Genomic DNA, 50,220 nt, shown 5'->3' with positions numbered 1-50,220 from the left:
TTTTATTGCGACGTCTAGCGTCAAAAGCACCCTCGACTTAACAAGACACCTCTACTTTAACATAAAGAAAAAGTAGTGAGTACTTTCTCCCGTCGGAGATTTCCTCACTACTAATCTTAGTATGTTTTTACTGAAAAGGTAAATCAGACTAGTTTTGAGGATCCTGTGACGATCATCTATGGACATGCCATGCGTGATGATTCCATGTTTGGTAGCCTAGACTATTTAGCGGAGCCTTCTACATTTGAATCAATCCAGACAGTAACGATTACCAAAGACGGGAAAGACTTTCTATACCAGATTGTTGCAGCATATTCCTTTACTGATGATCACCTGTATCACACCTTTGGACTAGGCGATACGAAGCAGGTGGAGTCATATGTCTCTCTGTTAGAAGCCAAGGCAAATGAATATGGTGGATTCTATCGCTCGTTTGATTTTGATGTTACTCGGGATAAGTTATTGATTTTATCTACTTGTGACGTGGCAGGAAATGAGAGACGGTTTGTAGTTCATGCCGTCAGAAAAGGAGGAAGCTAACATGGTTATTTTTAAAGAGAATAGAAAATTTTTTGAGTTTGCGATTGGATATATTTTTATGGGTATAGGGCAAAAATTGATGGGAGTCGGTCTATTGAAACCCTGGTCTGAAAATGCTCCGGTCCTTTTGTGGCTAGGGCTGGTAGGACTTTCCTTGTTTGGGATTGGATTATTTTTTATTGGAAAATTAGCCATTTGGTTTCTAAGGCAGTTCAATCAGGAGCAACGAGTAGCGAAAGTTGTTGGTCTAGCGTTAGCAGTTAGCATGATTGGAGGCTTGCTGCTTGGAGGATTAGGGCAGCTAATCTATGATTACACTTCATTTGGCTATCAAGAAGTAAAGAATGCCATCTGGTTAGTGACGAGCCTATTTCAGACATTTATCAAAGTAACGGTCATCTTTAACCTTTACTGCTTTTATAAAGATAGTAATTTTTCTTGGAAGAAGGGGGACTTCCGAAGAATAATTGCCATTGTCTTACTGGGAATTCTTATAGCAGCCAGCATAGGATTGATATGGTCTGCCATATCAGATATCTTGTTGGGGCTTGCAGATATGATTGTTATTTTAGGGACAGTGTATTATTTACTTGAAAAATAATTAGGATGATATATATGAAAAAGAGAAGAAAAATTGTTAGTTGGCTGATGCTTTCAACTATTTTATTGGCCAATAGTCCCCTGGTCTATGCGCAGGAAATTCAAGAAATTGTTGAAACTTCGCAAAGTCAGGCTTATTATGAAGAAGCAGTGGAGGAAGCGCGTGAGTCGACTGTCGGTGGTGATAATGCAAATACAACCAATGCATCAAACTCCGACCAGACAACCGCAGCAAGTGCCACTGATGGCGGAGATGCCATTCAGCAGCCTAAAATCACTGAAGAAGGGCAAAATGCAGAAGAGGCAGCTTTACGGGCGCAGTATGGAGAACCAGTTCTCGAAAGTGGTCAAGAACAACTTTACAAGGTAGACGAGACACGCTTTGTGACCTATATTGGTAGCCAGGCTAAGACCTATATTGACCACGAGGGGCGGGAAGTTCCGATTGACCTTGATCTGTATTCCTATCATGCGGATGGCACGCATTATTATCTACCGAAAGAATCACCTGTTGATGTAGTGCTTCCCGCTAAGGTGACCGAGACCACACCGATTGATGTTATCAGTTAGGAAGATAAAATATCGCTCTATCCTTTGGATAAAACCTACGAACATGCGACTGTAGAGGACAATGCTATCCTTTATAATAACGTTGACGGTGCGACAGATGTCCAATATACAGTACAGTCAAACGGTGTTAAAGAAGAAATCGTTCTGAGTAAATGGGAAGAAAAGAACCGTTTTACCTACGTTCTAGAGGCAGGAAATTATGATGTAAGTCTTGAAACCAATCAAATCTTGGTTCGCCAAAAAGGCAAAAAAGAAATACTTTTTGTCTTAAATGCTCCTCTTATGGTGGATGCTGCAGGAGAAACCAGTCAAGATATAAAATTGGAACTGGCTGAAAAAGATGGACACTACCATATCACTGTCGTCGCAGGGAAAGAATGGTTGGCAGATAAGGCACGTCAATATCCTGTTCGTATCGATCCAACCATTACTGTCCCACGAGAAAATATACTAGATTCTGTAACGAGTTCGGTCCACGGTCAATATCAGGGATATGCTTATGGTTATATTGGATATATGACGGTCGAATCCATAGGAATGGAAGGAGTCGCAGACGTTAAGGACATCGGTCGGAGTCGTATGTATTTTAAGGTCAACTATGACTTTAAGCAAAATATTCCTTCAGAAGCTAAAATTGATAGCGCAACACTCAATCTCTATGAGTACACTGCTCCTGGAAATCAGGGAACACAGTTTGCTGCCTATCGTTTAACAGAAGATTTTAATATCAATACGGTGACTTGGAATTCATCCGTCAATCTAGGTCGAGAAATTGCAGGTGAAAATGCCATTTCCGAGAAAAAGGTTGGGATGCACAACTTTGATATTCGTGATGCGGTCAACGGCTGGGTGCAAGGAATCTATCCAAACTATGGTTTAGTTGTCGCTGCAACAGATGAGGGAGCAGATGGCGGTGCCTTTTATACGACTGAAGCCACAGCCTCCAATGCTGGTCAAATTGGCTTTACTCCTGAAAAAGCGCCAAGTATTACGATTAATTGGTCCGTCCCAGATCCAGTAGATATCAATTATGCTATCGGTGATACGACTATCAATCTCCGGACAATGGTGAAGACAGATAAGTCTGGTAAACTCCAATTCCAAGGAGTTTTTGCGGATGGTCTGACTAGCCCTGCTGCACAGGTTGGCTACCAGCTCAGTGACCCTGCTAAGAATTATACTGGTCAGAGTACAGCCAGCTTTTCATACAAATACCCTGACACGGCTTCCTTTATTTCAGCATTTGAAAAAGGAACGACACAATACAAAGATAAATTGTCTAACTGGCAAACGCTCGTGCCGTTTACAGAGCCGGAATTAAATACGCTCTACACTATCGATGCGGAAAGCCAGAAAGATGGTCAAATGAGTGGGAAGAAGAGTAGTGACTCTTTCATCATTTACAAGGTAACTCAATATGATACTCTTCCTAAGATAGCCAGCTACTATGGCGTACCGCTAAAACAGATTGCCTTTGACAACCGGATTCAAGATATGCTTCTGGTCAAAAACAACACTCTCTTTATCCGCAATCCAAGTAAAAATGCGAACAAGCCTTATAACCCACCTGCTCTGACTGATAAGGTCAAAGCAGACGTGGATATGCTGTTGATGGGACGTGGCTTACACTGTGAATTTGGTTTTGAACCGATAAATCTTAATACAGGTAATTTTTACTTAGAACGAACAGACGTATCTATCTCAGACCTAGGTGGAGACTTTGCGATTGTCCGCAATTATAACTCCAAAGCAGCAGGTATCAATAGTCTATTTGGTCGAGGATGGTCTTTTGCCTTTAACGAACAACTTTCACTTGATGACGAGGGCAATATTAACTATATCCGTACAGATGGTTCTATTTTGACCTTTATCAAAGCAGGTGATACCTATAAGGCGCCAGAGGGCTATGATCTAACCTTGACGGTAAAGGAAATAGAGACTAAAAAAGCTGATTTTGGCAATGGCGAAGAGGACTACGCTGTCAAGGAATATCACATTACCGATAGCAATCAGCAGGAAAAAATCTTCAATTTCCATGGGCTTTTGACCAGTCAAACAGATGAAAAAGGGAATAAAACTAGCCTTTCCTATAACGAACAGGCTCAACTGACTAAGATTACATCACCGACAGGTCTTGTATATGGTGTGATCCAAAATGATTCAGGCTATATCGGAGCAATCCAGTTACCGAACGGTTCGACACTAGCTTATGACTATGATGAAGCGGGAAATCTTATTTCTTACACGGACGCAGCAGGAGCTAAGACACGTTACGACTATGACGAACAAGGACGAATGATACCTTGGTATGATGCCAATGGGACCAAGATTATCGAGAATGTCTATGATGAACAGCATCGTGTCATCCAGCAGACCGACGGAACAGGAGCAGTCTCCACTCTTTCCTATAGTGATGGACAGACAGTAACGACAGATGCTAATGGTCAAGTGACGACTTATACCTATGACAAACATTATCGTACAACAGCCATTACTTATCCTGATGGAAGCAGTATTCGTAAGGCTTATGACGATAATAACCGCTTAGTGGGTGAGACCAATGAATTGGGTCAAACGACTAGCTACACTCACGATAGTCAGGGAAATATTCTCACGGAAACTCGTTTTGACGGAGCGGTCAAAACATCTACTTATGACCAAAACAACCATCTCCTTTCTGTAACAGATTTTGCAGGACAGACTACTAGCCATACTTATGATGCGAAAGGAAACCTTCTTTCTACAAGTTTGGCAGATGGTACTAGCATTACCCACACAGTTGATGAGCAAGGACGCATTCTTTCAACCACCGATGCTCTAGGAAACACAGTCCAGCTATCCTATGATGGGGCTAATTTGGTCAAAGTGACCAATGCAGCTGGCGGAGTGACCACTCTTACCTATAACGCTCATAATCAAGTTACCTCCATCACTAACCCTCGTGGTGGTGTGACAACGATGACCTATGATGCCGAAGGTCGTAAACTAAGTGAAAAAGATGCGGATGGTGTCGGTACAAGTCAGACATTTGACCCAGCAGGGCAAGTGATTGCAGTGACCGAAGGAAATGGGAATACTAGCAGCTTTACTTACGATGCCTTTGGACGCAAGATTGCGGCAAGTAATGGCGAAGGTGGTCAGTATAGCTACGAGTATGATGGTGTTGGGAACCTCCTTCGTTTGACAGATGCCGAAGGTCGTACGACGAGCTACAGTTATGATAGCAGAGGTCGTCTTCTGACAGAGACGGATGCTGCCGGACAAACGGTGCATTACAAACGTGACGCAATTGGTCGTGTCTTGGAACGGACCAATGAAGCTGGTCAGACAACATCATATACCTATGATGAGACAGTCAACCAAATCGCAAGCATTACAGATGCTTTAGGGCAGGTGACCAGCTATAGCTATGACAAGGCAGGGAATGTGACTCAAGTCACCTACCCAATTGGTACGAGTACGACCAGCACTTACGATGCTTTAGGCCGTCGTCTTAGTTACCAAGACCAAGCAGGCCGCACGGTTAGCTATACCTACGATGCGCTAGGGAATAAACTGACCGAAAGCCTGGATGAACGTACGACCAGCTATAGCTACGATGCACTTGGTAATGTGACCAAGGTCATCTATCCAGATAAGACGAGTGTTTCCTACCGATATGATAGCATGGGAAATGTTCTCGAGCAGACAGATGCCAAGGGCATATCCACTCAGTATGACTATACTGCCGCTGGTCGTTTGAGCAGTACGACAAATGCTCTTGGTTAAATAACCACGATGACCTATGATGCGAACGGAAATCAAATCAGCTTGACCGATGCGGCAGGAAATACTGCCAGCACACTCTATACAGGGCAAAACCAAGTTGGTCAAGTCACCGATGCACTTGGTCATACAACTCACTTTAGCTACAACCAAATGGAGCAACTTCGTGAGGAAATTGATGCTCTAGGTGGAAAAACAAGCTACCAGTATAATGAACTTGGCTACTTGACCCAAGTGACCAATCCAAATGGTCATGCAACTCAGCTGAGCTATACACCAACAGCTCGGGTTAAAGAAGTTATCCAGGCAGATGGTAGTAGTATTGTCAATGAATACGATGCTCTTAATCGCCTCATTAAGCAGACGCAGTCTAGCGGTCTCATTACTGAGTATAGCTATGATGCTGCCAATCGTCTGATAGCTACGAAGGATAATCAATCTCTAAATGAAAGCTACACCTATGACGCTGCAGGCAATCGCCTGACGACAACCAACAGCCTTGGTCAGACCACAAGCATGACCTATGACAGCTACAATCAGTTGACCAAGGTCACTTATGCAGATGGAAGTAGTGAAAGCTACACCTATGATTTATCAGGTAATCTAGCGACTAAGACGGATGTAGAAGGACATGAGACCAGCTACCATTATGATGAAAATGGAAATTTACAGAAGAAGGTAGACCATCTTGGACGTGAAACCAGCTACAATTATGACCAACTCAACCGTGTCGTGACAGAAACGGACCCTGAGGGGCATGAGACCAACTACGAGTACGATGTGCTGGGGAATGTCGCAAGTGTCACAGATGCCAACGGACACCAATCTATCTACGGATATGATGCTAATGAACGCCTGGTTCTGTACAAAGATCCAAAGGGACAGGAAACTGTCTTGAAATACGACCCACTCGGTCGCTTACTGGAGACGGTGGCTCCTACAGGTGCCAGCCAGACCTACACCTACGACGCAGTGGGCAATCGTCTGTCTGAAACAACAGGCGAGGGAAATACCACTAGCTATACCTACGATAGTCTCAACCGTCTACTTAGCCTAACCAAGCCAACTGGCGGTAAGACAAGCTATACCTATGACCAAACTGGTAGTCTCTCGACAGAGACAGACCCGAGTGGGGATGTGACAAGCTATGTCAATGACCTCTACGGGCGTGCGACCAGTCGAACTCTTCCAAATCAAGCGACTTTCAGCTATAGTTATGATGCTCTTGGGCGTCTGGAGAAACAGACGGCGCCACAAGGCTTGTCCAAGACCTATACCTACAATGTAGCTGGTAATCTTATCAAGGAAGTAGACCAGTCGGATCGAGCGACTAGCTACACCTACGATGTTGCCGGTCGCCTCTTGGCGGAGAAGAATGCTCTGGATCTAGAAAAGACCTATGCCTACGATGAGATGGGCAATCTGACCAACATCACCAGTCCAAGCGGTGCTAAGACCAGCCTGTCCTATACGAAGCTGGACCAGCTTAAAACGATCACCAGTCCGACAGGCCGTGAGACAGAGCTGAGCTATGATCCTGTAGGGCAAGTGACCAAGCGAGTCATCAATGGTAAGCGGGAGACAACCTATGCCTATGACCCGAATGGCAATCTCCTAGAGGAAGTCAACCCACTTGGTCAGGTGACCAAGCGGACCTACGCCGCAGGCAATCGTCTGACAGCCGAGACCAATACCGCAGGTCAGACCAGTCTCTATAGTTATGACAAGGATAACCGCCTAATCAAGGTATCCAGTCCTACAGGCGCAAGCAGTAGTCTCACCTATGATGGCAATGGCAATCTGACCAGTGTTCTCTCAGGAAGCAAGCGTCTTTCTAGCTACACCTACGACCAAGAAGACCAACTGCTGACCGCCACCAAGGGAAGTGGAGATGAAGCATCAACCAGCAGCTACACCTATGATAGCGTGGGCAATCTCACCTCCATCACCAATGGTAATGGTCAAGTGACGAAGTATAGCTATGACCAGCTAGGAAATGTCGTCGAAAAGATGAATGCGCTGGGAGACAGCGAGACCTACACCTACGATGTCAATAACCAACTAGCCAAGATTACCAAGGCTGATGGTCAGACCATTAGCTACGACTACAACAAGCTGGACCAACTGCTGACCAAGAAGACTTCTGCCGAGTCAGAAGGTCAGGTCCTCTACAGCTATGATGCGGATGGTCGTAGAGTGGCGATGAGTGACTTGACGGGGCAGACCCGCTACGCTTATAATGAAGAGGGTGAATTGACCGGTGTCCGCCAAGGTGATGGCAGTCTGATTACCTACACCTACGACGACTATGGCAATATCACCAAGATGGTCTATCCAGATGGTAGCGAGGTAGCCTATAGCTATGACGAGCTCGATCGTCTGACCAAGGTGACCGACCGTGACGGCAAGGTGACCACCTACGCCTATGATAAGGCTGGTGATATGACCAAGATTGAGCGTGGAGACGGCACGACAAGCGCTCTGACCTACGACGCAGCCCATCGTGTGACAGAGATTGTTCATCGTGACAAGAAAGGCAAGCTGATTTCCAGCTATGCCTACGAGTACGACGATGGCAACTACATCGCCAAGGAAACCATCACGCAGGATGGGGAAACTCTGGTCCAAACTTACACCTACGACAGTCTAGGGCAAATCGTCCAGATGACTGTTTTAGGTAAAGATGGCAAGGAACTAAGTCAGTTTAGCTACACTTACGACCATGCGGGAAACAAGCTGACCAGCACGGAGACGGTGGACGGTAAGGAAAGCAAGACAGAGTTTAGCTATGATGCCGAGAACCGTCTGCTTGAAATGAAGTCTGGCGACAAGACCATCACCTACACCTATGATAAGAATGGCAACCGCACATCGTCTGGTGCTGGTGATGCCAAGCTGGACTATATCTATGACACGGAAAATCGTCTCTTGGCGGTCAAGGATAAGGAAGGTCTGCTTTTCGCGGCTCTCTATGATGGGGATGATAACCGTGTCTTCACTGCCAGCAGGACCCAAGCGACCAACACCTACCAGCTCTTCAAACGCAAGCCAGCGGATAAGAAGCGCAAGTCTCCGTATACTGCGCCAGATGGCGAAGCCAACAGTCTCTTCTGGTATGGCTTCACGCAGAATGTCGTCCAGTTCTTCTCGAGCTTCACGACTAGCGAGGGCTATGACTGGATCGAGACTTTCGATACCGTCTCAACTGCCTACCATCAGAAGGTAGCCAAGGACCGAGCAACGGAAGAAGGGCTTGTGGTCAATCCGCCGAGCGAGGACAACCTACCGGGTGAAGACGAGGTGCTCTACAGGAGTCAGGTGCAGGATGTCCTCATTCCTTACACGACCAAGGAAGACACCTACAACTATTACGAGACCCGAAACTACGTCAACGATGTCAATCAGCAGCACACCCAAGTCCTGCAAACCTATGACGACCAGCTCCAGAAACGGGAGACCTATGTCTATGGCAATGGCAGAGCTACCTATACTAACGAGAGCACTGGCGACAGCTATCACTACCTGACCAGCCAGTCTGGCTCTGTGACAGGTCTGACTCAGAATGGACAGGCGGTCGCAAGTTCAAGCTATGCCCTCTACGGAGCAACCAAGCAGACCACAGACACCACAGGCAACCCATTTGCCTACAATGGTGAGGCACGGGATGTGACAGGTCTGGACTACCTTCGTGCACGATACTACGATAGTCAAGCAGGCACCTTCCTGACGGCTGACACCTATCCAGGTAGCCAAACAGACCCGCTCAGCCAAAACCTCTATGCCTATGTGCAGAACAACCCAGCCAACTACACCGACCCGAGTGGGCATATCCGCTCACCGCATGCCATGTTTGATGACCGATTTGGTGGCAAGGTCTATAATAGTCCAAGACCTCTGATTAACCCAGATGATGGCACGCTTTACGCACCGAGCACACCTCAACACAAAGCCCATCAAATCCGTCAGAAACAAACAGGAAACTACTCATACGTCTATACACCGAAGGTGTACAGCAATACCCCAATCATCAAACCAACCAGTTATGAGCAGGCGCAGGCACAACGTGACCGAGCAAGAGAGCAAGTACGCGTCGAACAACGTCGCCAGCAAAACATCAGAAATGAGTATAGCAGGGCTACAGGTTCCAAAGGGAAGGCTAAAACAAGAGAAGCTCAAAACCTCTTTAAAAACTGGGGAGCTGCTCTGAGCTCCATGTATACACACGTATGTAAGACAGCCAAACGATGGGTTGATTCAGGTGTCAAATTCCTTAAAAATGTGGATTGGAAGAAGGTTCTTAAGAATGCCGCAGGCATAGCAGGTGAGTTCTTCTATGTTAATGATATTTACCGTGTAATTACTGGTACTGATCCTATTACTGGTGAGAAAGCTAGTCGTTTGGAAGCAGCGGCATGGCTGGCAACGGACCTCATTAGCATGGGAGGTTAAAAATTCGGTAAACTGGCTAAAGTTGCGACTAAGGCTGACAATCTATTTGATGTTGTTAAAGGTTCAAAAATTGTCACTCGAGCTAACAAAGCGATTGATGGTACCAAAACCTTCATAAAATCGAATGTAGGCAAACTTCTCGACACCCCATTTGGTTTCTCTCCACAACTCGCTGGAGTTGGTGGCATGACCATGAACGCAGGTGGAACCACTTTGCGTGAAGTTGGACAGAATGCCAAGAAAGGGTTTGATAATCTTGTTCAAGCCTTTGCGAAGAATGGGGATGAGGGCAACAAAGCCTATAAGAATAGCTGTACTAAATACGCGAAAGGGCAAGTAGATGAAGTATTTAAGAATGCTCAAAAATCCAATAACGGAAAAGTAATAGGCCCAAGTGGTAAAGAAATAATATGGGATAAAACAAAGCCTAGAAATGGTCAATGGGATATGGGGCATATTCCTGGTGAAAATACTCGGATATGCACAAAAATATATGAATGCTTATATTACTAAGGAGGAATTTTTAAAGTGGTTTAGAAATCCTAAAAATTATAGACCTGAGTTACCATCAACAAATAGGGGGCATAAATATGAATAGTAAGAGTATGGGATTAGGTGGAGCAGTAGTTTCGAATAATATATTGAACAATAAAGGTAAAATCAAGTGGATTTTTCGGGAAGAGGGTACTAATGAATTGGATAACGGTTGGCGTTTCCTTTCTGAAATAGACACAGACGAGTTCCTATCTGATTCGAGTAATATGTCAGTTTGTGATTGGGGAACTATAATTGATATTGAACCCGCTATTCTTTCAATATATGCTTTACCTGTTGGGACTGAATTGATGTTGATTTATGAAGGATGTCGAAAATATTTTGTTGATTCAAATACTGGGCAAACTTTAGCGCTATGATATGTATAAAGAAACGTCTGACGAGTATCTCAAGCGATTATCAAGTAGTTCAGTTTGTGGTGATTTAGATTAAAAAGTGTAGCATGTTTACATTAATCAACCATAATGAGGTCATTATATATGAATAAAAAAATGATTTATGCTCTATCTATAGCAGTATTCGCAATCATACTATTGCCGCTCTTTTTAATGTTTTCAAAGCCTCGATATAGCAATGTTTTTGAAGAAATTTATCAAGACGAGTATCATCATGCTACAAATTCTTTTTTACATACGAACTCTACTTTAAATAAGATTCCAGATATGGAAGAAAATAAATCAAGTGGTTTATTTTACGGTCATATTTCAGAACAGTATCGCTCAGAAGTTTTACCTTTAGGGGTTGAGAATATTTCATACAGCTTTAACTTCCCGGATGATAAATCAGAGGGGGGCGACATGTCCATAAACTTTCGTTTCATGTATAGCAATGGAGAAATTATAGACATATACTATGTGTATAAATATAATTCTGATAAATTGGTACAGTCTATAGGGATTATTAGCGAAAAAAGGTTAACAGAGTACAAGCAGATTATGGAGTATGTGCAAGAGAAAAAAATTAGTCTTTCTCCATACATTAGAAGAAGCGAAGAATTGTTACGGAATAAGATTATTCCTGACTGGCTTCGAGTCTATCCTAGTCGTTTCTCTAAGAATAATTGGGGAAATATAGAGATTGTTGCTGAAAATATATCGGATTAGTAGAATTTAAACTTTTGCTAATATTTCAGTTTCTGACTAGCAGGAATATACTATATGTTAAATAATTCAGGAATTACTAGGGAGAAAGTATTTGATATATCCGTGGGTATTGATTATGTAAAAAAAGAGATATATAGCGCTGAAAAAGTTACTAATATGAACCAGTTAAAAGGCAAGAATTCTGTAGCTTATGATTTCATATTGAAATTAGAGGAGGGAGCGAAATGATAAAACGTACAATTAAAGCCTTAGTCCTTGTTCTAGGTGTCGTTGTAGTTTATCTAACCTATAGTCACCATCGATTACATAATCCAATAGATGAAATTATTTATTCAGAGATGACAAGTATAAAAGTTATTCCGATAAAATCGTATAGTCAGCTTATAAAAAGTGATACCAGTTATGATTTTTCTGATAATACAGGATTTGTGACTCTACACTATAATTTGCGCGAGTTACTCAAACCAGAAGAAACAGTAACAGTGTATATAGACGATACAAAAGGTTTCATTTTCTCGTACCAGCATGACTTTAAAAATGGTAGGAAATTACAGATAAATTATATATATGATGGCGTTGAGAACGTCACACAGTCTATTGTTGCAATTGAGAATGACGGTAGCGAAAAAAAGACTCGAGAAGAGATATTAGACTTGTTGAGAGATGATGACCTTGATAGTACATGGCTTATTAGACAATCAACCTATGTCTGGGAGACATTGTTGCTGTCGGTCTGGTTTGAAAAGGGTAGCCATCGCTATTCCTTTGATAACATAGGGAATATTCAGATTGTCAAATCAAATATCCTTGGGTGAGGAAACCCTAGTTTGTCGTTTTAGCTACGATACTATCGCTCTGTCAAATATTTCTATACTCATGTAACGATTTACCTTGAGTTCTTTGAAGTGTTGAAGAAATATCAGTAAGGTAGATAAAATTTTCCTATTTGTAAAAGGGGAACAATCTCTGAAATCATCTAGACATTTCTAGGTGATTTCTTTTTGGTGTGGTAGAATAAATATGTAAACCTTTGATACCAAAGTATCAGGTGGAAACTGTTAAGTCGCTCATCAATTTATTCAAGATTTGAGCCAATGATGTGGGGGTATATATGAAGCATAAATTTTCAAAATATTTTTTTATAATTGTCATAATTGTCACGAGCTCATTTCTGATTTTTAAAGTTTTTAATTACTATAGTCAAAAGACACAATATAATTCCTTAGAGAATGTATTCTTAGAAATGAACTATGCCGAGGTATATAGTGGGTCCTTGAAAGGCTTACCAGATTTGAGTACTATTTTAGGAAGTCCGCAATCATTTAGAGAACCGGATCAAATAATTGGACTAGGGATAGACGGGGACTTATTTGATAATGAAAGTTTACAAGTAATTGTTGGTATAAATGAAACATTTATTGTTGAATACCGGCGATTAATATCAGAAAATGTTTACCTATACATTTGTTATAACTATAGAGAACGTAAACTAAAGGAGACTATTGAAATTTCCAATTCAGATGATTCATTGGCGTGGGCAGAATCAGGTTATTGGATAGATAAAAAAAGAGGTGAAACGGTCAATTTGCAAGAATATTTGGAGAGTACCTATTGGTTTTCTTCCTCCAAAGGCCTCCCTTCTTTGCAATTAACTGAAAAAGAAGAAGTATTAAATTATTTGAAAACGTATGGTATAGATGCTGCTTGGTTAAGGGAAAAATCATCCTACGTTTTGAATGATGTCGTTCTCAAGACTTGGTTTGAAAAGGGGACTCAACGCTATTCGTTTGACAATCTTGGGGATGTTAAAATTATAGAATCAAGTGTATTAAAATAAATTATAAGCTTGTATATTATAGCTTATTGATCAATGAAAATGAGGAAATGGGTGTATCCAGGGCTGATGATACTCAATAAAAATCAAAAGTAGCCTAGGAAACGAAGCCGATGATAGAACTCTGTTGCTTTCTTATTTCAAGGCAACAGGCTAAAAAGCTCCACAGGAGCTTTTCACTCATCGAGGCAAGTTGACAACGGATAATTTTGATTTTTAAAGAGTATGAAATCTAAAAAACAGTATAATAGAGCCGAGGACACAGAGCTATTTTTTTAGAAACTGTGGTATACTTTAGACATACTGCCTGACATCGCTTCAGTAGTTTCTGCTTAGAAAGGACTTATCATCTTGCAATACAAACACTTACTCTTTGATCTTGACCATACTCTTCTTGATTTTAGTCGTGGAGAAGAAGTAGCCTTAACCCAGTTTTTGACAGCTATGGAGGTTGAAGATATTCAAGCCTTTAAAGAAGTCTATCGACCGCTCAACCAGGGCATGTGGAAGGATTTGGAAAAAGGGAACATTACAAAGAAAGAGCTGATCAATACCCGATTTTCACGGACCTTTGCCCACTTTGGTCGGCAGGTTGATGGAAGGGAGATGGCTTTGCGCTACCAAGAATTTATTGGGCGGCAGGGACAAATTTTTACAGGTGCAGATAGACTTTTGCAGGAATTGACAAACCGAGGCTACCAGATTTATGCGGCGACCAACGGCGTGACCTATATACAGGAAAATCGCTTGCTTCACTCACCCATTCAATCGTATTTCAAAGAAGTATTTATTTCTGAGCAGATGGGGACGCAAAAGCCTGCGGCTGATTTTTATGAAAAAATAGCAGAGCAGATTTCAGGTTTTCAATTTGACCAAGCCTTAATGATTGGAGACAGTTTGACAGCAGATATTCAAGGCGGAAATAATGCAGGTATGGATACTGTTTGGTACAATCCGACTCACAAGATAAACAACAGCAAAGCAGTTCCAACCTATACCATTCATAGCTATCAAGAATTATTAGATTTGTTATAAGATATTTTAAGAAATTTATAAGGATTTTAGTATATAATTGTACAGAAAGAATATGTACCAAAATATAAGGAGGAAAAGGTGAAAAGATTATTGAGACGCATTCGTCCAACCAAGCCCCTAAAAGAACTCACTTGGATAGATTTGTTTATTATCACAACGATTTTATGTGGTAATGCTATTTATACCTCAACCATGCAATGGATAGCATCATTTTCTGCAACAGAAGTAGTGGAAACAGGAGTCCAATCCTTTACTGCAGCAGACAATTGGTGGGCTCTAGCCAATCAAGGAAAGCTATTCCTGTTTGCCCTGGTGTATTTATTGATTCGGAATTATGATTTCAAGCAGCTAAAAGTAAAATTAGAGTGGACAGTTTTGCTCTGGGGACCACTGATTTTCATCGGTGCTGGTCTGATTAGCGATTTGGCATTTACAGCTTTTTCTTATATTCCCGGTCTATCTGGTGGATATAATTACCTCGGATACTTGCCTTACTATGACTGGAATATCACAACAGTGCTCAACCGTTTCCTAGCCGTTGACTACAGCACAGTTATCTATTCCTTGTTTAATGGCTTCTATGAAGAGTTCTTTTTCTTAGGCTTATTGTTGAGTACAGATAAGAAAAAGCGTTCGCTGGTCTTACTCTTTTCAACAATTGTCCGCATATCTTTCCATACCTATCAAGGAATGGTATCTGCTCTTGTTATTGGTGTAGCCTTCGGTCTTTTCTATTACTACATGTATACAAGGAAAAATGATAATTTATTGCCATATTTCTTAGGACATGCTCTTGCGGATATGGTTGGTACAAGTTTCTTCTCATTGTTTATTGCAGGATAAACAATGCAGAGAACGGACATCAAGCTAATCGAATAAAATTTCTTTCTCCCTTACAGCTGACAAACGGATGATGATATGTAGTTTCTATCAACTCGGTATCATCACCCGTTTTATTGTGCTGATATGTAGTCATTTGAATTAGTTTTGCTACATGGTCTCTTTCGCTTGCTTTATCATATTTTTTATCCCATATTTTTTTGAATTAACGGTTTATTTATGGTAAAATGTATTTTTATACATCAAAAAGGAGTATAGATATGAAACAAATAAAGAATCGTTTGAAAAAACATATGTTTTGGATTGGACTAATTTCGTTGGTATTGATGCTCGTTGATAATGTCCTGGTTTGTTATTTCAATATTGAATGTAGTCGTACTTTAAACCAAATCGAGCAGACTATTTGTATTATCCTCAGTATTCTTGTATTTTTAGGAGTGCTAAATAATAAACCGGATGTGAAGGTAGAAGACATCATAAAAAACGGTATGTCATCTAAAAATCAAAAATAATGTTTGGTAGGGACTATTGCTGAGGTATCTCAGCTGTACTTACAGTTCATACTCTTCGAAAATCAAAATCAGACGTTGTTGACTTGATTTGATGAACTTCAGTTCTATCTGCATCTGCGTCGCCTAGTCTGATTTTGATTTTCATTGAGTATCAGTATCTCTAGCTAATACGGATTTTTCAAAATACAGTCAGTATTTCCTCAAAAACTATTTGTATATAAATTACTTTATTTGTGAATACAGGTATTTAACATCATATATGTCCACCAGTCGAAAGGCTGGTGTTTCTTTTTATGACATGTATGTTATCATTTTTGCAACAGTGGTAAACGTGCATTCTTGTAAAGAAAACAAATCTAGAGAAGTTCAACGTGCATTAAAATATTAATGGTTAAAATCATAAGCCACCATTAGACGGGGTCTTATGATTGTGCTACAATAGACATAATTATAAGAGAACGGAGTGATAATAATGAAACGTACTATTCTGTTATGCTTGCCGGCTATGTTTTTACTAGCAGCATGTCATCAAAAGACGGAACAGACCAATACTACAAAAAATTCGTCAACGGTTGCTTCGACTACTTCAAGTCAGTCTGCTTCAACAACTTCGGAGCAGTCAACAAGTAGCTCTACATCAGTGGAAACGAATCAAGAAGTAACAAACACAAAGACTCAGATAAATTTTAACGGTTCCTATTATAGTGTACAAGGAAAATATGGCGAAGTGATTATCGCCAATAAAAAGCATCCGCTTGCAGCTGATTATGCACCAGGCGAAAATCCTGAAGCCTTAGCAGCTTTTCAACGTTTAAAAGCAGATATGCAGGCGCTAGGATTTGGTATCTCCAATAACTACAGTGGATTTCGTTCCTATGAAACTCAGGCAAGTCTCTATCAGTCCTATGTAAATCAAGAAGGACAAGCAGCGGCAGATACGTATTCTGCAAGAGCTGGATATAGTGAACATCAGACAGGATTAGCCTTTGATTTATTGGATACAAGTGGTAATTTATTAGAAGAACCCAATGCTTCTCAGTGGTTGGCTACGAATGCACACCTATATGGCTTTATTGTCCGCTATCTTCCAGGAAAAGAATCTAGCACAGGCTATATGGCAGAATCCTGGCATGTGCGATATATTGGTCAAGAAGCGACAGATATTTACAATTCAGGCTTGACCTTGGAAGAATATTTTGGTGTATCAGGTGGAGACTACTAATTTTACATTTAGTCAGAAATAAGTCGAAAAATTTGTCCGTATAACTAACTCGTGATATAATAAACCATTATAATTTTGGAGGTCCATCATGCTTAAAGCAATGGAAGTATACTTGGTTACTAATGGTAATGGTTTGGAAGCCATCGAGTTTTATAAAAATGCTCTTGGGGCAACAGTGGAGCAAGTAAATCTATTTAAAGATTTCTTACCAGACTGCCCTGCTGAACTAGAAAATTACGTGATGAATGCACAGTTTCGTTTGAATGGTCAACGGTTTATGTTGTCAGACAACAACCCAGAAATGCCTTATACAGTAGGTGACAATATTACAGTTGCGCTTATCACAGATGATGCTGAGACAGCGCAGGAACTATACAGCAAGTTATCCGTAGATGCAACTGCTATCAATATGGAACTTCAAGCAGTTCCTTGGTCTCCTGCCTATGGCAATGTAACAGACAAGTTTGGTATCTCTTGGCAAATCAATGCTGAAGTAGAAGGCTACGGTCAGGAATATTACGCAGAAAACTAAAAATAGATTGGACATTGTCCAATCTATTTTAGTTTTTGCCAATAAGCTTTGTAGATATATAGTTGAAGAGTAGCTGATAGGATGAGCAGTAAGGTCATCAAGGCTGAGCTTACATAGGCTGCACCAATAGTGCCAGCTAATATGATGCTGAAAACTAGAATAATGGCTCCGAGAAACATTGTTCCTATGATCGATCCAGCAATCAACCATTGACCCGCTCCGCGACCAAATAACTGGTTACTATTTTGCCAGTTGAGCATGAGGAGTCGTTGGTCACGCCAGTAATAAATCTGACCAGTTAGCAGGGCTGAGATAATGATGCCGACTGTAAAGAAGAATGCTAGAATGAATTTGACTTTCATGAAACCTAGTGCCAAAGCAAAGTAAAGTAGGGTCGGTAGTGCAAATTGCACGGCAGCCAATACCCAGAATTTTTGGATGATAAATTTTTTGAAACTTATAGGAAGTGTTCGAATGAAATGATAATTTTCCTTCTCCAATGACATGGCCACTCCGATGAAGGTTGTAGAACCAGCAAATAGACTGCCAAGCAAGAATCCAGCTAATAGAGCAATACCAAAGAAATCCCATTCAACTGAACTCAGACCACCATTCTCCGTGAAACGGCTAAAACTTGGAAAAAGCGCCACTCCCATAATGATTGGTTGTATCATGGTTTGGACCATGAGGTTGCTATCTTTAAGAGTAGATAGGTGGTGTTTCACTAAAGCCTGATTGAGATTGCTAGGAATCTTGGCAGATTTAGCATTATTGGTCCGTTTTGTCGAAGCATTTTCAATTGCCAAAACTTGATTAAAGTAGTTGGGAATGACAGTTTTAAACGCAAACACAATAAGTCCAATCATCAAGATGAAAGGAAGTACAAAATGAAGGAGTGTTTCTAGTGAGATAGTATGGCTGACCAAGTAATGGAATCCAGCAAATATAGGTATGATAGGAAAATCAACAAAGCCACCAGATTTGAGTGAAACGGTCTGCTGAGATTGCAGGAACATGAGTGCAGCAAAAGCCAGCAAGGAAGAACCTGTCATCAGGATTGTAGAAATCAATGTTTTACGAGGGCTTTTTGTCAGAACTTCCCCAACAAAGTGCATGATAATCAGATTGACTAAATTAACTAAAATCCAGAGAATCAAAAAGGAAGGGATGGAAGCTAAGGCGAGGAGCGGACCGCCAATTTGCCAGTAAGTGATTAGAAGTAAGGACAGACACGGCATGAGGAAGGGTAAGACCATCCCTTGTGCAGAGAGGATTTTAGCGAGGAAGACTTCTTGTGGCTTCAGGGGAAGTGCTAAATACAACTTTGTATCCTTACTATCGTAGAAAACGGAGAAGAAACCTGTAAAACCGTAGACAATGGCAATAATGGTAAAGAGTGCCAGTTGCAGAGAAAAGAAACCGATGGACTGACTATAATCTACTCCCATGAAAAAGACAGAATAGAGGAGTCCAAAACACAAAATCATAAATACTTGTTGCAAGAGGACACTTTTATAGGCTGAAAAGGAGGCGTCTTTGCGCTTGCTTTGTTTCTTCTTGACGGAAGCTAGAAGTTGAGGATTGGAATAAAGAATATTAATCTTTACTAGTTCCCAAATGATGGATTTACTCATTCTTCCTCACCTGCCTTCACTTGTTGGCGTCCAGCTAATTCCAAATAGATGGTCTCCAAATCTTTATCTGGATACTGTGATTTGAGTTCATCTAGACTTCCTACGAAAATGAGTTGCCCTTTTCGTAGAATAGCAATGCGGTCACAGAGTTGTTCAGCTACTGAAAGGACGTGTGTAGAAAATAGAACGGTGTGACCAGACTGAGCATGTTCTTTCATCATTTGTTTTAGGTCGAAAGAGGCCTGAGGATCCAGTCCAGTTAGGGGTTCATCCAAAATCCAAATATCAGGGTTAGGGATCAATGCACCAATAATAATGGTTTTCTGACGCATACCGTGTGAAAAACTATCAATAGGTTCATGCTGGCGAGCGGTCATATCAAATAGACTAGATAGTTTAGCGATACGGTCATCAACTGCATCCTTTTCTACGCCATAGACCTTGCCCATAAAGTGCCAGTATTCAAAAGCTGTTAAGTGTAGGAAGATGTCTGGTGAATCTGGAACGTAGGCTATCCGTTTCTTGACTTCATCACGGTTCTCCTCTAGGTTTAAACCATCAACAGAGATAGTTCCATAACTGGCTTCGATTATCGAAGTCAATAGACTGATTGTCGTTGTTTTTCCTGCCCCATTGTGACCGATTAAACCGAAAATCTCGCCGCTTTCAATTGTCAAATTTAGGTCATCAAGTGCGATTGTTTCGCCGTATGTTTTTGTGATATGGTCAAATTGTATCATAGTAACCTCCTTGTTATTCGTGAACTAAAAGTAGGAGCTTGCTAGGTATTCCAAGCTGTACTCCAATGTTCTTCGAATAATATATACAATTAATTACATTTATTATACTGCTGAATTAGTACAAAAGCAATAGTTTCTATCAATATTTTTGTAGTATAGATGCGGATATATTCCAAGAAGTCGAGTATCGTCATTTAGTTTTTCTTTTATTACTTCGACGTAAGAGGAAACTCCGTTTCCTTATTTCCAACTTCAAACACTCCACTGGATTGTTTGAACTCGCCTTGCCTGAAAACAAAAAAAAGCGAAGTACCTCAGCTGGTCAATGCCTAGAAATTAGAAAGCATTAAGTTATGCCTGCGGCTTTTGAAGCGAACTTGGTTCGCGCTATTTCCAGCCTTCAAAGGTTCCCCAAACCTTTGAAGCGAGTACTAAAAGTAAACTAAAAGACTATATACAATGGAGTGGAATAAGCTCGATTATCAGAAAATTTGCTATAATAGACCTATGAACGATTTGATCAAGCATAAGTTGGAGTTGCTGCCGGATAGTCCGGGTTGCTACCTCCATAAAAACAAGTACGGCAAGATTATCTATGTAGGTAAGGCCAAAAACCTGCGCAATCGGGTGCGGTCTTATTTTCGTGGTGCCCATGATACCAAGACAGAGGCCTTAGTATCTGAAATTGCCGACTTTGAATTTATCGTGACGGATTCCAATATCGAGGCCCTCTTACTGGAAATCAATCTGATTCAGGAAAACAAGCCTCGCTATAACATCATGCTCAAGGATGACAAGTCTTATCCCTTTATCAAAATTACCAAGGAACGTCATCCACGGTTGATGATTACACGGCAGATAAAAAAAGATGGCGGTCAGTATTTTGGACCCTATCCAGATGTGGGTGCGGCCAACCAGACTCTCAAGCTATTGGAGCGTCTGTATCCTTTCCGCAAGTGTAAATTGCCTGAGAACAAGTATTGTCTTTATTATCATTTGGGGCAATGTCTGGCCCATGGGGAAAACCTGCCCAGCCTGTCTGACTATGACAAGATGGCTAAGGAAGTGGCCCAGTTCTTGACAGGGCATGATGATAAGATTGTCAAGGAAGTCCAGGAAAAGATGAAAGCTGCTGCTGGCAATTTGGAATTTGAAAAGGCTGCGGAATACCGAGATGTCCTGCAATCCATTTCCACCCTGCGGACCAAGCAACGTGTGATGGCTCATGACTTGCAGAATCGGGATGTCTTTGGCTACTATGTGGACAAGGGCTGGATGTGTGTGCAGGTTTTCTTTGTTCGGCAGGGGAAACTGATTGAGCGGAATGTCAATCTTTTTCCATACTACAATGATGCGGACGAAGACTTTTTGACCTACATCGGTCAGTTTTACAGGGACCAGCAACATTTGATTCCCTCAGAGGTCTTGATACCGCAGGATATTGACCAAGAAGCTGTAGAGGCTTTGGTGGATACTAAAGTCCTCAAGCCCCAGCGTGGCGAGAAGAAGCAACTCATCAATCTGGCGACCAAGAATGCGCGTGTTAGTCTGGAGCAGAAGTTTAATCTCTTGGAGAAAAATCTGGAGAAGACCTACGGTGCTGTGGAGAATATCGGTCAGCTTCTGGGGATTCCGACGCCTGTGCGGATTGAGGCTTTTGATAACTCCAACATCATGGGAACCAGCCCTGTGTCGGCCATGGTGGTCTTTGAAAATGGGGTGCCTAATAAAAAGGAATACCGCAAGTACAAGATTAAGACGGTGGAGGGACCAGACGATTATGCTTCCATGAGAGAAGTGTTGCAGCGGCGGTACAGTCGGGTGCTACGGGACGGTTTGACACCGCCTGATTTGATTATCATTGACGGTGGTCAAGGCCAGGTCAATGTCGCCAAGCAAGTTATTGAGCAGGAGTTGGGTATGTCCATTCCCATTGCAGGTTTGCAGAAGAATGACAAGCACCAGACACACGAGTTGCTTTTTGGTAATCCGCTGGAAGTAGTTGAGTTGCCCCGTAATTCTCAGGAATTTTTCCTCCTGCATCGGATTCAAGATGAAGTGCACCGCTTTGCCATTGAGTTTCACCGTCAGGTTCGGTCAAAAAATTCCTTCTCATCCAAATTGGATGGCATAGAAGGCTTGGGACCAAAACGCAAACAGGCTCTAATGAAGCATTTCAAGTCTATTGGCAATATCCAGTCAGCAAGTTTGCAGGAAATCGCAGAAGCAGGAGTGCCGTATAAGGTGGCGGAGTTGGTCAAGGAAAGCCTTTCTTCAAAGGATGAGATTTGAAAACATTCCCATAATGTGTTAGAATAAACTATCAATGACTAAATAAGGAGAAAGCAATGGCTTTTGGTGAAGAAAAACACAAAAAAACAACATTTGAGAAAGTGACTTTAATAATCGTTGTCGTGATGGTTGTCGCGACATTGGCTGGCTTGATTTTACCAGCTATTAATGCATTGATGAATTAAGAACCTGTATTGACAGTTCGGCACTTTTATCTAAGGTTGGTTTTTAAGCTGTTCATCGTTAGTTTTTTCAAAATACAGTCAGTATTCTCTCAAAGAACGACCTTGATTAGCTAAAAACCTTCGCTTATATATGAGCACTTCGCTTGTGAATAGAGGTCTAAAACGCTTTTAAGCGTTTTTTTCTAGGAAAGAATAGGTAAATTATGAGTATGTTTTTAGATACCGCCAAGATTAAGGTTAAGGCAGGTAAGGGAGGCGATGGGATGGTTGCCTTCCGTCGTGAAAAGTATGTACCAAACGGCGGTCCTTGGGGCGGTGATGGTGGTCATGGTGGGAATGTTGTCTTCGTTGTAGATGAAGGCTTGCGGACCTTGATGGACTTCCGTTACAACCGTCGCTTTAAGGCTGATGATGGTGAAAAAGGGATGACCAAAGGTATGCACGGTCGAGGAGCGGAAGATTTAATTGTTCGTGTACCGCAGGGAACAACTGTGCGTGACGCTGATACAGGTAAAATCATTACGGACTTGGTTGAGAATGGGCAGGAATTTGTTATTGCTCATGGTGGTCGTGGTGGTCGAGGAAACATTCGTTTTGCGACACCTAAGAATCCTGCGCCAGAGATTTCTGAAAATGGTGAACCAGGTGAGGAGAGCAACCTTGAATTGGAATTAAAAGTACTAGCTGACGTTGGTCTTGTTGGTTTTCCATCAGTTGGTAAGTCAACGCTTCTTAGCGTGATTACAGCTGCTAAACCAAAGATTGGGGCCTATCACTTTACAACCATTGTTCCTAACTTGGGAATGGTGCGGACCAAGTCAGGCGAGTCATTTGCAGTGGCTGATTTGCCTGGTTTGATTGAAGGTGCTAGTCAAGGCGTGGGACTTGGAACGCAATTCCTCCGTCACATCGAGCGGACACGTGTTATCTTGCATGTTTTGGACATGTCAGCAAGTGAAGGTCGTGATCCTTATGAGGACTATGTAGCCATCAACAATGAATTGGAAACTTATAATCTTCGTTTGATGGAGCGTCCTCAGATTATCGTTGCCAACAAGATGGACATGCCAGAGGCAGAAGAACATCTGGAAGAGTTCAAGAAAAAATTGGCAGCCAACTATGATGAGTTTGAAGAATTGCCACAGATTTTCCCAATTTCTGGTATTGCTCACCAAGGTCTGGAAAATCTACTAGAAGCCACAGCCGAGTTGCTTGAGAAAACGCCAGAATTCTTGCTCTACGACGAATCAGATTTCCAAGAAGAAGAGGCTTACTATGGCTTTAATCCAGATGAACCAGAATTTGCAATCAGTCGTGCAGACGATGCAAGTTGGATTCTATCTGGTGACAAGCTGGAAAAACTCTTCACCATGACCAACTTCGATCGTGACGAGTCTGTCATGAAATTTGCTCGCCAGTTACGTGGTATGGGTGTTGATGAAGCCCTCCGTGCGCGTGGTGCCAAAGACGGCGACATCGTCCGTATTGGCAAGTTCGAATTTGAGTTTGTGGATTAAAACTGTCTGGAGGACAGTTTTAACCCGAGCCTAAAAATTCGAAAGCGAGGTAGTTTGGGGAACTGTATCAGCTGGTCGCCTTGAAATACGAAAGCGACCATGTCTGGGGGACTTTTTCAGCCCGAGCCTGAAAACTCGCAAGCGAGGTAAGCAGTTTGACTGGGAGTGGGAAAGAACTCGACTAGTTAAAAAAGAGTTCGTCTTCCCACCCCCGCACAGTTGATTAGATCAGATTTGGAGTGTAAAACACGAACAAATCTGCCAATCAACCACTGCGCTGAGATGTTGACACGAACTCTGAAGAGTGGTGCTAGGCTTTTTGCCCAGCCTCTAGTCAAACTACGCCAAGTCCTAGGGGACCTTGGCTAGCTACCTTACTAACTTCACCCAAATGGTAGTATCGACCATTTGGGCTCCGTGTCGTAACGTTGGAACTACCTTTAAGTCCTAAAGGACTTGATGTAGTACGGTAGCCGCTATGGTGGACTATTCCGTACAGGCAGTAGTATCGAATGCCTGTACTCCATGTCGTAACCTGTCCGGTAAGTTAGTCTAGTACGAACTTAGAAATTCTAGAGCAGACTATAGCTTTACAAATTTCATTCAGTTGGTGACAGTCGTTTGTGAGCAATCTAAAAAAATAGTTGGAGGTCTGCATGGGTGATAAGCCAATATCCTTCAAGGATAAAGATGGGAATTTTGTTTCAGCAGCCGATGTTTGGAATGCTGAAAAATTAGAAGAACTCTTTAACAGGCTCAATCCCAATCGCAAATTCCGTTTGGAACGTGAGCGTTTGGCAAGAGAGCAAGAAAAGGAATAAAGTCAAAATCTGCTTGTTGTATCAGAAAACAGGCAGATTTTTTTAAAAATTTATTGACTATTTATTATTGGCTATATGTATAAGAATACAAGATATGGCGCGAATATTTTTTCGGTGTCGGTAATTTTATAGAAATTCTCAAAAGTGAAATTTCTTAAAAAATATGAAAAAACTATGAATATACTGGTTTCTTCTCGAATTGAAGCGAATTCATAATGTTTTTTTGAGGAATTTTATAATATTACTTGGCATTTAAAGTTATTTGTAGTATAATACCTCGGATGATTGCAGGAGTTTTCAAGGCTTTGATACAAAGAGTAGAAAATTTGTGTAATTAAATTAATATTTATATGGGGGATTTTTTATGCGTAAAGCAAATAAAAAATCATTTGACTGGTACGGTACGAAACAACAATTTTCGATTCGTAAGTATCATTTTGGTGCAGCAAGTGTTTTGCTTGGTGTGTCGTTAGTTTTAGGTGCCGGTACACAGGTTGTTAAAGCTGAAGAAGCTGGTGCTTCATCAGAACCAACTATTGCCAGTAGTATAGCGCCTGCTTCAACAGAAGCGGTTGCAGAAGAAGTTGAAAAAACAAATGCTGAAGCTACGCCAGCACCGGCTGAAAATACGGGTGCGGTAGCTACGACTTCGACAGAAGTTGAAAAAGCGAAAGCTGTTCTTGAACAGGTAACATCAGAATCACCACTGTTGGTTGATCTTGGTCAAAAAGAGTTGGCTAAAACTGAAGATGCAACCCTTGCGGGAGCTGTAGCGGATGTTCAAGCAAAACTTGCAGCAGCTAAGGCAATTTGGGCGGACCCAGCAGCAACTGTTGAGCAAGTTGAAGCGCAAGTCGCAGCGGTTAAAGCAGCCAATGAGGCGTTGGGGAATGCATTGCAAAAATACACTGTAGATGGTCTCTTGACAGCGGCTCTTGATACAGCAGCTCTTGATACAACTGCATCAACATTGAAAGTTGGCGATGGCGAAGGTACCCTTCTAGATAGAACGACAACAGCAACACCTTCAATGTCTGATCCAAATGGTGCAGAAATTGCTCCTCATACGCTTCGAGATAAAATTGAGGCTACAAAAGAATCTGGTTGGTATACTTTTGGATCGTACGATTTACTTGCCTATAATGGTAACCAAGTTGGTTCACTTGGTGGTTCCGCACTTAATGCTTATATGCGTTACTCTTTAGATAACAATCCGTCAACCACAGATATATTGGCGGAATTGGTTGAAAAGACAACCGGCAAAGTGTTGGAAAGTCACACACTTACGGCAGGGGCAAGCGCAACATTTGTATATCCGAAAACAGTTAATGAAAAAAATCGTGATATTACGCTGACTTATTATGCACCAGATGCCTCGACAAGTACACCAGCGAGAATTCAATTTTCAGATGGGGTATTAGGTTATGCTACAGAAACTGTACCTGTTTATCAGGTAAATACGACCCGCTACATTACTGAAAGTGGGAATGTTCTAGCGACATACAATCTTCAAACCATTGCAGGTCAAAAAGTCACCTCATCTGCTGTTCGTACTTTTACAGGATACGACTATGTAAAAATGACTCAAACGGTGGTGCAAGGTGCTTATCCGAAAGGTGCGGTTTATCTTGCTGGGGTAGGTTCAGATAAAGTCGGAAAGAATAGATATTATAAAGCGATTACCGAGGTTGTTGAGGATAATCAGTATGTCCAGACTTTTTACGTATTAGACCCATCATATGCTGAGAGTGATGTTGATTGGACTGGTACAGACACAACTGGTTTTTTACCACTACTTAAAACATCTACGTATAAGTACAACACTGCTGACCGATCATCATATATTTATAATACAAATACCGAGATTTTATCTCCGTTCACTGAAGAAGATGGATATATGGTCTTTAAAGTAGGACCTGAAAATAGTCAAGGCAGTAAGTGGAGGATAGTTGCGAAATGGAGTGGTGATGCTTCTACGGATGGTAAGTATGGAAGTATCTACATTTCTAAACAAGTTTGGACAACTGCGAGAGAAAAAGGTATTACAGAAAACCAATGGATTGATGCTGGTCTCGGAAAATTTGAGAATAAAGGCATTATCCCAGTAGGAACTAATCATTTTCTCCGAAATGCTGCAGTGGCTACAGCTGTAGAGACTACTTATATCTACAAAGAAAATTCCAAGTATGGTGACGTCATTGTTGAGTACTACGATACTGACGGAAAACAAATTGTAAATTCAGTTGTGGATACTCCTAAGTCAGCCCTTGGCACAGAGTATAATACAGATGTGGACCGTAGACCAGCCAGCTTGGTTGCTACTGATGGGGCACTCTACTTCTACAAAGAAGTTAAATCTGATTCAGCTAATACAACAGGTACAGTAGTTGCAGGTACAACAACTGTTAAGTATGTTTATGAAAAAGCTGGTAACGTTAATGTTAACTTTGTTGATGTCAATGGTAAAGTAATCAAAGCTCCTGTTTCAGATGAAAAGGATGCGAAACCTGGTTATAATTATGATACCGACTTGGATCAGAAATTAGCTTCCATCACTTTTGAAGGCAAGGTGTACAAACTTGTTCCTGCTGGTGATTATCCGGTTGGTAAAGTTGGCACTGGAAATAACTTGATTGAAGTTGGTAATAATACTGCGAAAGGTATTGACCCAACAACAGGCAAGATTGAAGCTGGTGTTAACAAAGAAGTTACCTATGTCTATAAAGCAGTGACAGGTTCTGTAGTTGTAAACTACAAAGATACAGAAGGTAATGTGATTAAAGATCCAGAAACGGATGTGTCTGATGCACCGGTTGGAGATGCTTATACTACAACTGACAAGAAACCAAACGAAATCGTCACAAAAGATGGGTCACGCTATGTCCTTGTTCCATCTAAGACAGATGGTGAGGAAAATGGTAAAGTTATCGAAGGAACAATCACAGTAACTTATGTTTACCAGAAAGTTGCAAACTGGATTCCAGAGATTCCAAATGTACCAGAGTCAGAGCGTCCAAAAGTACCTTACCCATTTGACCCAACAGAGCCAGATGAGCCAATCGATCCAACGATACCAGGAACAAATGGTGAGATTCCAAATATTCCTTACGTTCCAGGATACACACCGGTTGATCCTAAGGACAACACACCGTTGGAACCAGTTGATCCAAACGATCCAGGTAAGGGATATGTACCACCAACACCAGAAAATCCAGGTGTTGATACACCAATTCCTTATGTTCCAGTTAAGAAAGTCGTAACTAACCACGTTGATGAAGAGGGTAACCCTGTTGCGCCACAAGAAGAGGGAACAAAACCAAACAAATCAATCCCAGGTTACGAGTTCACAGGTAAAACTGTTACTGACGAAGATGGTAATACAACTCACATCTACAAGAAAACACCAGAAGTTAAGAATGGTACAGTTGTTGTTAACTACGTAACGGAAGATGGTACGGTTATCAAGGATCCTGTAACAGATACACCGACTTCTCCAGAGGGTACACCATACGACACTACAGACAACAAACCTAAGACAATCACTTTCAAAGATGAAGAGTATGAATTGGTTCGTGTTGATGGTACAGAAAATGGTAAAGTTGTAGAAGGTGAAACAGTTGTGACTTACGTTTACCGTAAAGTTGAAACACCTGCTAAGAAAGTTGTAACTAACCACGTTGATGAAGAGGGTAACCCTGTTGCGCCACAAGAAGAGGGAACAAAACCAAACAAATCAATCCCAGGTTATGAGTTCACAGGTAAGACTGTTACTGATGAAGATGGCAACACAACTCATATCTACAAGAAAACACCGGAAGTTAAGAATGGTACAGTTGTTGTTAACTACGTGACAGAAGATGGTACGGTTATCAAGGATCCTGTAACAGATACACCGACTTCTCCAGAGGGTACGCCATACGACACTACAGACAACAAACCTAAGACAATTACTTTCAAAGATGAAGAGTATGAATTGGTTCGTGTTGATGGTACAGAAAACGGTAAAGTTGTAGAAGGTGAAACAGTTGTGACTTACGTTTACCGTAAAGTTGAAACACCTGCTAAGAAAGTCGTGACTAACCACGTTGATGAAGAAGGTAACCCTATTGCACCGCAAGAAGAGGGAACAAAACCAAACAAATCAATCCCAGGTTACGAGTTCACAGGTAAAACTGTTACTGACGAAGATGGTAATACAACTCACATCTACAAGAAAACACCTGCTAAGAAAGTTGTAACCAACCACGTTGATGAAGAGGGTAACCCTGTTGCGCCACAAGAAGAGGGAACAAAACCAAACAAATCAATCCCAGGTTATGAGTTCACAGGTAAGACTGTTACTGACGAAGATGGTAATACAACTCACATCTATAAGAAAACACCTGCTAAGAAAGTTGTGACTAACCACGTTGATGAAGAGGGTAACCCTGTTGCACCAAAAGAGGATGGGTCAACACCAAAACGTCAAATTTCAGGTTACGAGTATGTGCGTACTGTAGTTGATGAAGAAGGTAATACGACACATATTTATCGCAAACTTTCTAATAAACCAACAACACCTGAGAAGGAAACTCCTGCAAAACCTCAAGCAGGTAAAACCGCTTCAGGTAAAGCTCAATTGCCAAATACTGGTGAGGCTTCATCTGTGGCAGGTGCGCTTGGTACAGCAATGCTTGTCGCAACACTTGCGTTTGCAAGAAAACGTCGTCGTAACGAAGATTAGTCAAAATTCTTTATACAGACTTTATTCCCCCATATAGAAAGTATAAGAATTGTACGTAACAGGCAGGATTGCCTTTCCGAAAAAATGAGGCTGGGCAAAAAGTCCAGAGCTACATCTTAGAGTTCGCTCCATTTCCAACCTCCAACAGTCACTACTCTGACTGTTGGAGCTGTGTGGGGGTGGGAGACGAGCTCTTTTTTTGTTCGGTTGAGTTCTTTTCCACTTCCATATTTTTGTCTTATTTTGATATACTAGACATAGTATATTCAATGAAAGCATGAGAATTTGATATGAAATTAGTTTATACAGATATTCGCAATCCTCTGACGCAGTATTTAACGGATACCGCAGCAGAATTTGCTAAGGAAGCTAAGCGTGTTTTTTACATTGCTCCAAACTCTCTATCCTTTGAGATGGAGCGCAAGGTCTTGGAATACCTGCCTGAACAGGCAACTTTTGATATTATCGTGACCCGTTTTGGGCAATTGGTCCGCTATTTGATGATTGATAAGAAAGAAACAGGTCAACCACTGGATGATGTTGGTCTGGCCATGATTTTCTTTCGTGTGCTATCGCAATTTGAAGACGGCGACTTGAAAGTCTATGGTCGTTTACAGACAGATTTTGGGTTCATTAACCAGCTAGTTGCTTTATACAAAGAATTGCAACGGGCAAATATGTCTATTTTGGACTTGGAAGCCATGGAGTCACCAGATAAGCAGGCTGATTTGGTAAAGATTTTTCTGGCTGTAACAGACATTTTGTCCAAAGAAGGCTTTGAGCATCAGTCTAAGTTAGCACAGCTGACTAGCTTGGTGGAAACAGGTCAGTTGGATGAGCAGTTGAAGAACATTGTGCTGGTGGTAGACGGATTTTCTCGTTTTTCGGCAGAAGAAGAAGCTTTAGTAAGTGCTTTAAATGAACGGGTGTCGGAAATCCTGATTGGTGTATATGCCAGCAAGAAAGCTGTGCAAGCCACCTATGCGGAAGGGAATGTTTATCAAGCCAACGTTGACTTTTTACGTCAGTTATCAGCGCAGTTCCAGACTAAGGCTACTTATATTGGTCAAGAGCCAGTCTTGGACAGTATTGGTAAATTTTCAAAGAATATGGAAGCCTATTATGACTACAGCGGGACCATGATAGACTTGACTTCAGCAGACCAAGAAAAAATCCAGCTATGGGAGGTTGTTAACCAAAAAGAAGAGGTGGAGCAGGTTGCGACTGCGATTCGTCAGCATGTGCATCAAGGGGCTCGCTATAAAGACATCTTGTTGCTCTTGGGTGATGTGGATAGCTACAAGTTGCAGATTGGCAAGATTTTTGACAAGTATGATATTCCTTACTATTTCGGTAAGGCAGAGGAGATGAGTCATCATCCCCTGGTCCACTTTGTGGAGTCCTTGGAGCGCTTGCGTCGCTATCGTTTCCGTGCGGAAGACCTGCTCAATCTCCTCAAATCTGGTTTGTACGCCAGCATTTCCCAAAAGGAGCTGGACCTATTTGAGTCTTACATCCTTTTTGCGGATATGAAGGGGCAGGCTGCTTTTTCGAGGGCTTTTTCGGTCAATGGCAGAGCGGACTACGATGTTGAGACTGTCAAGGAGAAGCGACTTGTCTATGATTTGAATGTCTTGGAACCACTACGTGCTAAGATTATGGAGCCTTTGAACCAGCTGTTTAAGGCTGGACCACAATCTGGAACTGCCTTGCTTGAGAAATTTATGGCATTTTTGGAGGCAATTGAGCTTCCTAAAAATATGGAAAAAATATCTCGAAATTTGAGTGAGCTAGAGCAAGAAAAAGAAGAGCAGGTCTGGAAAAGTTTTACCCATATTCTAGAGAATTTTCATCAGATTTTCGGAAAAGAAAAATTGAAAATGGATGATTTTCTGGCAATTTTACAGGCAGGCATGCAGGCCAGTCACTATCGTACCGTTCCAGCAACGGTTGATGTGGTCAATGTCAAATCCTATGATTTGATCGAGCCACACACTGCTAAGTATGTTTATGCTATCGGAATGGGCCAGTCCAATTTTCCAAAAGTTGCTAAGAATACCAGTCTATTGACAGAAGAAGAGATGGAAAAAGTCAATCTTGTCTCGGCTAGTTCTTCACGTTTTGATTTGGTCAGCCGAGAGAATATCAAGAAGAACCATGCTGCCATGATGTCTCTGCTTAATGCTGCGACGGAACAGTTAGTTATTTCTACACCTCAGATTTATAACGAAGGCGAAGATAGTCTCTCCCCCTATATCAAGATTCTCCAAAAAATGGGGCTGAAATCCGAAGAACGTGGTCGGATTAAAACACTTAGTCTGCAAGACATCGGTCACTACAAGAGTCTCTTATCCCGTTTGATTGAGTCGGAAAGACCATCTCTTGATAATGAAGAATGGGAAGGACAGACGGCCTTCTGGACAGTCTTGGTTCGCCATTTGAAAAAGAAATTGGAGTCGCAAGGCATTGAAATTCCGACCATTACTGGCGAAATTACTTCTAAACAGCTTGCAGCTGATACCTTGGCTGCTTTATATCCAGAGGATAAGCCGCTCAATCTTTCTGCATCCAGCTTGACCAATTTCTACAATAACCAATATCTTTACTTTATCCGTAATGTTCTGCGATTGCGGGAACAGGAATCCATCCATCCGACTGCTTTTCAGCATGGTTTGTTCTTGCATCGGATTTTTGAACGAGTGGTCATGGACCAATCTGATCTAGATTTTGATCAAAAAGTGGACAAGGCTATCCTGCGTACACGTGACGAGGCAGAATTTGCTATGTTCTATAACCAGGATGCGGATGCTCGCTATACGGAGGAGGTGCTGGATAAGATTGCTCGTTCCAGTGCGACTATTTTGCGGGATAATGATTTGGTTGAAATTGATGGTCAGGAAAAGAGTTTCCGTCAGGATAAGGCGCTGGTTTTTGACCTTCAAAATGGCAAGAGTGTGCATGTAAATGGTACCATTGACCGCTTGGATACCTTACAAATCAATCAGGCTGTCGGTGTTGTGGATTACAAGTCCAGCGACCAATCTTTTTCAGTTGGGGATTTTTACAATGGTCTAAAACCTCAGTTAGTGACCTACTTGGCAGCCTTACAAGAGCTGGATGAAACCAAGGATAAACCAGTTTTTGGAGCTATGTATTTGCATTTGCAGGATCCGATTATCAAGTTAAAAGATACGAAGAATTTAGAACAGCTAGAAGGAGCTGCCAATATTAGCTTGGTTTACAAGGGGCTTTTCTTGAAGGAGGAAAGTCTGGGGCTCAATCATTTCTATCAGACTCGTAATCAACTCTACACGGAAGATGAGTTTGCGGTTTTATTGAACCACAACCAAGAACTCTACAAACAAGCTGCCAAGGACATCCTGGATGGTCGCTTTGCTATTAACCCTTATACCAAAGATGGGCGTTCGGTGGCAGGTGAGCAGCTGAAGGCAATCACTGGTTTTGAGGCGGATCGGCACATGGGTATGGCACGGCGGTTGGTCAAAGAGGCCAAGCGTCAAGATTGGATGGAACGAATGAAAGGAGGTCAGGACTAATGGCTTTTGAACAATTTTTAAGCGCGGAAGAAATCAAGGCTGTGCAGCTGGCGGAAGCTAATTCTGATAAGCAACAAAAACGCACACCTGAGCAGATTGAAGCCATCTATACGCACGGTCAGAATGTTCTGGTCTCTGCATCGGCTGGGTCAGGAAAGACCTTCGTTATGGTTCAACGGATTTTGGATAAGTTGAAGCGTGGTGTGGGAATCGACCAGCTCTTTATCTCGACCTTTACAGTCAAAGCGGCTGGTGAGTTGAAGGAGCGGATCGAGAAAAATCTCAACGAAACCATTGCGGAGACGACTGATATGGAGTTGCGTCGGCATTTGTCTGCCCAGTTGGCAGATTTGACCAAGGCGGACATTGGGACTATGGACTCCTTTACGCAGAAATTGGTAACAACCTACGGTTATAGCCTTGGTATTTCTCCGCAGTTTCGGATTTTACAGGATGAGACAGAAAAAGCGAGTCTGAAAAAAGAGGTCTTTGACCAGCTCTTTGCAGATTATCTTGAACAGGATGAAAATGGTGCATTCCGCAAACTGGTTCGCAATTTTTCGGGCAACCGTAAGGATAATAGTGGTTTCCGTCAGGTTGTTTATCAGGTGCATGATTTTAGCCAATCGACGAGCAGTCCAACTAAATGGCTGAAAGAGCAGGCTGTTCAAGCTGATTTGTACAGTCAAGAGCGTATAGAGCAGATCTTAGAGCAAGGCTTTAAAGAAAAAGTGTTAGATAAGCTCTATCAAGCTGCAGATTTCTTCCGCTACCATGTGGAATGGGGCAGAAATGACTTTGGTTCCGCCAAGTATTTTGCAAATGTGGAAGAAGTTTTGGATTTGTTGACAGGTTTAGATAGTCTGGACCAGAAGGACTTGATGGAGCGGGTTGAAAGAATCCTTCTCATCAATGACCAGTCCAGAGGAAAAGGCCTGACCAATGCCAATCGACCAAAAGATGAGCATTTGATAGCCTTTAAAGAAGAATACAATGCTAGCAAGAGCCAGATTATCTCAGGACTACGAGATTTGGGTCAGGAAGTTTATGAATTGACCCTGCTGAAAGATTATCAGGTTCAAGCTTTGCCACTGCTTGTATTATTACGTGACTTTGTCTTGGATTTTTCGCAGGCTTATCTGGATGTCAAAATCAAGGAAGCAGCTTTTGAATTTGGTGATATTGGGCATTTCGCTATTCGAATCTTAGAAGAAAATGCGGACATCCGCCAGTTTTTCCAAGAAAAATACCATGAAGTCATGGTGGACGAGTACCAGGATAACAACCATAGCCAAGAGCGAATGCTGGACCTGCTGTCTAACGGTCACAACCGCTTTATGGTGGGCGACATTAAGCAGTCCATCTATCGATTCCGTCAGGCGGATCCGATGATTTTCCAAGAGAAATTTGAACTGTACCAGGCAAATTCTCAGGCTGGAAAATTGATTTTGCTCAAGGAAAATTTCCGTAGTCAGATTGAGGTCTTGGAGGCAACAAATGCTATTTTCGCGCGCCTGATGGACCGTCAAGTAGGGGAAATCAAGTATGACGACACCCACAGTCTAGTGGCTGGTAGTCCTGGTCAAAAAATTGCCCAGCCCAAGCATGAGATGGAATACTTGATTTACGACCAGCAGGATAGTGCACCTTCTTCAACGGATGCTGAGGAGGAAACTCCTCTGACTGCTGGTGAAATTGAGGTCGTTGCAAAAGAGATTATTCGTCTTCACAATGAAGAAGGAGCAGACTTCAAGGACATCACTCTCTTGGTACAAAAACGGACGCACAATGACCTCATTATGTCCATTTTTGAAAAACATGGGATTCCTATTGTGGCAGATGGCGGAGCAGCCTCCTATCTGCAATCTTTAGAAGTCATGATCATGCTGGATACCTTGCGGGTTATCAATAATCCACTCAATGACTATGCCTTGGTTGCCCTGTTAAAATCGCCTATGTTCCGATTCGATGAGGATGAACTGACACGGATTTCCTTGCAGGCTGGGACAGGTTTCTTTTACCAGAAAATGGAATTAGCCCAACAAGTAAGTGGACAACATCCTGAACTTATGTCAGGAGAGTTGAAGAAGAAAATTACGGATTTCTTGTCTATTTTGGAAAACTGGCGTGCCTTTGCTAAACTGCACTCTATTTATGACTTGATCTGGAAGATTTTCAATGAAAAATTCTACTATGACTATGTCGGCGCTCTTCCAAATGGCAGCAAGCGTCAGGCCAATCTATATGCACTAGGTCTGCGTGCCAACCAATTTGAAAAAACAGGCTACAAGGGCTTGTCCCGCTTCATCGCCATGATTGACCGTGCCTTAGCAAATGATAAGGATTTGGCAGATGTACAAGAGTTTCTACCGCAAAATGCTGTACAACTTATGACCATTCACAAGTCAAAAGGTTTGGAGTTCAAATATGTCTTCCTCATGAATATCGATAAGCGATTCAACTTGGAAGACCATTACCAATCAGTCATCATCAGCCGGAAAAATGGTCTAGGTATCCAATATTTAGCGGATATGAAAGATAAGGTAACTAGCCCATTGCCTCAAGTGCGAGTCTTAATGAACACCCTCCCTTATCAAAATAATCTCCAAGAGCTAAAAATTGCTAATCTTTCAGAACAAATGCGGTTGCTTTATGTTGCACTAACGCGTGCAGAGAAGAAGCTGTATCTGGTTGGAAAGGGCAATGCTGACAAGTTAGCTGAAAAATACGATGGTAAAAAGGAAGATGGCGTACTTGCCCAATCAACACGTGAAAGTATGGCGACCTTCCAAGACTGGATTCTAGCCATTGATGAGGCTTTTTCAAGAGAAGACTTGCACTTCAAGAAAGTCTTTGTTACGGATGAGGATTTGACAGAGGAGAAGATTGGTAAACTGACATTGAAGAATAAGCTTGAAGACGCCAGCCTTAAAGATATTCGTCAATCAGAAGACATTGCCCAGGCCTTGGACCAGTTGTCTTCTGTCCAAGAACTGAACGAACGCTATAAGACTGCCATCGAATTGCCAAGTTTACGCACTCCAAGTCAAATCAAGAAACTCTATGAGCCTGTCTTGGAACAAGAAGGCATGGAAGTTATGGAAAAATACCAGCCAAAACGAAGCTTCAACTTGCCAGATTTCTCCAAGAAGCCAAAAATTACTGGAGCCCAAGTCGGTTCGGCAGTCCATGAACTCATGCAACGCTTGGATCTGTCTTGGTTGGTGACAGAAGATACGGTAAGAGAAGCCCTAGAAGCTGTTCATACAGAGCAAGTGATTAAAGATAAAATCAATATTCAGATGATTTTGGATTTCTTTGATACAGACTTAGGAAGAGAAATTCTAGCCAATACAGACAAACTCCACAGAGAAGCTCCATTTGCAAGTTTGCAGACGGATTCTTTGTCGCAGGAACAATTTGTCCTTCGTGGGATTATCGATGGCTACCTACTGTACGATGACCATATTGTCCTCTTTGATTACAAGACTGACAAGTATGACCAACCAAGCCAACTCAGCCAACGTTACCAAGCTCAAATGCAACTCTATGCCGAGGCATTGAAAAAAGCCTACAAGATAAATCGTGTAGACTGTCATTTGATTTTGCTTGGTGGGGAGAGGATTGAAGTGGTTGAAGTCAACATAAATTAAAAGCGAGTGGTTAAACTCGCTTTTTCTGTTTGGTCAGATTGAGTCCGAATGGGACAAGGTTCTCTTCTTTTTTCAAAATTCGTTGGATGTTTTCCTTGTGCCGAACGATGACAAATAGGCCCAAAAAGACGATGATGATGGTAAAGAGCCAGTCGTAGCTTGGCAGGATGATTCCTATTGCTGGAAATAGCAGAGCTCCTAAGATTGCTAAAGCAGCAGCCAATACGCTGGAGAAGGAAACCATCGAAGTGAGGTAAAGAGAAGTCACAAAAATGATGACTAGATAGAGGCAAAAAGCAGGTGCGACGCCTAGAAGCATACCAGCAGATGTTGCAACCGCCTTTCCACCTTTGAATTGGGCAAAGATAGGGAAAGTGTGTCCCAGTACAGCCATTAACCCAAATACAATCGGAGAAATTCCTTGGGCATGAAAGATCAGCGGAAGCAAGGCTGCCAACGTTCCCTTGAGAAAATCAATTACAAATACAATCGTACCAGCCTTTGGACCTAAAATACGGAATGTGTTGGTTGTTCCAGTATTTCCCGAACCATGTTCACGAATGTTGATATTGAAAAAAGTTTGACCTATCCAAAGTCCTGACGGGATAGATCCCAATAAATATGCAATAAATAGTAAAATAAGATTGACTAACATGTTTTCATTATAGCATATTTTCATCTAATTTAGTCCAAAATCTTATTTTATGAGCTGTCTCAGCCGATAGGTAGCAGAAATATTTTGCAAAAATGCTAAAAAACTTGTAATATAGAAAGGATGATAAGTATGGAGGTCAATTTTGGCTAAGAAAGAGATTGATATAAATAATTACAATGATGATGCCATTCAGGTATTGGAAGGGCTGGATGCCGTTCGCAAACGCCCTGGTATGTACATCGGCTCCACAGACGGAAATGGCTTGCACCATATGGTCTGGGAGATTGTCGATAACGCTGTCGATGAAGCCTTGTCTGGTTTCGGTGATCGGATCGATGTGACTATTAACAAGGACGGCAGCCTGTCTGTTTCCGACCGTGGACGCGGAATGCCTGTCGGTATGCATGCAACAGGCAAGCCAACGGTTGAAGTCATCTTCACCGTTCTCCACGCAGGTGGTAAGTTTGGTCAAGGTGGCTACAAGACTTCAGGTGGTCTCCACGGGGTTGGTTCTTCGGTGGTCAATGCCCTGTCCAGCTGGTTGGAAGTTGAGATTACCCGTGACGGAGCTGTTTACAAGCAACGGTTTGAGCAGGGCGGAAAGCCAGTCACGACTTTAGAGAAGATTGGTACCGCTCCAAAATCAAAAACAGGTACAAAAGTGACCTTTATGCCTGACGATACTATCTTCTCAACGACTGATTTCAAGTTCAACACCATTGCCGAACGCCTGAAAGAATCAGCCTTCTTGCTCAAACAAGTCACCATGACCTTGACAGATGAGCGGACGGGTGAGCAGGAAGAATATCACTATGAAAATGGTGTCCAGGACTTTGTATCCTACCTCAACGAAGACAAGGAAACTCTGACACCTGTCCTCTATTTTGAAGGAGAAGATGCAGGATTCCAGGTCCAAGTGGCCATGCAGTACAACGACGGCTATTCAGACAATATCCTGTCTTTCGTTAACAACGTTCGGACCAAGGACGGCGGTACCCACGAAACAGGGCTTAAACTAGCCATTACCAAGGCCATGAACGACTATGCTCGTAAGACCAACTTGCTCAAGGAAAAGGACAAGAACTTGGAAGGCTCTGACTACCGTGAAGGTTTGTCTGCGGTCCTTTCTATCCTTGTACCAGAAGAGCATTTGCAGTTCGAAGGGCAGACCAAGGACAAGTTGGGAAGCCCACTTGCTCGTCCTGTGGTTGACGGCATTGTATCGGACAAATTAACCTTCTTCCTTTTGGAAAATGGGGAATTAGCATCAAATCTAGTTCGTAAAGCCATTAAGGCGCGTGACGCCCGCGAGGCTGCGCGTAAGGCGCGTGACGAATCCCGAAATGGTAAGAAAAACAAGAAGGACAAGGGCCTCCTGTCAGGTAAGCTAACCCCAGCCCAGTCAAAAAATCCAGCCAAAAATGAACTCTATCTGGTCGAGGGAGATTCGGCCGGAGGCTCTGCCAAACAGGGGCGTGACCGTAAGTTCCAAGCCATTCTACCTTTGCGTGGTAAGGTTATCAATACCGCCAAGGCAAAAATGGCGGACATCCTCAAAAACGAAGAAATCAACACCATGATTTATACCATCGGTGCAGGTGTTGGGTCAGATTTTACTATCGAAGATGTCAACTATGACAAGATTATTATCATGACCGATGCGGATACGGACGGTGCCCACATTCAGACCCTCTTGCTGACCTTCTTCTATCGCTATATGCGACCATTGGTAGAAGCAGGACGAGTTTACATTGCCCTTCCGCCACTTTATAAGATGTCAAAAGGCAAGGGCAAGACAGAAAAGATTGCTTATGCTTGGTCTGACGGAGAATTAGAAGATCTCCGCAAGGATTTTGGCAAGGGCTTTATCCTCCAACGCTACAAGGGACTTGGTGAGATGAATGCCGATCAGCTCTGGGAAACAACCATGAACCCTGAAACCCGTACCCTTATCCGCGTCACCATTGAAGACCTAGCCCGTGCTGAACGCCGTGTATCCGTCCTCATGGGCGACAAGGTCGAGCCACGCCGCAAGTGGATTGAGGACAATGTCAAGTTTACCTTGGAGGAAGCGACAGCTTTTACTAAATAATCTCAGGGAAGTTGAGGTGCCATATGGTTTTAGAAAATAAATTTGGGATTGAAGATTCGGCTGAATTAGCCCGTCTTGAAGAACAAATCAGCAAGAAAAAAGCAGCTCAACTGTTCGAAACTGGTCAGTTATTCCAGATAGAAGTTGGGACTTTTGCAGGTTTGGCACACATTCATCAGGCTTTATTTAAGGATATTTACGACTTTGCAGGTAAAATTCGCGATGTCAACATTGCCAAAGATAATTTTCAATTCGCTCCACGAATCTTTCTTGAGCAGTCTTTGGCCTATATTGACAAGCTACCTCATGAAACCTTTGACGAAATCGTTGAAAAATATGCGGATATGAACATTGCTCATCCCTTCCGTGAAGGAAATGGACGCAGTATGCGTATCTGGTTGGATTGTATGCTACGAGATAGTTTGGGCAAGGTGGTTGATTGGAATAGTATTGATAAAGATGACTATTTCAATGCCATGATTAGAAGTCATGTATCAACAGGAGAGCTTAAATATCTGTTATTGCAAGCCTTAACGGAAGATCTTGGTCAGGCTACTTATTTCAAAGGCATCGACCATTCTTATTACTATGAGGGTTATAACCTTTATCGTACTGAGGATTTGTAAATCTAGCACAGACAAACTATGTGAGGTGTTTTATGCCATTAAGAGTAAAATTAACTGACCGTTTTCAAAAACGGTTGTCTGAATGGGCTCGAAAGCGCAAGCCATTTAAAAACAAACAGGAATTGGAAGAGAAATTTGACCAAGCATTGAAGATTTGGCAATCTTCCAAAACTCGGCAACATGCAGAAAACTTGCTATCTGAGCAAGGAAAATTAGAACATTTTTTACATAGCACGGAACGGAAACTGTCTCGTATGCCTTTTGGTGGAGATAAATTTGCGGCTATTCCAGGTATGATTTCCATGGTGCGAAGCTATATCCGTAGAGATTACAGCAAGTTACCCAAAGGGACAATCATTGCAATTATAGGTGCTTTGATTTATTTTTTCAGTCCTATTGATGCCTTACCAGATTTCATCCTTGGAGCAGGTCTACTTGACGATGCCTTTGTCCTTAATGCCTGTTTGAAATTAATCAAAACAGATGTCGATGACTTTAGAAGCTGGCAAGCAAGCCAGTGGAAGGCAGAAGGGTAGCTCTGCTATTTTCAAAAGGAGAAAGAAGATGTTAGAGAAAGTTGAACGCTTAATAAGTGAAATTAACCGTATTCATCTGGAGTATTCAAAGGATTATTTTGAAACTGGTAAGGTTGAAAAGGTCAATCTCAAACATACCTTTGCAAAGGTTCCAACTCAACCTATTCTGGCTTATCGGCTCAACTTACACGAGTCCATTAACGATTACTTGATGCGTGCCGATGTCAAGAATATTGCTTATTTTTATCGTGTCAAAACATCGGAATCGATTTTGGATAAGATTGAGCGTTTTAAGGAGAGAAGCGAGGGCTATCCTGTCAACTCCATTCTCAATGATATTTTCGGTGCTCGTATGATTTTAACTTCTGAGGAAATTGCGGAGGTCATGGAGCGTCTGGATGACTGGCAGGAACAATATGGCCTGAAAAACTGGTATCTGCGTGATAAAGACGGCTATGTCGGTATTCATATCTATTTCAAAAATAAGAGCAATTTCTACTATCCGTGGGAACTGCAACTGTGGGATGAGAATGATGTAGAGGGCAATATTGCTAGTCATATCAAGTATAAGAGAAAGTTTGTTTAAGGAGAAGTTTGAGATGAATGAAAATGATATAATCAAGCGATTAGGTTTTGAAAATAGTAGTGAGCTAGCAGACTTGTTAGGAATTGACATAGTATTTTGTGACAAAAATGCATATTTCAAGTTGGGAGAAAAAAATAACCGAGGAAACGCAAATACGAATGTTCTCAAAAGAGGTTGGAAAGTAGTACTAAAAGGAAAAAATAAAAGTGAAGCCATTGAAAGAGGGAAATGCAAAACTCCTTCAAAGTTTCCAAAAGGAAATGTCCCAAAAGGGAAGGGGAGGGATTGGTACTTTCACCGAGGGCATATATTAGGGTATACCTTTCATAAATACTTAAAAGGCTATAAATATACTCCAATTGTTGGTGAAAATAGATCTTGGACAATTGAAGATATAAATGACCCGGAAAGGAATCTAACAACTCAGTTCAGCTATGCGAATGAAATTCAAGGAATTATTGAACGAGAAATTGAAAGCTACCTTTCTGCGAACAAAGATTTAACCCTGGAAGTAAAAGTAGTCTATAAAGGTGACCACGATGCTTATCCTATTGGGACAGAGATTTTTTATGAGGTATTAACAGATCATACTAGCCAAAATTATCAATACGGTCACTACTTTATTCCAAATACAGATGTTGGATTTGAAATTCCAGATACAGCAGAAGAAACATACCATGATTTTTACGCTAATGGATACAAAGAACGGTATCGACAGTATTTTGCAGATAGTGATAGAAATGAGATTGAGTTGGTTGAAGGAAAATCAGTCAGGAGGGACGGAGTTTTTTATTTAGTCCCTGGTATAGGGATATTTAATTCATTAGATAATATAGAGAAATTAAGTGATATTGATTATGAAACAGTTTCAGATTTTGATTTGGAAAATATTCCTTATCTAAATAGTAAATATTATCCAGTACGAAAAGGAAGAAATCCAGGTATTTATTTTGAATATGGTGGTATAAATGGTGCGTTTAGCCAAGTAGATAGAATATGTAGGCCACCCAAACGAACTAAAATATTAAAAGAAGCTATGTCTAGAATTCCAAACTCGGAGGGGGATGGAATGAATTGGATATAAAAGAACTAGGTTCATTTTAATTTGTATTGTGAAAGATAGGATTCAAATGTCAAACATTCAAAACATGTCCCTTGAGGACATCATGGGAGAGCGTTTTGGTCGCTACTCCAAATACATTATTCAGGAGCGGGCCTTGCCGGACATTCGTGACGGTCTAAAGCCCGTGCAACGTCGGATTCTTTATTCCATGAATAAGGACGGCAACACTTTTGACAAGGGCTACCGTAAGTCTGCCAAGTCAGTTGGGAATATCATGGGGAATTTCCACCCGCACGGTGATTCCTCTATTTATGATGCCATGGTCCGCATGAGTCAGGACTGGAAAAACCGCGAGATTTTGGTGGAGATGCACGGAAACAACGGTTCCATGGACGGCGATCCGCCTGCGGCGATGCGTTACACCGAGGCTCGCCTGTCGGAAATGGCTGGCTATCTCTTGGCTGACATCGAGAAAAAGACGGTGCCATTTGCCTGGAACTTTGACGATACGGAAAAAGAACCCACTGTGCTACCAGCTGCCTTCCCTAATCTCTTGGTCAATGGAGCGACAGGAATTTCAGCAGGGTACGCGACTGACATCCCGCCGCATAATTTGGCGGAGGTCATCGATGCCGTTGTTTACATGATTGATCATCCGACAGCTAGCTTAGACAAGCTAATGGAGTTCCTTCCTGGACCAGACTTCCCAACAGGTGCCATTATCCAAGGGGCTGACGAAATCAAGAAGGCCTATGAAACTGGTAAGGGTCGTGTCGTAGTTCGTAGCCGTTGTGAAATCGAGCAACTCAAGGCTGGCAAGAAACAGATTGTCATTACCGAGATTCCTTACGAGGTCAATAAGGCTGTTTTGGTCAAGAAGATTGATGATGTCCGTGTCAACAACAAGGTGCCTGGTATTGCTGAGGTGCGTGATGAGTCAGACCGTACAGGTCTGCGGATTGCCATTGAGCTGAAAAAAGACAGCGATGAGCAAACCATTCTCAACTATCTCTACAAATACACCGACCTGCAAATCAATTACAACTTCAACATGGTGGCCATTGACAATTTCACTCCGCGTCAGGTCGGCTTGCAGAAAATTCTGTCTAGCTACATCGCCCACCGCCGTGAGATTATCATTGCTCGTTCTAAGTTTGACAAGGAAAAGGCAGAGAAACGCCTCCATATCGTAGAAGGCTTGATCCGTGTTATTTCTATTTTGGATGAGGTCATTGCCCTTATCCGTGCCTCTGAAAACAAGGCGGATGCTAAGGAAAACTTGAAAGTCAGCTATGAGTTTAGCGAGGAACAGGCAGAAGCAATCGTGACCTTGCAACTCTACCGCTTGACCAATACCGACATTGTGACCTTGGAAAATGAAGAAGCAGGCTTACGCGAGCAGATTCAGACCTTGGCAGCTATTATCGGCGATGAGCGCACCATGTTCAATCTTATGAAGAAGGAACTGCGTGAGGTCAAGAAGCAGTTTGGCAATCCTCGTTTGAGCGAATTGCAGGATCAGGCAGAAGCGATTGAGATTGACACCGCCAGCTTGATTGTCGAAGAAGAAACTTTTGTCAGCGTGACCAAGGCAGGTTACATCAAACGGACCAGTCCGCGTTCTTTCAATGCCTCAACCCTTGAAGAAATGGGCAAACGAGAGGATGACCAGCTGATTTTCTTACAGAATGCCAAGACAACTCAGCACCTCTTGCTCTTTACCAATCTTGGAAATGTCATCTACCGACCTGTCCATGAACTGACAGATATTCGTTGGAAAGACATCGGTGAACACCTGAGTCAGACCTTGATGAACTTTGATACCAATGAAGAGGTTATCTTCGCTGAACTGGTTGAGAATTTTGAAGAGGGAACTTATTTCGCGGTGACTAAATACGGTCAAATCAAACGTGTGGAGCGGAAGGAGTTTGCTCCATGGCGGACTTACAAGTCTAAGTCAACCAAGTATGCCAAACTTAAAGATGCGGATGATGTGGTCATAACTGTATCGCCTGTAGTTTTGGACGACATCATGCTCATCACAGAAAAGGGCTACGCTCTGCGATTTAACATCGAAGAAGTGCCAATCATCGGTGCCAAGGCGGCCGGTGTCAAGGCGGTCAACCTCAAGGATGGGGATGTGGTGGCTGCGGCCTTTATTAGCAATACCAGCTCTGTTTATCTCCTGACCCAGCGTGGTAGTTTGAAGCGGATGGCGACGGAGGAAATCCCTGTGACCAGCCGTGCCAAGCGTGGTTTGCAGGTGCTTCGCGAACTCAAGGCTAAACCTCACCGTGTCTTTGCGGCAGGTCCAGTCTTGACGGATCAGGGAGATTTTGACCTCTTTAGTACAGCAAATGAAGATGAAACAACAAGTCAAGTGCTTCACGTGCAGTCTAAAACGGGCAAACTCTATGAGGTTGATGTGACCCAGCTTAGCCTGTCTGAACGCACTAGCAACGGCAGCTTCATTTCGGATACCATTTCTGATGAAGAAGTCTTCAGAGCCTGGATAGACTAAAAAGATGAAAAGATTGCTCGCAAAGCAGTCTTTTTGCTATACTGTAAGAGAGGTACATATTATGAAAATTATCAAATTATTTTTCAGTATAAAAGTCTATCTATGGCTTGTTCTATCCTTCCTTCTGTTATTGTGTGGTGTATGGGGATACGGCTATATCTCTGGTGAAAAGAGTAATCAGCAGGAAGTGAGTGTCCATACGGCTATTGAGTCTGTCGAGCAAGTCAATGAATTGGTATTTCTAAATACAGCTGTCCAGAAAATTGTGACCGCTAAAAACTACACTGTTTTATTTGGTCAAGAAATGCCCTTCTCAGAAAAATCAGCCCTCTTAATCATCAAGTACAAGGCAAAATTTGGTATCAAAAGTCCTGTATCCATTGAACATCTTTCTGAAAATCGGTACAAAATTAACCTTCCAGCCTTTGAAGTCATTGGATTGGAATTAGATGCAGAAGAACCTTATACCTTATATGATAAGAGTGGAGAGATACTGAGTTTTGCGACGGAAGAAATCGATACTGCCCAACTCATCACAGATGAATTTCAGTCAGCAGAACAAGAAACGTTTCTAGCAGATTATCAGGAAGACATAAAAGAGTCAGCCAAAAACTACTATCAAAATTTATTTAATGCTATCTCACCTGAAATTCAACTAGAATTTGTTTTTAAAGAGTAAGGTGGAGCCCGGCGCCACTTATCAGAGTTCGTGTCAACATCTCAGCGCAGTGGTTGATTGGGTTTAACAGTCCAGTGGACTGTTAAAGGTTGGAGATAAGATTTGCGAAGCAAATCTCAGCAATTCGTGTCTTACACTCCAAATCCGACCATTACGACTGTTGCGAACAAAGTTCGCTTCATCTCCAACCTTAAACTGTCTCCCAGACAGTTTGAGCTGTGCGGGGGTGGGAGTGAAACAGTCTGAGGATAGACTGTTTCAGCCCAACAACTAGAAATAAAGCCTTGTTGACGAACTCTTTATTAGACCAGTCGAGTTCTTTCTCACTCCCTTTTCTTATATTCACGAAATTTTCTGAATTTTTAATTGAAAATCACTTTCAAAAGTAGTAAAATAATAAAAAATGAATTTGGAGAAACTATATGACAGTGAACATTGACTGGGAAAACCTTGGTTTTTCTTATATGAAACTACCTTACCGCTTCATCGCTCATTTCAAAAACGGCCAATGGTCTGAAGGGCAATTGACCGAAGATGCGGAACTGCATATTTCAGAAAGCTCACCAGCCCTTCACTATGGTCAGCAGGCCTTTGAGGGCCTTAAAGCCTATCGCACAAAGGAGGGAAAACTCCAGCTCTTTCGTCCAGACCAAAACGCTGAGCGCCTGCAACGAACAGCTGACCGCTTGCTCATGGAGCCTGTACCGACTGACCTTTTTATCAAGGCTTGTAAAGAGGTGGTCAAAGCCAATGCAGACTACGTTCCTCCCTATGGAACTGGTGGTACCCTTTATCTCCGTCCGCTCTTGATTGGTGTCGGCGACATTATCGGTGTAAAACCAGCAGAAGAGTACATTTTCACCGTTTTTGCCATGCCGGTTGGCAACTATTTCAAAGGCGGCCTGGCTCCGACTAACTTCCTCATCCAAGACAAGTACGACCGTGCGGCACCAAATGGAACAGGGGCAGCTAAGGTTGGTGGCAACTATGCAGCATCGCTCTTGCCGGGCCAATATGCTAAAAAGCAGGGCTTCTCAGATGTGATCTACCTGGACCCAGCTACCCACACCAAGATTGAAGAAGTCGGGTCTGCTAATTTCTTTAGTATCACAGCCAATAACGAGTTTGTCACACCGATTTCACCATCAATCTTGCCGTCCATTACCAAGTATTCTCTCTTGTATTTGGCAGAGCATCGTCTGGGTATGAAGGCAGTGGAACGAGAAGTCCTTGTCGAAGAATTAGACCAGTTTGTCGAAGCAGGAGCTTGCGGAACAGCTGCAGTCATCTCACCAATTGGTGGTATCCAGATTGCAGACAAACTCCATATTTTCCATAGTGAAACAGAAGTAGGACCTGTCACTCGTAAATTATATGACGAATTAACAGGTATTCAGTTTGGTGATATTGAAGCACCAGAAGGTTGGATTGTCGAAGTAGATTAATTTCAGAAGGCTTGCACTTGCAAGCTCTTCTCTTTTTTTGTAGAATAGTAAAAGTGAGGTTTGAAAATGAGTAAAAAAGATAAAAAAATTGAAATTCAGATTGAAGATAGCAAAGTTATTGTCAATAGAGAAGAATTTCCTGGATACCGTCTTGTGATTGGTAAAAAAGTCATCGGAGAGATTGCAGAATTGGCTGAAAATAACTTTGCAGTTATTAAAAACGGAAATACCGAAAGCTTTTACAAAAAATTAGAAAAAGCAGTCGGAAATATTATTGAAAATTATAATTTAAGTCACTAAAAGGCTTGTAATAGTCGCTATTTTATGTTAGAATAGTGACTGTTAGTGCACGGAGAGATAGCGAAGAGGCTAAACGCGGCGGACTGTAAATCCGCTCCTTCGGGTTCGGGGGTTCGAATCCCTCTCTCTCCATGTCTAAGATACTAAGGGCGTCAAACGCATAGTAAAAATAGGAAGTTGACTGCAAATCCTGATTTGCTAGGCGACTTATCTTTTTTACACAGCGTTTAGCCCGAGTTCATTTCAGAATACTATCTTAGAAAATGTTTTGGGGTATCGCCAAGCGGTAAGGCAAGGGACTTTGACTCCCTCATGCGTTGGTTCGAATCCAGCTACCCCAGTAAAGGTACTAGATATAGTCTAGTTCGTCAAAGATGTCTAATTGTTGTTGTCCTTGCGTGTGCCTTAAATAAAATATATTTTATGTTGGGTCGAAAGACCTGATTGTCGGAGGTTTTTTTATAATGAACGAATTTGAAGATTTGTTGAACAGTGTAAGCGAAGTTACACCTGGTGATGTGGTAACTGCAGAAGTATTGACAGTTGATGCTGGTCAAGCAAACGTAGCTATCTCAGGTACTGGTGTTGAAGGCGTATTGACTCTTCGTGAGTTGACTAACGACCGTGATGCTGATATCAACGACCTTGTAAAAGTTGGTGAAACACTTGAATTGTTAGTACTTCGCCAAGTTGTTGGTAAAGATACAGACACTGTTACTTATCTTGTATCTAAAAAACGTTTGGAAGCACGTAAAGCATGGGACAAGCTTGTTGGTCGTGAAGAAGAAGTTGTTACAGTTAAAGTAACTCGTGCCGTTAAAGGCGGTCTTGCAGTTGAATTTGAAGGTCTTCGTGGTTTCATCCCAGCTTCAATGATCGACAGCCGTTTCACTCGTAACACTGAGCGTTTTGTAGGTCAAGAATTTGATGCTAAAATCAAAGAAGTTGATCCTGCTGAGAACCGTTTCATTTTGTCACGTCGTGACGTTGTTGAAGCAGAAGCTGCAGCTGCACGTGCTGAAGTATTCGGTAAATTGGCAGTTGGTGAAGTTGTGACTGGTAAAGTTGCACGTATCACAAGCTTCGGTGCATTCATCGACCTTGGTGGTGTAGATGGTTTGGTACACTTGACTGAATTGTCACACGAGCGTAACGTATCTCCTAAATCAGCTGTAACAGTTGGTGAAGAAGTTGAAGTTAAAGTTCTTGCAATCGACGAAGTTGAAGGTCGCGTATCATTGTCATTGAAAGCTACACAGCCTGGTCCATGGGATGGTGTTGAGCAAAAATTGGCAGCTGGCGATGTCATCGAAGGTAAAGTAAAACGCTTGACTGACTTCGGTGCTTTCGTTGAAGTATTGCCAGGTATCGATGGTTTGGTACATATCTCACAAATTTCACACAAACGTGTTGAAAATCCAAAAGATGCTTTGTCAGTAGGTCAAGAAGTAACTGTTAAAGTTCTTGAAGTAAACGCAGCTGATGAGCGTGTATCACTTTCTATCAAAGCTTTGGAAGAGCGTCCAGCAGCAGTTGAAGGTGAAGAAAAAGCTGAAAAACGTGCTCCACGTCCACGTCGTCAAAAACGTGAAGAAAAACGTGATTACGAATTGCCAGAAACTCAATCTGGATTCTCAATGGCTGACCTTTTCGGTGACATTGAATTGTAATTCATATAAAAACTTGCCTTGTGCAAGTTTTTCCTTTCCACCCTTAGTGTAATGGATATCACGTAAGATTCCGGTTCTTGAGATGGGGGTTCGATTCCCTCAGGGTGGACTAAATTGAAAAGCCTGGATTAACAGGCTTTTTTGTTATATTATATCAAGGAGGCATGATATGTTACATTTTGAAAATGACTATAATAAAGGTGCCCATCCTACCTTGCTAGAAGCCTTAGTTGCAAGCAACCAAGAAGGGTTATCTGGATATGGCACTGATAAATATACTGAATCTGCTATCGAAAAAATCAGACTTGCTACGGACTGTCCTCATGCACAAGTTACGTTTTTAGCAGGTGGCACGCAGACCAATCAAATTGTCATTTCGTCTATGTTAGCTTCCTATGAAGGAGTCATTGCAGCGGATACTGGTCATATTGCAGTTCATGAAGCGGGGGCAATTGAATTCACAGGCCATAAAGTGTTGGCCTTACCGCATACGGATGGCAAACTTGTCGCAAGTGAAGTTGAGAACTATATTTCCGATTTCTACGCAGATGCCAATCATGCTCATATGGTTCATCCTGGTATGGTCTATATTTCCCATCCAACAGAGTATGGTACACTTTATAGCAAGTCAGAGTTAGAAGCCTTGTCAACAGTTTGTCGTCATCACAAGATCTCGCTTTTTTTAGATGGAGCTCGTTTGGGTTATGGTCTTGCTGCTCGTGAAACGGATCTTGATTTGAAGACAATTGCAGAGCTGACAGATGTTTTCTACGTTGGTGGGACAAAACTCGGTGCCTTGATGGGGGAAGCTTTGGTATTTACAAAGAACAACCAGCCAAAGAATTTCGTATCGATTGTCAAACACCATGGTGCCTTGTTGGCGAAAGGAAGAGTGGCGGGTGTCCAGTTTGATTGCTTATTTACTGATGACTTGTATCTTGAATTGGGGCGTCATGCTATCGCAATGGCAGAGCAACTGATCCAGATTTTGGAAGAGAAAGGCTTTCAATTCTATCTCAAATCCCCGACTAATCAGCAATTCGTTATTGTTAAGAATGAAGAATTGACTAGATTGACAGAAGCTGGAATTGCCTATGGCTTCTGGGAAAAATACGACGATAGCCACAGTATCATCCGCTTTGCGACCAGCTGGTCAACTAGTCAAGCAGATATTGATGAATTGAGAAATAGATTATAGTAATCATGACCACCCGTCAAACGGGTGGTTTGAACAAGGGCTATAAGCCCACATCACCAGCCAGCGCCTAAAGACGCTGGCTTTCACTTTGTTCAAGCCTCACTGCTTTTGACTCGTCACTAGCCTCTTAAAGAGGCATTCGTACTACTTGCCATTATCCCTAAAGGGAT

General features: G+C 42.1%; 38 protein-coding genes and 3 tRNA genes. 38 read left to right on the top strand and 3 right to left on the bottom strand.

What is annotated here, in order from left to right; genetic code table 11:
• Nucleotides 1-165: 165 nt before the first annotated feature.
• The 17 genes from K5Q29_RS06810 to K5Q29_RS06740 all read left to right on the top strand — a co-directional run bounded on the left by K5Q29_RS06810 (nt 166) and on the right by K5Q29_RS06740 (nt 17,557).
• The gene (locus tag K5Q29_RS06810; protein ID WP_105138811.1) at nt 166-540 is read left to right on the top strand and encodes a class B sortase; all 375 of its coding nucleotides are present in this window, start codon (nt 166-168) and stop codon (nt 538-540) included.
• Between the two features lies 1 nt (nt 541).
• The gene (locus K5Q29_RS06805) at nt 542-1,141 is read left to right on the top strand and encodes a hypothetical protein (RefSeq protein WP_105138810.1); all 600 of its coding nucleotides are present in this window, start codon (nt 542-544) and stop codon (nt 1,139-1,141) included.
• A 14-nt stretch (nt 1,142-1,155) separates the two neighbouring features.
• Nucleotides 1,156-1,710, top strand: coding sequence for a hypothetical protein (locus K5Q29_RS10745; protein WP_239515198.1), 555 nt, complete (start codon nt 1,156-1,158; stop codon nt 1,708-1,710).
• A gap of 24 nt (nt 1,711-1,734) precedes the next feature.
• A complete protein-coding gene (locus K5Q29_RS10740) occupies nt 1,735-5,478 on the top strand; it encodes a DNRLRE domain-containing protein (protein WP_260619130.1) in 3,744 nt (1,247 codons plus the stop codon).
• A gap of 9 nt (nt 5,479-5,487) precedes the next feature.
• Entirely contained in the window at nt 5,488-9,924 is a 4,437-nt protein-coding gene (locus K5Q29_RS10735) for an RHS repeat-associated core domain-containing protein (protein ID WP_260619129.1), read from the top strand.
• 186 nt (nt 9,925-10,110) lie between these two features.
• Nucleotides 10,111-10,437: a hypothetical protein gene (locus K5Q29_RS06795; RefSeq protein ID WP_203224943.1), complete on the top strand. Its 327-nt coding sequence runs from the start codon at nt 10,111-10,113 to the stop codon at nt 10,435-10,437.
• Nucleotides 10,358-10,522, top strand: coding sequence for a GH-E family nuclease (locus K5Q29_RS10920; protein ID WP_398578110.1), 165 nt, complete (start codon nt 10,358-10,360; stop codon nt 10,520-10,522). Before K5Q29_RS06795 ends, K5Q29_RS10920 begins: the two co-directional genes overlap by 80 nt.
• Complete coding sequence (locus K5Q29_RS06785) at nt 10,515-10,838, top strand: DUF2185 domain-containing protein (RefSeq protein WP_228477867.1); 324 nt, start codon at nt 10,515-10,517, stop codon at nt 10,836-10,838. The genes K5Q29_RS10920 and K5Q29_RS06785 overlap by 8 nt, the downstream gene beginning before the upstream one ends.
• 120 nt (nt 10,839-10,958) lie before the next feature.
• Nucleotides 10,959-11,582 carry a TipC family immunity protein gene (locus tag K5Q29_RS06780; RefSeq protein WP_053866926.1) on the top strand — a complete coding sequence of 208 codons (624 nt, stop codon included), beginning with the start codon at nt 10,959-10,961 and terminating at the stop codon, nt 11,580-11,582.
• Between the two features lie 54 nt (nt 11,583-11,636).
• Nucleotides 11,637-11,810, top strand: a complete 174-nt coding sequence (locus K5Q29_RS06775) for a hypothetical protein (protein WP_153308791.1) — start codon at nt 11,637-11,639, stop codon at nt 11,808-11,810.
• On the top strand, nt 11,807-12,397 hold the full coding sequence (locus K5Q29_RS06770) for a TipC family immunity protein (RefSeq protein ID WP_105138807.1): 591 nt from the start codon (nt 11,807-11,809) through the stop codon (nt 12,395-12,397). Before K5Q29_RS06775 ends, K5Q29_RS06770 begins: the two co-directional genes overlap by 4 nt.
• A gap of 296 nt (nt 12,398-12,693) precedes the next feature.
• The gene (locus K5Q29_RS06765; RefSeq protein WP_105138806.1) at nt 12,694-13,419 is read left to right on the top strand and encodes a TipC family immunity protein; all 726 of its coding nucleotides are present in this window, start codon (nt 12,694-12,696) and stop codon (nt 13,417-13,419) included.
• A 348-nt stretch (nt 13,420-13,767) separates the two neighbouring features.
• Nucleotides 13,768-14,451, top strand: a complete 684-nt coding sequence (locus tag K5Q29_RS06760) for a YjjG family noncanonical pyrimidine nucleotidase (RefSeq protein ID WP_105138805.1) — start codon at nt 13,768-13,770, stop codon at nt 14,449-14,451.
• A gap of 78 nt (nt 14,452-14,529) precedes the next feature.
• Nucleotides 14,530-15,294 carry a CPBP family intramembrane glutamic endopeptidase gene (locus tag K5Q29_RS06755; protein WP_024412284.1) on the top strand — a complete coding sequence of 255 codons (765 nt, stop codon included), beginning with the start codon at nt 14,530-14,532 and terminating at the stop codon, nt 15,292-15,294.
• A 257-nt stretch (nt 15,295-15,551) separates the two neighbouring features.
• Nucleotides 15,552-15,803, top strand: coding sequence for a phage holin (locus K5Q29_RS06750; RefSeq protein WP_024414993.1), 252 nt, complete (start codon nt 15,552-15,554; stop codon nt 15,801-15,803).
• Between the two features lie 466 nt (nt 15,804-16,269).
• Nucleotides 16,270-17,025 carry an LD-carboxypeptidase LdcB/DacB gene (gene ldcB / locus K5Q29_RS06745; RefSeq protein ID WP_105138813.1) on the top strand — a complete coding sequence of 252 codons (756 nt, stop codon included), beginning with the start codon at nt 16,270-16,272 and terminating at the stop codon, nt 17,023-17,025.
• Nucleotides 17,026-17,113: 88 nt separating this feature from the next.
• Nucleotides 17,114-17,557, top strand: a complete 444-nt coding sequence (locus K5Q29_RS06740; RefSeq protein ID WP_002935466.1) for a VOC family protein — start codon at nt 17,114-17,116, stop codon at nt 17,555-17,557.
• 23 nt (nt 17,558-17,580) lie between these two features.
• On the opposite strand, the gene K5Q29_RS06735 is transcribed toward K5Q29_RS06740, so the two are convergent.
• Nucleotides 17,581-19,191: a permease gene (locus K5Q29_RS06735; RefSeq protein WP_105138804.1), complete on the bottom strand. Its 1,611-nt coding sequence runs from the start codon at nt 19,189-19,191 to the stop codon at nt 17,581-17,583.
• Complete coding sequence (locus K5Q29_RS06730; RefSeq protein ID WP_029186612.1) at nt 19,188-19,931, bottom strand: ABC transporter ATP-binding protein; 744 nt, start codon at nt 19,929-19,931, stop codon at nt 19,188-19,190. The genes K5Q29_RS06735 and K5Q29_RS06730 overlap by 4 nt, the downstream gene beginning before the upstream one ends.
• A gap of 507 nt (nt 19,932-20,438) precedes the next feature.
• Here K5Q29_RS06730 and uvrC point away from each other — a divergent pair.
• From uvrC to addA, 7 genes are all read left to right on the top strand, one after another.
• Nucleotides 20,439-22,223: an excinuclease ABC subunit UvrC gene (gene uvrC / locus K5Q29_RS06725; RefSeq protein WP_205032632.1), complete on the top strand. Its 1,785-nt coding sequence runs from the start codon at nt 20,439-20,441 to the stop codon at nt 22,221-22,223.
• Nucleotides 22,224-22,279: 56 nt separating this feature from the next.
• On the top strand, nt 22,280-22,408 hold the full coding sequence (locus tag K5Q29_RS06720) for a DUF4044 domain-containing protein (protein WP_024412289.1): 129 nt from the start codon (nt 22,280-22,282) through the stop codon (nt 22,406-22,408).
• Between the two features lie 203 nt (nt 22,409-22,611).
• Nucleotides 22,612-23,925: a GTPase ObgE gene (gene obgE, locus K5Q29_RS06715; protein WP_105138803.1), complete on the top strand. Its 1,314-nt coding sequence runs from the start codon at nt 22,612-22,614 to the stop codon at nt 23,923-23,925.
• A gap of 656 nt (nt 23,926-24,581) precedes the next feature.
• A complete protein-coding gene (locus tag K5Q29_RS06710; protein ID WP_024393955.1) occupies nt 24,582-24,746 on the top strand; it encodes a hypothetical protein in 165 nt (54 codons plus the stop codon).
• 364 nt (nt 24,747-25,110) lie between these two features.
• Nucleotides 25,111-29,469, top strand: coding sequence for a MucBP domain-containing protein (locus tag K5Q29_RS06705; RefSeq protein ID WP_205032631.1), 4,359 nt, complete (start codon nt 25,111-25,113; stop codon nt 29,467-29,469).
• A gap of 290 nt (nt 29,470-29,759) precedes the next feature.
• A complete protein-coding gene (gene rexB / locus K5Q29_RS06700) occupies nt 29,760-33,026 on the top strand; it encodes an ATP-dependent nuclease subunit B (protein WP_221877074.1) in 3,267 nt (1,088 codons plus the stop codon).
• Complete coding sequence (gene addA / locus K5Q29_RS06695; RefSeq protein ID WP_221877073.1) at nt 33,026-36,679, top strand: helicase-exonuclease AddAB subunit AddA; 3,654 nt, start codon at nt 33,026-33,028, stop codon at nt 36,677-36,679. Before rexB ends, addA begins: the two co-directional genes overlap by 1 nt.
• Nucleotides 36,680-36,689: 10 nt before the next feature.
• Here the strand turns inward: addA and plsY are convergent, their stop codons facing one another.
• A complete protein-coding gene (plsY, locus tag K5Q29_RS06690; RefSeq protein WP_024414983.1) occupies nt 36,690-37,334 on the bottom strand; it encodes a glycerol-3-phosphate 1-O-acyltransferase PlsY in 645 nt (214 codons plus the stop codon).
• 142 nt (nt 37,335-37,476) lie between these two features.
• Here plsY and parE point away from each other — a divergent pair, with 142 nt between their 5' ends.
• The 14 genes from parE (at nt 37,477) to K5Q29_RS06620 (ending at nt 50,050) form a co-directional block, all read left to right on the top strand.
• Nucleotides 37,477-39,426 carry a DNA topoisomerase IV subunit B gene (gene parE, locus K5Q29_RS06685; protein WP_024376060.1) on the top strand — a complete coding sequence of 650 codons (1,950 nt, stop codon included), beginning with the start codon at nt 37,477-37,479 and terminating at the stop codon, nt 39,424-39,426.
• Nucleotides 39,427-39,449: 23 nt separating this feature from the next.
• Nucleotides 39,450-40,052 (top strand): protein adenylyltransferase Fic, encoded by a 603-nt coding sequence (fic, locus tag K5Q29_RS06680; protein ID WP_105138799.1) that lies wholly within the window; start codon nt 39,450-39,452, stop codon nt 40,050-40,052.
• A 32-nt stretch (nt 40,053-40,084) separates the two neighbouring features.
• Entirely contained in the window at nt 40,085-40,588 is a 504-nt protein-coding gene (locus tag K5Q29_RS06675; RefSeq protein ID WP_105138798.1) for a YkvA family protein, read from the top strand.
• Between the two features lie 28 nt (nt 40,589-40,616).
• Nucleotides 40,617-41,174 (top strand): GTP pyrophosphokinase, encoded by a 558-nt coding sequence (locus tag K5Q29_RS06670; protein WP_105138797.1) that lies wholly within the window; start codon nt 40,617-40,619, stop codon nt 41,172-41,174.
• Between the two features lie 13 nt (nt 41,175-41,187).
• The gene (locus tag K5Q29_RS06665) at nt 41,188-42,258 is read left to right on the top strand and encodes a hypothetical protein (protein WP_105138796.1); all 1,071 of its coding nucleotides are present in this window, start codon (nt 41,188-41,190) and stop codon (nt 42,256-42,258) included.
• A 46-nt stretch (nt 42,259-42,304) separates the two neighbouring features.
• Complete coding sequence (gene parC, locus K5Q29_RS06660) at nt 42,305-44,758, top strand: DNA topoisomerase IV subunit A (protein WP_105138795.1); 2,454 nt, start codon at nt 42,305-42,307, stop codon at nt 44,756-44,758.
• A gap of 61 nt (nt 44,759-44,819) precedes the next feature.
• Entirely contained in the window at nt 44,820-45,437 is a 618-nt protein-coding gene (locus K5Q29_RS06655; RefSeq protein ID WP_105138794.1) for a DUF4230 domain-containing protein, read from the top strand.
• A 422-nt stretch (nt 45,438-45,859) separates the two neighbouring features.
• Nucleotides 45,860-46,882: a branched-chain amino acid aminotransferase gene (locus K5Q29_RS06650; RefSeq protein ID WP_105138793.1), complete on the top strand. Its 1,023-nt coding sequence runs from the start codon at nt 45,860-45,862 to the stop codon at nt 46,880-46,882.
• 66 nt (nt 46,883-46,948) lie between these two features.
• On the top strand, nt 46,949-47,182 hold the full coding sequence (locus K5Q29_RS06645; protein WP_105138792.1) for a DUF2969 domain-containing protein: 234 nt from the start codon (nt 46,949-46,951) through the stop codon (nt 47,180-47,182).
• Between the two features lie 51 nt (nt 47,183-47,233).
• Nucleotides 47,234-47,314, top strand: a tRNA-Tyr gene (locus K5Q29_RS06640).
• Between the two features lie 137 nt (nt 47,315-47,451).
• Nucleotides 47,452-47,523 (top strand) — tRNA-Gln (locus tag K5Q29_RS06635).
• Between the two features lie 123 nt (nt 47,524-47,646).
• On the top strand, nt 47,647-48,852 hold the full coding sequence (gene rpsA, locus K5Q29_RS06630; RefSeq protein WP_013730343.1) for a 30S ribosomal protein S1: 1,206 nt from the start codon (nt 47,647-47,649) through the stop codon (nt 48,850-48,852).
• A gap of 37 nt (nt 48,853-48,889) precedes the next feature.
• A tRNA-Arg gene (locus tag K5Q29_RS06625) sits at nt 48,890-48,961 on the top strand.
• 60 nt (nt 48,962-49,021) lie between these two features.
• Nucleotides 49,022-50,050 carry a low specificity L-threonine aldolase gene (locus K5Q29_RS06620; protein ID WP_105138791.1) on the top strand — a complete coding sequence of 343 codons (1,029 nt, stop codon included), beginning with the start codon at nt 49,022-49,024 and terminating at the stop codon, nt 50,048-50,050.
• Nucleotides 50,051-50,220 lie beyond the last annotated feature (170 nt).

It is taken from the genome of Streptococcus sp. 2018037 (assembly GCF_019754195.1).
Lineage (GTDB): Bacteria > Bacillota > Bacilli > Lactobacillales > Streptococcaceae > Streptococcus > Streptococcus hashimotonensis.
This window is presented reverse-complemented; position numbering and strand designations above follow the sequence as displayed.

Excerpts from the sequence above, each read along its gene's own strand:
- K5Q29_RS06805 (WP_105138810.1), top strand. The coding sequence starts at position 542 with ATGGTTATTTTTAAAGAGAATAGAAAATTTTTTGAGTTTGCGATTGGA.
- K5Q29_RS10745 (WP_239515198.1), top strand. The coding sequence starts at position 1,156 with ATGAAAAAGAGAAGAAAAATTGTTAGTTGGCTGATGCTTTCAACTATT.
- K5Q29_RS10735 (WP_260619129.1), top strand. The coding sequence starts at position 5,488 with ATGACCTATGATGCGAACGGAAATCAAATCAGCTTGACCGATGCGGCA.
- K5Q29_RS06795 (WP_203224943.1), top strand. The coding sequence starts at position 10,111 with ATGACCATGAACGCAGGTGGAACCACTTTGCGTGAAGTTGGACAGAAT.
- K5Q29_RS10920 (WP_398578110.1), top strand. The coding sequence starts at position 10,358 with ATGGTCAATGGGATATGGGGCATATTCCTGGTGAAAATACTCGGATAT.
- K5Q29_RS06785 (WP_228477867.1), top strand. The coding sequence starts at position 10,515 with ATGAATAGTAAGAGTATGGGATTAGGTGGAGCAGTAGTTTCGAATAAT.
- K5Q29_RS06780 (WP_053866926.1), top strand. The coding sequence starts at position 10,959 with ATGAATAAAAAAATGATTTATGCTCTATCTATAGCAGTATTCGCAATC.
- K5Q29_RS06775 (WP_153308791.1), top strand. The coding sequence starts at position 11,637 with ATGTTAAATAATTCAGGAATTACTAGGGAGAAAGTATTTGATATATCC.
- K5Q29_RS06770 (WP_105138807.1), top strand. The coding sequence starts at position 11,807 with ATGATAAAACGTACAATTAAAGCCTTAGTCCTTGTTCTAGGTGTCGTT.
- K5Q29_RS06765 (WP_105138806.1), top strand. The coding sequence starts at position 12,694 with ATGAAGCATAAATTTTCAAAATATTTTTTTATAATTGTCATAATTGTC.
- K5Q29_RS06750 (WP_024414993.1), top strand. The coding sequence starts at position 15,552 with ATGAAACAAATAAAGAATCGTTTGAAAAAACATATGTTTTGGATTGGA.
- K5Q29_RS06740 (WP_002935466.1), top strand. The coding sequence starts at position 17,114 with ATGCTTAAAGCAATGGAAGTATACTTGGTTACTAATGGTAATGGTTTG.
- K5Q29_RS06735 (WP_105138804.1), bottom strand. The coding sequence starts at position 19,191 with ATGAGTAAATCCATCATTTGGGAACTAGTAAAGATTAATATTCTTTAT.
- K5Q29_RS06730 (WP_029186612.1), bottom strand. The coding sequence starts at position 19,931 with ATGATACAATTTGACCATATCACAAAAACATACGGCGAAACAATCGCA.
- uvrC (WP_205032632.1), top strand. The coding sequence starts at position 20,439 with ATGAACGATTTGATCAAGCATAAGTTGGAGTTGCTGCCGGATAGTCCG.
- K5Q29_RS06720 (WP_024412289.1), top strand. The coding sequence starts at position 22,280 with ATGGCTTTTGGTGAAGAAAAACACAAAAAAACAACATTTGAGAAAGTG.
- obgE (WP_105138803.1), top strand. The coding sequence starts at position 22,612 with ATGAGTATGTTTTTAGATACCGCCAAGATTAAGGTTAAGGCAGGTAAG.
- K5Q29_RS06710 (WP_024393955.1), top strand. The coding sequence starts at position 24,582 with ATGGGTGATAAGCCAATATCCTTCAAGGATAAAGATGGGAATTTTGTT.
- K5Q29_RS06705 (WP_205032631.1), top strand. The coding sequence starts at position 25,111 with ATGCGTAAAGCAAATAAAAAATCATTTGACTGGTACGGTACGAAACAA.
- rexB (WP_221877074.1), top strand. The coding sequence starts at position 29,760 with ATGAAATTAGTTTATACAGATATTCGCAATCCTCTGACGCAGTATTTA.
- addA (WP_221877073.1), top strand. The coding sequence starts at position 33,026 with ATGGCTTTTGAACAATTTTTAAGCGCGGAAGAAATCAAGGCTGTGCAG.
- plsY (WP_024414983.1), bottom strand. The coding sequence starts at position 37,334 with ATGTTAGTCAATCTTATTTTACTATTTATTGCATATTTATTGGGATCT.
- fic (WP_105138799.1), top strand. The coding sequence starts at position 39,450 with ATGGTTTTAGAAAATAAATTTGGGATTGAAGATTCGGCTGAATTAGCC.
- K5Q29_RS06675 (WP_105138798.1), top strand. The coding sequence starts at position 40,085 with ATGCCATTAAGAGTAAAATTAACTGACCGTTTTCAAAAACGGTTGTCT.
- K5Q29_RS06670 (WP_105138797.1), top strand. The coding sequence starts at position 40,617 with ATGTTAGAGAAAGTTGAACGCTTAATAAGTGAAATTAACCGTATTCAT.
- K5Q29_RS06665 (WP_105138796.1), top strand. The coding sequence starts at position 41,188 with ATGAATGAAAATGATATAATCAAGCGATTAGGTTTTGAAAATAGTAGT.
- parC (WP_105138795.1), top strand. The coding sequence starts at position 42,305 with ATGTCAAACATTCAAAACATGTCCCTTGAGGACATCATGGGAGAGCGT.
- K5Q29_RS06655 (WP_105138794.1), top strand. The coding sequence starts at position 44,820 with ATGAAAATTATCAAATTATTTTTCAGTATAAAAGTCTATCTATGGCTT.
- K5Q29_RS06650 (WP_105138793.1), top strand. The coding sequence starts at position 45,860 with ATGACAGTGAACATTGACTGGGAAAACCTTGGTTTTTCTTATATGAAA.
- K5Q29_RS06645 (WP_105138792.1), top strand. The coding sequence starts at position 46,949 with ATGAGTAAAAAAGATAAAAAAATTGAAATTCAGATTGAAGATAGCAAA.
- rpsA (WP_013730343.1), top strand. The coding sequence starts at position 47,647 with ATGAACGAATTTGAAGATTTGTTGAACAGTGTAAGCGAAGTTACACCT.
- K5Q29_RS06620 (WP_105138791.1), top strand. The coding sequence starts at position 49,022 with ATGTTACATTTTGAAAATGACTATAATAAAGGTGCCCATCCTACCTTG.